Raw genomic sequence first — 56,157 nt, forward strand, 5'->3', positions numbered from 1 at the left:
CGAATTCGCGCATCTGGCAGGACCGCATGGTAAAGTGGCTATCGGGCGTGAGGAGGAGGGGGAAAAGTATCTGCACAGGGACGATTGGCACGAACTCACTACCGATCAAACGATGTCAATGGCAGACGCCTACTCCGCGATAGCGTGGAAACTGGTGGTGACGGGATGAGGTGTTCATAATGACAGGTTTCCCACGCTCTCCGAAACTCACGCGCGCCGGACTGGTGCTGATCTCGCCTGACAGCGGGGCGGTGGAGCGGATCATTACATTGCAATATGCGTCCGAAACGCTCTCGCGCTCGCTGGAAGTCCAGAGCATCGCGGATGAGCCGGATCGTTCGCAGCCGCTCAGGTTGACGGGTCCGGCGGTAGAGACGATCACGGTGGAGGCTGAGCTTGACGCGACCGATCAGCTGGAGTTCCCACGGGAAAATCCGGATGCGGTGGAAGCGGGGGTTTTTCCTGCGCTTTCTGCACTCGAGACGATGCTGCATCCCACCACGGCGCAGTTGGAGCGGCAGAATGCGCAGGGTTCGGCCGGATCGTTCGAGATTACACCCGCCGAGACGCCGCTGGCGCTTTTCGTCTGGTCCGCCAAGCGGATCGTGCCAGTGCGGGTGACGTCTCTGTCAATCACGGAGGAGTTCTTCGACGCCAATCTCAATCCCATCCGCGCGAAGGTCTCGCTGTCTTTGCGGGTCCTTTCCGTGGATGACCTGGGGTTCACACATCGCGGCTCCGGCCTTTTCATGGCGTATTTGCAGAACAAGGAGCAGCTTGCAGGACGCGCGCGAGGCGGTGTTCTGAGCGGCTTGGGCGTGGGAGGGTTGCCATGACGAGATCCAATTCAGGCGATGTTTGAGGCGGGGATCGTGGAGGCCACGGATTTTCCACCCGAAAGCCGGTATTCGGGTCTGCCGACGAAGACGATCACGGGCCTTGATGGGCGGGTGATCACGTATGTGACGCGCCGGTTCGTCGCGCAGCCCGAAGCCTTTGCGACGCAGGCCTACCGGGTGGTGACGCAAGGCGAACGGCTCGATCAGATCGCCGCCACCGATATCGGCAACCCGGAGGGCTTTTGGCATTTGTGCGACGCCAACGGCGCGGTGTTTGCCGAGGAACTTGAGGTGCCGGGGCGCGAGGTGCGTTTGACGCTGCCCCAGGGCGTGCCGGGCGCGGAGGAAGAGTTGTGATCAAGGGGATCAATCTTTCGGTGCTCTTCGGGCCGGGTGTACCGGTGGCGGCCCCGCGCGCGGTCGTCGATGCGTTGCAATCTGTGAAGGTGATGGAGAATTCGGGAGAGACGGCGAGCGGCTTCGAGATGATGTTCGCGCTTGAGAAGGACTCGCCCCTGAACACGATCTTCCTGCTGGCCGGCGGTGCGGCGTTGCCGATCCTGCGGGTGGCTTTGTTGGCAACGATCAATGGGCAGGCCGTGAGCCTGATCAACGGCGTTGTCGAGAAGACGGATTTGCAACCGGGATCAGGCAGTGAGCCGTCGATGCTTTCGGTCAAAGGCAAGGATGTGACGGCGGCGATGGATTACTTCGATTTCTCCGGCATTCCATATCCTGCTATGCCGCCCTTTGCGCGGGTTGGGCTGGTGTTGGCGAAATATGCCTGGCTGGGAGTGATCCCTCAGATCATCCCCTCGTTGGAGAGCCCGCCGCTGCCGACGGACCGCATCCCCCGGCATCAGGACAGTGATCTGGCCTATATTCGCGCGCTGGCGAGGGAGGCGGGGTATACGTTTTTTCTGAAGCCGGGACCGGCGCCTGCGACCTCGGTTGCCTATTGGGGGCCGGAGATCCGACTGGGAGAAGTGCAGCCGGCGCTGACAGCCGAAAGTGGGTTTTCGACCAATACAGAAGAGCTTTCTTTCAGTTTCGGTAAGGATGAGTTCGAGGTTCCCGTGGTCTACATTCAGGAGCGCAATACAAAAGCGCCGATCCCGATCCCCATTCCGAGCGCGCATCCGTTTCATCTGCCGCATGGGGCGATCGTGCCGCCCCCACCCAAGATCAACCGCTTGAAGAATACAGCACGGTTGAACCCTTACGAGGCCGTGGTGCGGGGGTTCGCCGCGGCGGCCCAGCGAAGCGATCCGGTGCGCGGGCGCGGGCGGATCGATGTGTTGCGCTATGGTCGGATCTTGCGGGCACGGAGCCTTGTGGGTGTGCGGGGTGCCGGGCGGGCGTTCGACGGTGTGCACTACGTCGACAGCGTGACCCACGATCTTTCGCGCGGTTCGTACAAGCAGTCTTTCACCCTGAAGAGGAGCGGGCTGTTGCCGACCCGTGCGTCGGTGCCGGTATGACGGAGACGTATTACGGAAAATATCGGGGGACGGTCGTGAACAACGTCGATCCCCTGCTGACGGGCCGGATCCAGGCGATTGTGCCGGATGTGTCGGGCGTCGCTTTGTCCAGCTGGGCGATGCCGTGTTTTCCAATGGCAGGCATCCAGACGGGCAATGTGGCGGTGCCGCCGATTGGTGCGGGCGTGTGGATCGAGTTCGAGAAAGGCGATCCGGATTATCCGATCTGGACTGGCGGCTTTTTTGGCTCGGCCGCCGAGGTGCCCGCGCTCGCGAACATCACGCCGCCCGGCCTTTCGGCTTTGACGATGCAGACGACCCTGCAGAATGGGGTGACGGTGACGGACCTGCCGGGACCCACGGGTGGGATCGTGCTGAAAACCACCGCCGGCGCATCGTTGATCGTGAATGATACCGGCATCTACATCCAGAACGGGCGCGGGGCCTCGATCACGTTGGTGGGGCCAACAGTGACGGTAAACAACGGAGCGCTGACAGTCATTTAAACAGGGTATTTGAGAGGGAGATCATGCCAGGACCAATGCTGCACCTCGGGGCGACCGTGACATGCTCACACGGTGGGCAGGCTTTTCCGGTGGCACCCAATCCACGGGTGCTGGTGTCCGGTCAGCCTGTTGTGGCGCAGACATCGGTTTGGACGGTGGCGGGCTGCGGGTTCGTGCCGCTTGCTGGCAACGGGCCTTGTGTGACGGCCACCTACGTCGTGGCCGCGACACGGGTGTTCATTGCGGGCGCACCTGCGGTTCTACTCGACAGTGCAAGTGTTTGCGCCCCGACTGGAACGCCTTTGATCCCGGTACAGAGCCAAACACGTGTGGTTGGGAGCTAAATGATGCAGCTTGAGTTTCCATATGGCTTCGATGGGCGGGACCGAACGGCGGAGACGTCCGAGGAGGAACATATCCGCGATCTTATTGAGCAGGTTCTGTTCACCAATCCCGGTGAGCGGGTGAACCGACCGGAATTTGGCGCAGGTGTACTGCAGCTTGTGTTTGGTACCGCAACACCAGAAGCGGCAGCGACAGCGGAGTTCATGATCCGCGGGGCGTTGCAGCAGTACCTTGGGCAGCGAATTTCGGTTGAGGAGATCACAGCAGAGGCGGTCGAAGCCGCGATTGAGATTACGATCGTGTATCGGATTTTGCGCTCCGACAGCTTGAGCACGACGACGTTCCGATTGGGAGAAGGCATATGATCTATCATTGCTGCGATCCCAGGCGACGGGAGCTTGTCCTGGAAGCTATTGATGGCGGTGCGGCCATCAATGGGATCGACTTTCTTGAGGTGTTGGACAACGAGGCGCCGGATGATGTGGCCCCGCAGCGGACGCTACTTCTGCGGTTTCTCGGAGCGGCGCCAGCACTGACATTGCAGAATTTCGAGTTGATCGGCGGGGAACGGATCATCGGCGTTGCAATCGAGTGGGTGATGGCCGCTGATGCGCCGGATATGAACTTGGCCGAGCCCGGATTGCTTACATATCTTGGAACGCTGCCGGAGCCTGCGAACGTCCTTGTGCTAAGGACGGATTCCGCCGGAGATTATGCTGGCTATACACTGCGCCTTGTCGCCGGCCCAAATGCATTGACGCCGCCGCCGGGCATAGATCGTGTGCTTTCGGAGGTGGACTTTTCCTTCAAGGTAGAATGCCCCACCGATTTTGATTGCGCGCCAGCCCATGTCTGCCCCGAAGACGCGCCGGAGCAGCCATCGCTGTCTTACCTTGCCAAGGACTACCAAACCTTCCGCCGCCTGATCCTGGGGCGGATGGCACAGATCATGCCGGACTGGCAGGAGCGGAGCCCGGCGGATCTGGGGATCACGCTTGTGGAAGCGCTGGCGTATACGGCCGATCGGCTGAGCTATGCGCAAGATGCGGTGGGGACCGAGAGCTATCTGGCGACGGCGCGTCTTCGTTCCTCGATCCGGCGTCACGCGCGGTTGGTCGATTACCGGATGCATGACGGGACGAATGCGCGCGTCTGGGTTCATGCCGCTACTGATACAGACGGGACTGTGGTTGCCGCCGGTACGCGGTTTTTGAGCCGGGTGCCGGGGTTCGATCCGGTTGTCTCCCCCGGCGATGACGAGGAAGAGGCGCTAAACACAGGTCCGCTGGTGTTCCAGAGTTTTGCGGAGAAGGAGCTGTTCGTACTCCACAACACGATGGACTTCTACGAATGGGGAGATGCGGAGTGCTGCCTCCCGAAGGGTGCAACGCGCGCGACGCTGGAGGGAGATCTCGAAAACCTTGCTGTTGGAGACGTGTTGATCTTTGAGGAGCTGGTGGGACCGCGCACGGGACTGGAGGCAGATGCGGACCCGACGGTGCGCCATGCCGTGCGGCTATGTGCCGTCGAGGCGGGTCTGACGGACCTGCTGACGAACGCGCCCATCACCGAGATCCGGTGGGCAGAAGAGGATGCGCTGCCCTTTCCGTTCTGTATCTCGTCGCGGCTTGACGATGCTGTTGGCGGCGGGCTGGCGGTGGGAGTGTCCCGCGCCTTGGGAAACATACTGCTGGCGGATCACGGGCAGACCATCGTGGCGGAAGAACTCGGCGAAGTGCCCGAACCCCATTTGCGGCTGGTACCTGAGCGCTCGGACAATCCGTGTGACCACCCGGAGCCGAAAGCGGTGCCACCCCGTTTCCGCCCTGTACTGCTGAAGGGGCCGGTGAGCCAGATCGCTGAGTTTGACGAAGATGCGCCTTCGGCATTTGCTTCAACCGCCGTGGGGTTGGCGGGTCGGCGGCCGGATGTGACGCTTGATACGGGCACGGTGGAGTGGGACGCGCGGAATGATCTGCTTGGTTCCTTTCCGGAGGACAGGCATTTCGTTGTGGAAGTGGAGCGCGACGGTGTGGCGCGGTTGCGCTTCGGGGATGACCAGAACGGGCGGCGCCCGAATTCAGGCACGGCATTTGAAGCGACATACCGCGTTGGGAATGGGCGTATTGGCAATGTCGGCGCCGAGGCGATAGCCCACGCGATTACGGGTGTGGCGAATATCACGGCTGTTAGGAATCCGCTGCCGGCGACGGGTGGCGTCGATCCTGAGGGAATGGAGGAGGTGCGGCAGGCGGCACCACACGCCTATCGGCGGCAGGAGCGGGCCGTTACGCCTGAGGATTACGCGCGGCGGGCCGAGAAGTTCCGCGATGTGCAGCGGGCGGCGGCGACATTTCGGTGGAACGGTCACGGGCACACCGTCTTCGTGACAGTGGATCGCTTTGCCGGGCGGCCTGTAACGGCGGATTTCGAGACGGAGTTGCGCTCCTATCTCGACCGGTTTCGTATGGCTGGATACGATCTTGAGATTGATGCGCCGCGTTTTGTGGCCCTTGAGGTCGCGCTTTTCGTCTGTGTTGGTCGGGAACACTTTCGTTCCCAGGTCCGCGCCGATGTCCTGGCTGCCCTTTCGGCTGAGCGGTTGCCCGATGGCAGCATCGGCTTCTTCCATCCCGATAACTTCACTTTCGGTCAGCCCCTTTACCTCTCGGCGATCTACGCACGGGTGATGGAGATCGAGGGCGTAGAATCCGTCGAGGCACTGCATTTCAGGCGGCGGGGGAGGACGGACCCGGCGCCCTTGCTTGATGGGGTGCTAGAGTTTGGGCGGCTGGAGATCGCGCAGTTGGAGAATGATCCGAACTTCCCCGAGCGGGGTGCTTTGCAGATCGAGATGGGAGGCGGAAAATGAGCGACGCGCCGATCAGGATTGGCCACCCAGATGAAGGCTTCGCGCCGGATGTCTGCGGCTGCTGTGACGGGACCGAGCTGGCAACGCTCCGACCAACAGAGAACCGGCCCAATCTTTCCGCGATTGCGTTCCGGGCAGGCGATCATGGGCAGTTCAAAGCGTCGATGCTTACCCGGTTGGCGTCTTCCACCTATCCGGCGTTGCGGGGGCTGGGGACGCGCGAGGATGACGATTTCTCGATTGCGCTTATTGATGCCTGGGCCTCGGCCTGCGATGTGCTGACCTTTTATCAGGAACGGCTGGCCAACGAGGCCTATATGGGCACGGCGACAGAGCGGCTTTCCATCGGGGAGTTGGCGCGGCTGATCGGGTATCGCCTGCATCCGGGTGCGGCTGCTGAAACCGATCTGGCGATCTTGATGGAAGATCCACCGGCAGCAGAGGCAGATGTGGCAGAGCTTCTGGTGCCCGAAGGCACGCGGGTGCAGAGCCAGCCGGGGCCGGACGAGATGCCACAGGTGTTCGAGACGATCGAGGATCTTGAGACGCGGGTGGCCTGGAATGCGCTGCGGCCACGGCTGTTCGAGGCGGTGCTGCCAAGGAACGGGGACAGGTCCGCCTGGCTCGCCGGGAGCCCCGCCTTACAAGTGGGCGATACGATCCTTTTTGTCAGCCGGGAACGCGATGACGAGGATTTTGACGATTTCAGCACGAACTCTCCGTTTTGGGATAGGCGGCGAATAGTACGAGTGGAGCCCTTTGCGGAGCTCGACAGTACGCGGATCACTTGGGATCGACCGCTCAACAGCGTGAATTCAGGCCCCTCAGGACCGACGACGGGCCTGCGCCTGTTTCTCCTCCGCGACCGGGCCTCATTCTTCGGCTACAACGCGCCGCATCCGCTTTCGATCGGGGAACGGAACCGGGATGCCTACGGTTATGCTGATAATCCGCGGCCAAACTCGCCGTCTACGATCTCAGGTACGGATGCGGAGTCCGGTGATTGGATTTTTACCTTTGCTGAAGACGGCTCGATCTCGCTCGATCTCGTCTACAAGAGCTTTGTGGAAGGTGGCTGGGTGGTCATCACGACGCCCGCAGGATTGAGCACTCTGCACCGGATCGAGACGGCGAGCGCAGATACGGAAGCGCGATATGCTCTGAGCGGCAACGTGACCCGGCTAACATTCGATCTACTGCCGGTAATCGTAGGGCTTGAGACCGTCTATCGCCGGTTCTCGGTGAACGGTGGCAGCGAGGAGCTTCAATTCGCGGACACCCCGGTGACGCGCATCGTTGCTGGTAGCGACGTGACGCTGAACAATGCGGTGGAGGGCCTGCCCGAGGGGCGGAAGCTGATTTTCCGCGGCAAGCCAGCGCGCCTGCGGGTTGTGGCGCAATCGGTGAATGTGGCGCTGCCTGATGCCGACCCGCTGGAGGTGGAGAAAGGCGCGTTACTGACGCTGCTGGCCGATCCAATTTCCATCTTCATCTTCGGCGTGACGATCTCGATTTTCCGGGTGCGGACGGAGGTCGGCGACGAAGGCTCGATCACGGTGTTCGGAGATGTCGATGCGGTGCTCGAGAGCGTGGCAGCGGACGAGGTGGTGCCGGAAACCGCCGTCGTTGCGGTTCTCAAACGTGCCGAGACGGTAGGGGGCGGCCCCACCGTTCTGACGCTGAAGGACGCGCTTCCCGTGGCCTTCGACCGGGAGAGCCTGCACATCCACGCCAACGTGGCGCGCGCGGCCCATGGAGAAGGGGTGACAGATATTCTGGGCTCGGGCGATCCTTCACAGCCCTTTCAGAAGTTTTTGCTGAAAGAGGCGCCTGTGACACATCGGGTGGCGCCGACAGAAACAGGGATAGAAAGCACGCTGACGCTGCGCGTGGACGGTGCCGAATGGGACGAGGTGCCGGATCTTTACCAGCGGGGCGCGTCCGCGCGGGTGTTCAAGACGTCGCTGACGGATGCCGGTGAGACCGTCGTGGAGTTTGGCGACGGGATTTTCGGGGCGCGGCCTCTGGCCGGACGCGACAATATCGTGGCCGACTACTCCAAGGGGATCGGGCTTGCCGGGAACGTGCGTGCTGGGCAGCTGAAGCTGCCATTGGACAGACCCCTGGGATTGAAAGAAACGACCAACCCGCTGCCCGCGACGGGCGGGGATGACCCCGAGCGGCAGGAGGATGGGCGGCGGAATGCGCCGATTTACACGCTGACGCTGGGGCGGGTGGTCTCGCTCACGGACTATCGCGACTTTGCGCTCGGTTTTCCGGGGATCGCAAAGGCCGAGGCGCGCTGGGTTTGGCAGGGAGAGACGCGGCGGATCGTGGTGACTGTAGCAGGACCCGGAGGCGTGGAACTTCCTGAGGGCTCCACGACGTTTGCCAATCTCCTGGCGGCGTTCCGTGCTCTTGGGGACCCACTGGTCGGAGTGGATTTGCTGTCTTACGCGCCTGCGTTCTTCCGGCTGGGGTTAAAGGTGGCCGTGGACACCGCGTATGATGCGGATCTTGTGTTGCCCTCTACGGAAGCTGCATTGCGCGCGGCGTTTTCCTTCGAGGCGCGGGATTTCGGGCAGTTACTGGCCTTGAGTGAAGTGGCCGTGGCGGCGCATCGGGTGCCGGGAGTGGCGGCGATTGATGTGGATCTACTCTACCGGGAGGCGACGCCTCAGACAGCACAGATCGCCCATGCCAGGCTGATTTCGCAGCAGGGACGGCAAGGAACCGACGGTGAGCTTCTGCCTGCAGAAATCCTGACACTTTCGCCAGGTGCGCTTGATAAGCTGGAGGTGATGTCATGAACCGGATCACGCCAGAAGCTTTGTACGAGCTGTTACCAGCTGTGCACCGACTTCGCGATGCGGATCAGGGCGAGCCGCTGCGCGCGTTGATTGCAGTGCTGGCGCGCGAGGGTGCTGTGGTGGAAGAGAATATCGAGCAGTTGCTCGACAATCTCTTTATCGAGACCTGTGAGGACTGGGCTTCACCTTACATCGGCGGCACGATTGGCTACCGGACGCTTCACCAAATCGAAGGCACGGATGTCGGCAACCGGGCGGAGGTGGCGAATACGATCGGCTACCGACGCAGGAAGGGTACGGCGGCGGTGCTCGAGCAGCTGGCTCGGGATGTAACGGGGTGGCCCGCGCATGTGGTTGAGTATTTCCAGGTGGTCGCGACGTGCCAGCATACGAACCATATCCGGCCCGCGCATCACCTCGGACCGGATTTGCATGACCCTTTGAATCTTGAGCCGTTAAACAAGGCGTTTGATCGGGTGTCGCAGACAGTGGATGTACGCTCCATCCAGCAATCACCAGGGCGCGAGAGTATTGGGGGCACGCATAATCTGCAGAACATCGGGCTGCATCTCTGGCGGTTGATCCCCATGCAACTGACGCGCGCTCCCGTGCGGGAAGTCGACGCGACGCGCTTTCTTTTTGATGCGCTGGGAGCGCCGCGGCAGTTGGTGAACCGGCCCGCGCCAGAGGATACGATTGCAAGTATCTCCGCGCCGCGGCACGTGCCGGGAGATCTTACACGGCGGGCATTGGATGCGGATGTTGCCGAATGGTATCCGAGAGCTTTCGAGATCTTCGTTGATGACGTCGGCGTGCCTTTGGAGGAGATCGAAGCCTGTGATCTCTCGGATGATGGTGCGGGCTGGAATCATGTGCCGCCCAACCCTCCGGAGGGTGAGGTGGCGGGCGTGCGGGTGGATCCGGAGCTTGGGCGGCTCGCTTTTCCGGAAGCGCCAGCGGGTGAGGTGCGTGTGAGCTATCACACTGGCTTTCCGGCGCGGATCGGTGGAGGAGAGTACAATCGTGCGGAGGGGCTGGCAGGATTGCCAGAGGCGGAGGTGCGCGAAGTACCAAGCCAGCACGCTACGATCCAGGCCGCGATCGATGCACTGACGGATGCGGGCGGGATCGTGGAAATTGCCTCCAACGACGTGTTCACAGGCAATGTTGTGATTTCCGTGGCAGACGGCGGGGAGATCGTGCTGCGCGCGGCCGACGGGTTCCGCCCGATCCTGCGCCCAGCCAACCCAATGCAGATTGAGGGCGGGGTAGACGGCCGTGTGATCCTCGACGGGCTTGTCATCGAAGGGCAACGGGTGAACATTCGGGAAATGGGCGACGTGTCGCTGAAAGAGGTGACGCTGCGCCATTGCACGCTGATCCCGGGTCGGCGTTTCACCGATACGGGTGCCCCGCAAAGCCCGAATGCTTCGAGCCTAACGGTGAACACGGTCGGGCTGGAACTGTTTCTGACGCACAGCGTCACCGGGCCGATCCTGATGGACGAAACGACAAATGCGGAGATACGGTATAGTATTGTCGATGCCGCTGCCGCCGATTCAGGGGACAGCGCCGAGGCGCGGGCCATTCGGGGGACGGGCGGGGTAAACCAACCAGCCGGTGCATTGACGATCATCGCGAGCACCGTGATCGGACGAATAACGGCACGAGCGTTTCCGCTGGTTTCGAATTCCATTCTTTTTGCGCGGAGCCCAGGGCCAGGTGCGCCGATCCGCGCGCTCCAGCGACAAGTTGGATGCATGCGGTTTTCTTGGGTTCCGCAAGATGCGATCACACCACGGCGCTATCGTTGCCAACCGCAACTAAGCATTGATCAGGCGATTGCGGTGGCCGAGGAGAGTGGGCCGGTGAGCCAGATGGTACGGCAGCTCATCATCCGGCGGATCACACGGTGGCTTGTGCCAAGTTTTACCGCACTGAGCGCCAGCCACCCTGCCTACTGCCAACTCCGGCAAGCGGCACCGTTAGAGGTTCGCACTGGCGCTTCGGATGAGAGTGAGATGGGCGTTTATCACCTTCTTTCTGCCCCGCAGCGCGAGACGAACCTGCGTATTCGTCTTGACGAATATCTGCGCTTCGGACTGGAGGCCGGGATTTTCTATGAAACTTGATTTTGGAGGAACACGCCGATGAGTGGTGACTACAGCAGAGACAGTTTCGATGCCCTGCGGGATTATGCCGGGGTGTTCCTTCAGCAAGGTCGTGCAGTTCTGGACAGCGACTGGAACGAGATGGTCGAGATGTTCGAGCGGCGGATCCGGGCGGGCACCGTAGATACCATTGGACGTGCCGTCGTGCCGCGGGAGACGATGACGGGTTTCGAGATCCGGTTTACGGATGAAGGTGGGTTGGAAATCGGACGAGGGCGAAAGTATCTGCATGGGCTGCTGCTCGAGTGCCACGGGGTTGCGAATTTTACGGACGAGGCGCCCGCGTTGCCCGATCCTGTATTTGATCGAAGCAGGCCCAACACGACCAATGACGATCTTGGCGACCCTGAAGGGGTGCTGGACGAGTTGATTTCGGCCGAAGAAGGGGATTTCGTCAATTACATCAACCAGCCCTACTGGCCGACGCCAGTAGATTTGCCCGTCGGCGGCACGGCACTGGCTTACGTGATGGCATGGCAGCGGGAGGTGACACCGATTGAGCGGCCAGATCTACTGGAGCCCGCTCTGGGGGGTGTCGATACCACAACGCGATGGCAGACGGTCTGGCAGGTGCGCACGTTCGATGTGCCGCGGGCGACCAACTGCCAGACTCCAGACGAAGATATCCCCGGGTGGGAGGCAGAGATCGCGCCCTCGACCGCGCGGCTGACGACTGGGACAGTGGATGTGGAAGATCCTGAGGATCCGTGCCTGGTGCCGCCGACCGAGGGGTATTCGGGGATCGAGAACCAGCTCTACCGTGTCGAGTTGCACTCTGTTGGCGAGGTGGACGAAAACGAGAATCCGCCAGATCAGGAGGATGCTCGGTTCAAGTTCAGTCGGGAGAACGCCTCGGTCGTGAGCGCTGTCGAGAGCATCGGCAGCACGAATGAGAGCGTCGTGTTGAATCGGATCGGACGGGATGAGATCTTGCGGTTTCGCGAAGGCGATTGGGTGGAGCTGACAGACGATCACAGGGAGTTCAACCACCGTTCCGGCGTGATGCTAAGGGTTGCGGTGGTGAATGCCGAAACGCGAGAGATCGAATTCGAGGCAGCCATCGACGCGGATGTGGAGAATGCGGATTTGGTGCCCTCAGGCGCGGGCGATGATACGGTCGCTGTGCGCCGCACGCGGCTGGTCCGCTGGGATCAGAGGGGGTGATCCGAGAGACGGACGGGGCGGAATGGGTCGATCTCGATGCGCCGGGTTCCGATGGGCTGATCCCGGTGCCGCCTGCGGGTACAGTCTTGGTGCTGGAATCGGGAATTACGGTGGAGTTTTCGACTGCGGATGCAACGGGCCGGTTTCGCGAGATGGACTATTGGCGCTTCGAGGCTCGGACGGCTGGCACGCAGATCAATGAGCTGCGGACAGCACCTCCCGAGGGCATTCAGCGGCACTACTGTCGACTGGCCGTTGTGCGCTTTCCGACGGCGGCGGCGGGCGGGTTGGTGCTCGACTGCCGAGTGTTCTGGCCGCCGGAATTCGAGGGGGGCGATACGGAAGTTGAGGGATGCTTTTGCACCGTCTGCGTGACGGCCGAAGAACACAATTCTGGTTCATTGACCATTCAGGATGCGATCAATCAGGTGGAGGCGGCAGGGGGCACGGTATGCCTTGAGGCTGGCAATTACCTTCTTGGCGATCCCATTGTGATAACCAACCGCAACGCAGTAAAGCTGACGGGCCAAGGGATCGGTACGATCCTTGTCTATCAAGGGGCGGGCGGTGCCATTCAGATCGACACGGCCAACGACATCCAGTTGGAGCGCTTTTCGCTGCTGGTGGCGCCAGAGGAAGACGACTTGGGCAATATCCCCATCGCGCATGGGGTAACCGCGATCAATGCAGGCCTTGTTGCGCTACGGCGGTTGGCGGTGCTGGTGTTCAGCGACGACCCGGAAGAGCGCGTGGATCACGGGATCGCTTTCGACGGCACCCAGTTGGGCGCGAAGGTAGAGGAGTGCGTTGTGGTTGCACCGGTGGCGTTTGGCTCGCGCTCCTCGTTCGGGCTCGATGAGGATGGCGACCTGCAGTTTGCAGCCTTTGCAGAGCTGCGCGTGCTTGACAGCATTCTCTTTGGAGGCCGCTTTGGCATCCAGATCGACCGGGCTGCGATCAACATCTCGGCTGCGCTTCTGTCGCGCAATCTGGTGTTCTCCAACGGAGAAGGTGTGCGGATCAACTGGGCGGAAATCCCGGCAGCAAGCCTTTCGATAGAGACAAGCACCGTCGTCTCTGATGCTGCGGCAATGGTACTGGGTGCCAATACGACGCGGGTGCAGGATTGCGAGATTTCAGGCGGGGATGAGGCAGGAGACGGTATCAGGCTGTTGCCCAATCTTGTGCCTGAGGCGACGACGGATGCACAGATCATCGGCAACACGATCTTCGAGCTTTCGGGAGCGGGCATTCGCATCGCGGGGCTGCATGATACGCTGCTGATCAAGCGCAATATCATCCGAGAGTGCGCCGAAGCCGGGATTGCGACGACGGCAGAGGCCGAGATCCGACATGTCGCCATCGACAATAACATGATCGAAGATGTGAGCGGGACGGGTGCACAGTTTGGCGCTGCGGGCATTCTGCTGACGGCCGCGGCGTCCGGCCAGATTATCGGCAATTCGGTGCGGGCTGTGGGCCAGACGGGTGCTGGCCAAGAGAGCTTTGCCGGGATCGCTATCCAAGGAAGCGGGAGCGTGGACATCGCGCACAACTCGATCTCGGAGATCGGGCCACGCGATCCGGGACCGCGGACGTTCGGGATACTTGCTGCGTCGCCATTCTTTGGGCTGACGATTTCGGACAACCGGATCGTCGAGATCGAGGACGATGTGGGTCCGAATGACATCGTCAACTGGCGGGCCATCCAAGTCGGGCGGTTTGACGCGGATATCGGTGCTGAGATCGGCACGCTCGCCACGGGGTTCGTGGCCGTCGCGCCAACGGTAGCACGCGAGGCGCTGGCTTTTGTGGCCGTTGACGGGGCAATGTTTCGCGCCTCGGCGGCGCGATTTACGGTCGCTTCGCGCAACCTGCCGAGCCAGATTTCGGTTAAGGGCAATCAAGTGCAGAGCAACCGGCAATTGCTGGGTCCTTTGGTCTCGCTTGTTGATCCGGGCGCGCGCAGCCTCGACTTCAGCCAGAACCAGTGCGATCTGCAAAGCGGAGGTGGACTTTCTGAGGTCGTCCTGATCGGTTCGCAGCGGCTTTCTGCAGGTTTCAACACGGTGACGCATCAGACAGATGCGCTTTCCATGCGGCTGGCCACAGGGGCCGCGGGCGCGGCGACGCCGATCGGCAATATCACGACTGCGGGCATTCAGTTGAACGGTGGCGGTCTTCCGGCACCGTTTTCGGCGCTGAATCTGCAAGCTTAGAGAAGGGAGAGAGGCGATGCCGACACGAATAGCGACATTGGGGCGGGAACGCCGGATCGCGACGCTCGCGCGGCGGGTGTTCGATATAGAAGGACGGCCACGGGGAGAGGCGCAGCGCCGGGCGGAAATGGCGCTGTTGCGGGCCAATCCGCAGTTGGCGACGGAGGCGGGGTTTCGCCCTGGCGCCGCTATTGTCGTGCCAACTGTAGCAGGGCTGAGGCCGACAGAGGCCGTATCAATGGCGCAGGCGGATGCGCGCGGATTGACGGAGGAAGCTCGGCTGCGATTGCAGACAGGGAGCGCCGTAATCACATCTCGCTTTGCACTTTCAGAGCAACGATCGAAAGCGTTGCGGGCACAGCTTTCCAGCAGAGCGTTTCGCCAGGAGGTGAAGGAGGCTTTGCCCGAAGCGCTGCCCCTCGCGGAGGCGGCGAATGCACGGCTGGAGGAGGAACAGGCCACGAACCGGGAGCGCAGTGCAGCGTTTCAGGCCGGGATCGAGCAGGCTTTGGATGCAGTGCAAGCGCTGCAGGATCTGGCCGAGCAAGAGCAGAACAGCTAAGCCTGTCGGCCGGCGTGGTTGCGGCGTAGTTTTTTCCGTGACGACATTGCCTGTCATGCGGCTAGGCTCAGGATTCATAACCAAAATATGAAAGCTGCAGCGCGTGCGATTGCGGAGAGGAAGACGGTTGGGGATCTGTCGTACCGCGTCGCGACACGCCTCCAGCCCCTGATCCTGCGTAGTATTCTTTCAATCCGGTTACGTCGTTTATGGCGGCGCCTATCATACTTGACGGTTTTCTTGCGCGACTTGCGCTCCGGAGTGCAAGGCTTTGTGCCCTTGTCTATAAGGTTCCTCTCGGAACCAGTCAGCTTCTGGCAAGCCGCTCATTTGGGAGAGCGGAAAGAACGTGGGGATTGACCGGACTGTGAGGTAACCTTCTGGGAAAGCGACCGGAGGGCTAGTGATGAAAATCCGTATCAGGGTTGAGACCGAGTTCGGCTGGGGCGAGACACGGTCGCATGATCTGGGCAATGTCGAGCGCGACTCGGTCGGGGTGTGGTTGTGCAGCGGCGGCGGCCGGTAGTGGTCAAGCACCTTCTGTTTTTGGTGTGCGGTGTATGCGCACTGCTTTGGCGAGTTCCGGCACGATGATGAGCGGGGCGGCAAGCAGGCAGATGATTGACCAGTGTTCAATCCCGAGAGGGACGGTGCGCAGAAGCGTTTGCAGTGGCGGCCAGTAGACAGCCGCCAGTTGCAAGCTGACGCTGATGGTGAATGCGATCACAAGGATCGGATTTGAGAACCATCCAATTGTGGTTGTGGGCCGCGTGAGAGAGCGGAATGCGAACACGCTTACCTTTTCGAAGATCAGCATGGCGGTAAAGGCTGTAGTACGGGCGATGTCTACGCCGTGGGGCAAAAATGTGTAGAAAATCCATAAGCTTGCGGTGGCGGTGTAGAGCCCGAAGGTGACAATTAGTGCAAAGCCTGCCCGCCCGAGGATGGCCTCGCTTGGTTTGCGTGGCGGGCGCCGCATCTGGTCGGGTTCTTCCTTCTCCAACCCCAGGGCCACGGCAGTGATACTGTCGGTGATCAGGTTCATCCACAGGATCTGTGTGGCCAGGAAGATCAGTGGCCCGCCGATAATGAGGTTAACCATGATCGCCAGCACCTCGCCCGCGTTGGAGGACATGAGGTAACGGACGAACTTGCGCACGTTTTCGAACTGCCTTCGGCCTTCGGCGACGGCATTCACAATGGTGGAAAAGTCATCATCCAGCAGGATCAGATCGGCTGCACTCTTGGACACCTCGGTGCCCCGAATGCCCATGGCGACGCCGATATTTGCTTGCTTCAGGGCGGGCGCATCATTCACTCCGTCGCCCGTCATGGCAACAATCTGATCTTTGCTTTGAAGGGCTTTGACGATGCGCAGTTTGTGTTCGGGCCGGGTGCGGGCAAAGAGCACATCGTCCTGGAGCCTTTCAGCCAGTGCATCATCACTCATGGCGTCAATTTCATGCCCTTCAATCAGATCAGGTGTTCCCAATCCGATCTTGTCCGCCACGGCCGCCGCAGTGATTGCGCCGTCGCCGGTGATCATGATCACCCGTATGCCTGCGTTGCGGGCAAGGCGCAGGGCTGACTCGACCTCTGCCCGTGGTGGGTCAATCATGCCGACGAGGCCCAAAAAGGTGAGGTTTGTCTCTGATGTGTCTTTGCCGTCAGTGTCGCGTATGGCCAGTGCGAGGACGCGCAGGCCCTGGGCGGCCATGGATTGATAGGCGTCCGCAATGCGTTGTCGTGTGGATGGGTCAAGCGGGTGCTGTGTGCCGTGGGTCAGGATGCGATCGGATCGCTCAACCACGACTTCGGGCGCGCCCTTGACGAAGAGGCGGGTCCGGCCTGCATCGTTTGCCAGCACGCTCATGCGTTTGCGTTCGCTGCTGAAGGGCGTTTCCGAGATTAGGTCGGCTTGCGACACCGGGGGCGCCCACCCCTTGTGGGCGAGGGTGACAAGCGCCCCTTCGGTGGGTGCGCCGATCATCGTCCAATGCTCCCCCTCGCGGTGGAGGGAGGCGTGGGTGCAGGTCAGCGCCGTTTTCAGGATTAGGGCGAGCGTCAGGTCGTCGCTCGCTCGGACGGATTTTCCACCGGTTTCGATGTGACCCTTGGGATCATAACCTTCACCGGTGACATCATACGTGCGGTCGTGGGTCCAGATCTGCGTCGCTGTCATCTGGTTCTCGGTCAGTGTGCCGGTCTTGTCGGTGCAGATCACCGAGGCCGCGCCGAGCGTTTCAACCGCCTGCAACCGGCGCGCCAGCGCGTTCTTGCGCGCCATGGCGGACGCGCCGATAGCGAGCGTGATCGTGACGACGGCGGGCAGCCCTTCGGGCACCATGGCGACGGCGAGCGACAGGCCTGTCATGAACATCTCAAAAGGGCCGCGGCCGACCATCAGGCCGATGACGACAACCAGAGCGGCGATGGAAAGAGCCGCAATGCCGATCTGCTGGGCCAGTTTGCCGAGCCGGATTTGCAGATTTGTCCGCTTTTGCCCGACACTTCCCGTCAGTTGGGCGATCTGGCCGAAGCGGGTGTGTTGGCCGATCTGAGTTACGATACCCCGGGCGCGCCCCTTGACCAAGGCGGTGCCGGCAAAAAGAAGGGTTTCATCTTCTGCGCCTCGCTCCGATTTGTCCACTGGCACCGACTCCCCCGTCAGCACGCTTTCGTCCACGCGGATTTCCATGGCTGATACGATGTGCAGATCGGCGGGCACAGCGGCCCCGGCAGTCACAACGACAAGGTCGCCGGGCACGAGTTCGCGGGCGGGGATGTCAATCTCTTGCCCGTCGCGGACCACGATGGCGTGGGGCGATAGCATGGAACGCAGTGCATCTAGCGCAGTTTCGGCGCGCCATTCCTGCACAAACCCCAGAACCGCGTTCAGGAGCAGCACAAGGGCGATGGCCAGCGCGTCAACCCGTTCGCCCAGGGCCAGTGCGATCAGGGCAGCAACCACAAGGATGACTACCAACATGCCCCCGAATTGCCGCAAGAAGACGATCAGCGGTCCGGGTGGTTTCTGGCGTGGCAATTCATTCCAGCCGTACTGGGCGCGCAAATCGTCGATCTGCTGGGCTGACAGTCCCGTAGCAGGGGCTGCGGACACGTCGGAAGCGCGCATCTTGGTTTCTCCGGGCCGGACCCTTTCGCGCTAGCAGTGCACGGGTTCTGCGGCATTGAGAAAGATCAATCGGCAGCGACCCGGGGCACGATAAGCTCGCCTTCATCAGTCATTGTTGGGAGATTGAAATGCCACCGAAACAGCCCGCAGGCGCAGCGCAGACCGACACATCGACGACTGCCGATGTGACCAAGATGGCCGGGGACGTCGCAGCCATGCAGGATCAGGCCGTGAAATCCATGTCGCAGATGGGGCTGGCTTGGGTCGAAGGGATGAGTGATCTGGGCAGCGAAGTGCTGTCCTTTGTTGCAGACCGGATCAAGGAAGACGTCAAGACGCAGCACAAGATGCTGCATTGCAAGGACGTCTCGGAGCTTCAGAAGATCCAGGCCGAGTTCATGCAGACGGCTATTGATCAATACACTGCCGAGACTGGAAAGCTCGTGCAGATGAGCCAGGATCTGTATGCGCCGCCAAGTGCGGACGAAACCAAAAAGAGCTGAGCCCATTCCCAAAAGGATCAGCCGAAGACGTAACGCCCTGGCGCTGGTCCTTTGGTCCAGCGCTTTTTCGCAGGTGCATGCTGTTTCGAGCCGCTGTGGTCGGCCAGCCATTTGACCCATGCAGGCCACCATGAACCGTCTTCAATGGGGGCTTGGTCCATCCAGGCTTCGGCCGCGGTGTGCGGGTCGCCTTCGGTCTTTTTGCGCAACCGGTAGTGGCGGTTGCGGTGGCCCGGTTCGGAGAGCACGCCGCTGTTGTGCCCGCCAGCAGTCAGGCAAAAGGTCACATCTGTGTCGGTCAGCATTTGCAGCCTGAACACAGACCGCCAAGGCGACACGTGGTCAGTTTCGGTGGCAAGGCAAAAGATGGGCACCCGCAAGTCGGTGAGCGCGACCGTCTTGCCCCCCACTTTGAACCGCCCCTTGGCCAGCTGGTTTTCCAGAAACATCTGTCGCAGGTATTCCGAATGCATCCGCGCAGGCATCCGCGTTGCATCGGCATTCCAGGCCATGAGGTCGTTCATGGGGGTGCGTTCGCCCAGTAGGTAATGGCGCACGATCCTGCTCCAAATCAGATCGGTGGAGCGGAGCATGCGGAATGCCCCTGCCATCTGGTCCGCGCGCAGGTACCCTTGGGTCGCCATGATGTCTTCGAGGAAGGCGACCTGGTTTTCATTGATAAATAGTGACAACTCACCTGGTTCGGAGAAATCCACCTGTGCGGCCAACAGCGACAAGCTATGCAAGCGCGTGTCGTGGTCCCGCGCCATTGCGGCGGCGCCCGCAGCCAGCAGCGTGCCGCCAAGGCAGTAGCCGACCGCGTGCAACGCGCCGTCGTTTTGGGGCACTATATGGTTGATGGCGGCAAACATTCCAAGATTCAGATAGTCCTCCAAAGACAGGTCAGCGTCGCCCTTGTCCGGGTTTTTCCACGAGATGATATACACTTCGAACCCCTGATCGCGGAGATAGGCGACCAGTGAGTTCCGCGGCGACAGATCCAGAATGTAGTATTTCATGATCCAGGCGGGCACGATCAGGATCGGTTCAGCGTGGACCTTCTTCGTCGTGGGCCGGTAGCGGATCAGTTCAATCAGCTGGTTCTGGTAGATAACGTCGCCCGGTGTGATGGCGATGGTTTCGCCCACGCGGTAGTCTGGATGCAACTTTGGACTCTGGCTGATCAATTGGTTGAAATCCTCGATCCAGTGCTGCCAGCCCTGTGTGAAGTTCTGCCCATGTTCCGCCAGCGTCTTGTCCAGCACATCCGGGTTGGTGAGTGCGAAATTGGCGGGTGACATGGTGTCGATGATTTGCCGCGCAGCGAAGGAGACAATGCGTTGATGGGCAGGATCGACGCCGACGATGGGCGCCGTTGCCTCTTGCCACCACCTCTCTTGCAGGCTGAACCAGTGCCGCAGTTGGCTGTAGGGTGGCACGTTCCACGCGAGGCTTTGGAACCTTGGGTCGTCTGTTTCGGGGGCCTTGCCGGTCAGAAACGTGGTCCATGCCTCTGCCCCCTTGGCCCATGCGCTGAAGGCCAGTTGGATTTGCCGTTCGGGGGAGCCCACGACATGCAGCGCCCAGTCGAGCCACGCGGTGCTGAGCGCTGTGGGCGACAGCCCGCCCGTGGCCTTGCCCACGGCGCTGTGCAAGATGCGGTCGAGGTTGCGGTCGGTGCTGTCCTTTGGCACTGGGAGTCCTTTCAGAAGGTGGTGCGTTCTTCGATCAAGGCACCATCGGTGAGGTCGTCGCGGGGGTGCTCCACGATGCGGTCACCGGGCTCCAGCCCGCTTTCCACCACCGCAAAGCGTCCATTGCGCGCGCCAAGGTCGACCGGCACGCGCGTGACCCTGTCGCCGTCCGCGCGGAACGCGGCCCAATAGTCATCGGTGCGGAACGCAGCACTTAGCGGGATCAGAAGTGCGTCTTCTTCCTCGTAGGTGACGATGCGCAGGTAGACTGCGAATTCATGGCCCAGATCAGGGCGTTGTTCGGGAGGTGTAGTGATGTCGAATACGACGTCGACGCGCTGTTCCTCGATCCCGAGGGCGGAGACTTTCATGCGTGCCGCGGGCTCTACATAAGCCAATTTGGCTTGAAGCGGGGGGCCGCCCCAGCGTTCAACGGTTGCGCGGGCGTTTGGTGGCAAGCTGACCGCGTCGGATGTGAGCAGGTCCGCCACGAGTTCGATCTGGCCGGGGTCGCCGATTGTGAGCAAGCGTTCGCCCGATGTAACTGGCCGAGCGCTGACCTCGTCGATGTCCAGAACAACGCCGTCCGTTGGGGCAAGAAGCGACATGCAACACGTATCGTTTTCGCCGTTGCCCGAGGTTTCGACCAAGGCCGCCTTTGCCCGGCGCAACCCGCCTTCGGCCTGCGCGATACGGGCATTCGCGGCCTCAAGGGCGGCATTTGTGATGGCAAAGAGCTGTTGCGCTTCCTCCAGCCGGGTGATGCTGGCCACGCCCCGTTCAACCAGTTCCGAGGTGCGGTCGAAATGTGACTTCGCGAAGATGTAATCCTCTCGCGCACGGGCCAGGTCCGTTTCGGCCACGTGCAGGGCGGCTTCGGCCTCGGTGACGGCGGCTTCGGATTGCATACGGGTGCGGGCATCGAGCAACCCCGGCGAGATAGGTTCGACCAAGGCGACGACCGTTTCCCCCTGTCACCGGATCGCCGACGCGCACGGGTGAGCGTTGGGCGACACCGGCGATGGGGGCCGACACCTCGAACACCTCTACCACGCGTGTCGTGCCGTCGGCATCGACCGTGATCTCGAAATGGCCTCTATCCACGGTGTGCAGATCCACCGGCACGGGTTCGGGGCGGAAGGTCACATAAAGCAGGCCCCCGGCGATGCCGACCCCGATCAGGCCAAGAACAATGTTGCGGCTGGTGTGGGCCATGGTGTCACTCTCTGGTTTTCATCACGGAAACAAGGTCGATGCCGTCGAGCCTGCGTCGCACAACCAGGACGGAGACAAGGGCGGCGGTCAGCACGATCAGGCTGGCGGAGGAAAACGTGGAGGCGCTGACCACGAGAGGCATGGAGTAAAGGTCGCTGGTGTAGCTTTCGGTCAGCATCTTGGCGACGCCCCAGCCAATCCACCAACCCAAGGGTTGGGCAAGGACGGCCAGCAACATGATCTCGCCCACCAGTATGAATCCGACCTCACCCTTGGTGAAGCCGAGGATGCGCAGACTGGCGAGTTCACGCGCGCGCTCCGACAGCTGGATGCGCGCGCCATTATAGGCGACGCCGACGGTGATCAACGTGCCGAGGATGGCGTAGATCGTGGTCGTGATCAGGATGTTTCGGCTGATCGTATCCTCGAACCCTGCCCGGTTTTCGGCCAGCATCGCGCGCCCGGCCAGCTTAGGCAGGTCTTTGAGGCTTTGTTGAAAGGCGTCGCCATGGGCCGCGTCCAGCGTGACGTTGACGATGGAGACGCGCGGGTCTTGCTGGAACAGGCGATTGGCGGTGGCTTGATCCATGTAAGCGCCCAGGCCGAAAAACTGGGTTACAAGCTGTGTGACGGGCAGGGTGTAGGTGCCTTGATGGACACCCAGAAATTTCACCTCGATCACGTCGCCAAGGGACGCGCCAAGCTGGGCAGCCAAACGTTCCGACAGCATGATGCCGCCAGGCGGGGCATCCACCACCTTACCGTTCGTTGACACCACGCGGCTGAGGTTCATGCCGGGGCGCCGCGCCTCGATCGTGGCGCGCTTGCGATAGTGTTCGTGACTTAGCACTGCTGTCATCACCTGCTGCCCCTCGGCCTGAAGCACGCCGGGCAGACGACGGGCCTCAACCACCACGCTCTCGTCCACCTCGTCATTGAAGAACAGGACCGCGTGCTGGCGGTTGGATTGGTAGAACGCCGTATCGATAATCAGATCGAGCGCGTCGGGGAAAAAGTTGGAGGACACCAGGATGCCCACTGCCAGTGCCATGCCCAGGATGCTTAGGCCTGCGCGCATCGGCCAGCGGATGATGCTGCGCAGGATCATCATAGTGGGCTGGCTGATGCGGATGAAGTGCAAAGCACGGTCCACCCAACTGGTGGTAAAACGGGGCGGCGCAGGTGGTGCCATGGCCGTGGCAGGCGCAAGCCGCGCCGCGACCCATGCAGCGCGCGCGGCCCCTGTGCCTGCCGCGATCAGGCCCAGCACGCCGGACAACACGTAGATGTTCCACGACACCGAATAAATCAGGTAAGGGAACTTCAGGAAATCAGCATAGAGTTTCGCGAGCTCGAAACTGAGCCAACTGCCAGCGATATAGCCGATCGACACGCCGAAGACGCCCACCAGGCTGGCAAGCAGAAGGTAGTGCATCAGAATGGCCGTATCGGAATAGCCCAGAGCCTTGAGCAACCCGATCTCGGCCCGTTCGAGCGCCACGATCCGCCCCATCACCATGTTCACAAGAAAGATCGTGATCCCGAGAAAGATGGGCGGCAGCGTATAAGCCAGCGTGCGCAGTTGCGTGATTTCCGCATCTATGAAGGCGTTGGATACCTGTTCGGTCCGATCAATGGCGCCAAGCGCGCCGTATGGTTCCAAGAAGATGTCGAGCGCGTCGATCACCGGTTCCAATCGGTAGCCCGAGCGCAGTTTGACCGACAGGTTGTTGAACGCCCCCGTTCGGTCCAGAGCCGCGGCTAGCGCCTGTTCCGGCATCCAGATCACGCCGAAATCTTCGTCGTTGGGGATCAGGCTACCGGGGCCGATGGTGTAGATAAACTCGGGTGACAGGGCCCAGCCCGTGACCGTCAGCGCGCGTTTGGTGCCATTGAGCGTTGCGGTGAAATTGTCACCGGGCCAGAGGTTGTTCGCTTCACCAAAGGGAGCGTTCAGGACCACCGCATCGGTGGCGGTGGCATCAGGCCAATTGCCCAGCCGCAGGATCGGTTGGTTGAGGGATGTGCCGTCTTCGGGCAGCGATACGACATAGGCCACCGTGGCATCAACCTTGGCCGGAATGTCCAGCGTCGCGTAGGTGGTAACGCGCGGCTCGATGGACGCGACCCCGTCGATATTGCGGATAATATCGAGCATCGTGTTCGGCGCCCGGTTCACGTCGATGAATATGTCGGCAAAGCGGTTGCGCTCGTAATAGGTCGCGCGCGTTTCTTCGAGCGCATCAGACATGCCGAAGGACATCAGCAGCACGGCCACGCCGGCTGCCAGCACAAGTGATATGGCGAGGAACTGTGACCAGAGCCTGCGGAAGTCACGGATGAGTTTCCGGTCAAGCGCCTCCATCCCGTTCACCACGCGATCTCGGCTGGGTCGAGCCGAGTTTCATTCACGTCGATGTTCGCGATCTTGCCATCTTGGAACCAGATCACGCGGTGCGCCATTTTGCGGATTTCCGCCGCATGGGTGATCACCACGGTCGAGGTGCCCAGGTCTTCGTTTACCTGTTTCAGCACTTCCAGCACTTGGATACCGGTCTTGCTGTCCAGCGCGCCGGTGGGCTCGTCACAGAGCAGGATTTCGGGCCGTTTCGCCACGGCACGTGCGATCGCGACGCGCTGTTGTTCGCCCCCTGACAGTTGTGCCGGGAAGTGGTCCATCCGGTGCGTCAGGCCGACAAGGTCCAGGGCCTCTTCGGGCCGCATGGGGTTCAGCGCCACGTCCGTGACCAGTTGCACGTTTTCGCGCGCCGTGAGGCTGGGCACGAGGTTGTAGAACTGAAAGACAAAGCCCACATGGTCTCGCCTGTAGCGGGTCAACCCCCGGTCGCGCAGATTGGTCAGTTCCAGATCGCGGAACCAAACACGGCCATCGGTAGCGTGATCCAGCCCGCCCAGAATGTTCAACAGCGTGGATTTGCCGCTGCCCGAGGGACCCAGCAGCACAGTCAACTCGCCCGCAAACAGTTCCAGATCCACGCTGTCGAGCGCGTAGACCTTCACTTCTCCGGTATCGTAGACCTTGGTCAATCCGCTGGTGCGGAACACGCGCTCGGCGGGCAATTTGGTCATGCAACACCTTGTGATGCCGACGTCATCATGGCGTGGGCAAATGCGTCGAGGCGTTTGTCCGTTTCCGGAGCGTCTTCGATCTTGTTCTGAATATTTAAGCTTGCTGCCAACCGGCGGCCCAACACCGTTTCGCAAGTTGCCACGCATTTGAGCGGTTCACCGGCCCCGCCAGACGTGGTGAGCAGGCCAACGGGTGTCGCGGTTGCCGCCAGCGCATTTATGACACTGCGCGCCGGGGAGGCGGGCTGATCCGCCCAGATGGGGCAAGCGACCACTATCCAGGGTCTGTTTGCTGTAACCACATTGCCGCCGGTTAGTGGCGGCAAATGTGATCGGCCCACATCCCAGATTGCGCGCAAGATCCACAGCAGAGGTACCTTATAGCGGTCGGTTTCAATTGGTATGACCTCGGCCACCGTCCGCTGCGCAAGCGTATCCGCGGCACGGCGAGTATGTCCGGATTTCGAAAAGCACAGAATGGCTGGTGATGTGTTTGCAGACATGACTCCGGGCTCCTTGCCGGGTCGGTTTACCGCCTTCGGTGCGTAGCGCATTGACCAATATCAATCTGAGCACTGAAGCCGCATGGCACAGAACGATCAAAGCCAGTCGAGAGGAGCCGTGAGATGCCGGACACGTTACCCAAGACAATGAAAGCAGCGGTTGTGACCGAGCTCGCCAAGCCGCTCGATATCCGAGAGGTTCCAGTGCCACAGATCGGGCCGCGTGATGTGTTGGTGCGCGTACGTGCCTCGGGCGTATGCCACACTGATCTGCACGCCGCGATGGGTGACTGGCCGGTCAAACCCACTGCACCGTTCATCCCCGGTCACGAGGGCGTCGGCGAGGTGGCCGCCTTGGGTGCTGAGGTCACGCATCTTAAGGAAGGGGACCGGGTGGGCGTTCCCTGGCTGCACACGGCCTGCGGGCGATGCGAGCATTGTTCGGGGGGTGGGAGACCTTGTGCGAAAGCCAGCAGAACACCGGGTACTCAGTTGATGGCGCCTATGCCGAGTTCGTGCGGGCAGATGCCGATTATGTCGGCCAGCTACCCTCTGCGTTGGAATTCGGCCCTGCCTCGCCCGTGCTATGTGCAGGTGTAACCGTCTATAAGGGTCTCAAGGAGACAGAGGTGCGTCCGGGTCAGTGGGTGGCAATCAGCGGTATTGGCGGGCTGGGTCACATGGCCGTGCAATACGCCAAGGCCATGGGCATGCATGTGGTCGCGGTGGATGTCGCGGATGACAAGCTGGACCTTGCAAAATCACTGGGCGCAGACGTAACCATCAACGCCACCATCACCGATCCGGTCAAAGAGGTAACCGACCATCTGGGCGGCGTGCATGGGGCGTTGGTGACCGCCGTCAACACCCAGGCCTTTGCACAGGCCACCGGCATGTTGCGGCGGCATGGCACGATGAGCCTTGTGGGCTTGCCGCCCGGATCGTTTCCCTTGCCGATATTCGACGTGGTGTTGAAGCGCCTGACAATTCGCGGTTCCATCGTGGGCACGCGGCTGGATTTGACGGAGTCGCTGAGCCTCGCGGCAGATGGTCATGTTGCGACGCATTTCGAATGGGACAGGCTTGAGAACATCAATGCGATCTTCGACCGGATGAAGGCTGGACAAATCACAGGGCGCACTGTGCTGGAGATTTGATCAAGACTGGACCACGCTTGACGTTGATGTCTGGATTGGCATTGCGGCGATCAGTCTGCTGAGCGTCTCCACCTTCATCGGCTTCGAGGACATGGTGAATGTCGCCGAAGACGTGAGTGTCACTGCCAATGCGGACGCCTTCTATTTCCACACTTTGCATGGCCTTGATCAATCTGAGCTTCAGCGCGCGCTTGCCGCTTGGCGGCCTTATCACTCTCTAACCTGGGCATGGACGTCACGGACCTTGAGATAAATCAAAGGCGGCGCGCAATGCGCCCACTAGGGTGAAGTCCAATTCAGGAGAGGCGAGCAAAAATGACATCCACAATGAGAATGGTTTACGGACTGCTGGCCGCAGTCGGCCTGATGGCCTGCGCACCGGACAACGCGGAACCTGATCTGAGCGCTACCCGTGGTGAACAGCTCTATTTCCAGAAATGCGCTTCGTGTCACGGGGTCGATGGCAAGGGCGGTAGCGCGCCCGACCTGACCACGTTGTCTGCGCAAAACAGGGGCATCTTCCCCCGGAATTTCGTAATGAGCGTCATTGATGGCTTCAATCGACGCGATCACCCCAACTCTGTTATGCCTGAGTTCGGAAACGAAGACTTGGGGCCGACTGTTCAGGTCGAGGATGGGGGGGCGACCACACCGACACCATCCGATCTGATTGCTCTGGCGGCCTATCTGGAAAGTATTCAGAGGTAGCAGTCAGCCTTTGCCGAATTGTGCGATCTGCGCCAGCGCGTTTTGCCGCAGTGCAACTTCCCTCTGCGACGCACGCACGATCCCTTCAAGAGTCTCGTAGCCTTCAAGTTCGGTTTTGAGGTACTGCGTGCGCCCGCCCAGTTCGACATACCAGGCTTCGATCATGTTTCGAAGGCGGTGTGATCTGTTAGTGTTCAGTCCCCGTTTGTCAGTGAAGCATTGCTGGTCCCGTCTTGACTGCCGCCAGTGCTTGAATACGTGCAGTCAAAGCGTCGAAGAACAGGCTCCGGAACGCGCGATGGCGCTTCAGAACGGAGGCGCACACGTCGTAAGTCATGCTGAGCATCCGCAGATCGCGTGTAGCATAGGCGCAAGTGTTGCGCACATCTGCCTGAAGGATCACGGTTGGTCCTGAAAGCTCGACCACAAATCCGCATCGCCACGCCGCGCGCAAGTCACCCGTGAGCACAATTGCAAGGTCGGCATGGTCTTCGAGGGTCATGCGTCGGCCGCATTCAACAGCATCCATCAGAACGTCGCCGTATGGCTCAAATCCGCTGCCGACAAGGTAAGCCAATTCATCGGTGATATGACATGTTCCATGCATTGCGTCCGTTCCATATTCCTGTCGCATGGCTCAACTTAGGTTGCCCCATGCGGCCTGGTATTGAGAATTGTCAACGCTGTTGCGGGTCTCAGCGCAAACTGTAGTAGACCAGCATACTTGTAACGAAACTGATCAAAACCAGCACGGAATCCAGGCCAACATTGCCAAGTCTGGGTTTACGCCGGATGAGTAGCCCCGTCAGGAAGATGGCCGTTACAACAATTGCAAAGCCGAGTGATGTCAGCACGATCGGTGAAGTCGTGCGCAAAACGGGCCCCGAGTGAAACAGAATGTCGGCAGGAAAAACCAAGACCAGCATAATCAGATTGCTGCCAAATATATTAGAAATCGCCAATGTGTACGCCCCCATGCGCACCGCAGTGATGCTTGTGGTCAACTCCGGCAGGGACGTGGCAGCCGCCAACAATGTGACACCTATGAAGCTGGTGCCAAGCCCGGATTGAATAGCCATGCTTTCTGCGCTGAGCACCAGGAGACTGCCAAAGATCAAAATCACCGCACAAGCCAGCACGGCTTGTGCGGTGAGGAGTTTCGTAGACGCTTTGGTCAGGCCGGTGGGTGCTGGAAATGGCAAGGGGTCGGGGTCAGGGAGGTCTACCGGAACCCAGTCGCTGGCTTCGTCATAGCTGCGCAGCAACCAAAGCGCGCCAGCATAGGCCACAGCGAGGATCACCGAACCTGCACCCACGCCCGCAATGGCGAACGGCTCGCCCACCATCAGGATCACGATCACCAGCCCAAGCATCAGAACAAGCAGAGTCGCCTCAAGCGCGTGATTTGCTTTACGCGGGTAGTTGGTGATTGCTCCGCGCGCCCAGAAGTCCGACATCGCCAGAATCGCCGTCTGCAACGCGATACCGCCAAAAAGGTTGTTCAGAACCAGCGCTTGCGCCCCTTGCACCGCAGCCGTCAATGTTGTGGCGATTTCCGGCAGGGACGTTGCCGTGGAAAGAAACACAAGGCCCACAACGGACTTTGCCAGTTTTAAACGATCCGACAGTGCATCCGCCAGATAGGCCAGTCGTGCTCCAGCCACCCAGACGGCAAAGGCGCTGATGGCAAAGACCAGCATTGTCAAAGGCAGGCTGCTGCTGAGATATCCCATGCAGGCGGCTTAAGCGTGCTGCTTGGTGACGGGTCTCGACATTTCTCAAGCCGGAGCATCTGCCGGGCTTGAGCAAAATCAACGGTGCTTTGCCACGCGTAGTTTACGCTGGCCACAAGGGGACAGTCGCCATGTTTTCAAATGCCCGCACCATCATCACCATTTTTGGCTTCCATATCCGGGTCGATCCCAGTTGGATCCTGATTGCAGGTCTGATCACTTGGAGCCTTTATCAGCACACTTTTCCTGCCGTCTTGCCCGGTCTGTCCAGCTGGACATATGCGACGATGGCCCTTCTTGGTATGCTGCTCTTTTTCGCCTCACTTGTGGGTCATGAGTTGGCCCATGCGGTGACGGCCCGGCGCTTTGGGGTCGACACGCGGAACATCACGCTCTTCCTGTTCGGCGGTGTTGCCGAGCTTGCGCAGGAGCCCGCCAGGGCCATGCACGAGTTCTGGATCGCGCTCGCTGGCCCGCTGATGAGCCTTGCCCTGGCCGCGATGTTTTGGACATTTGCAGTGCTCGGCGCGGTGTTGTCAGGGGTGGGCCCGGTGGTTGAGGTGTTGCACTATCTTGCGCTGATCAACTTGGTGCTCGCGCTCTTCAACTTGCTGCCAGCCTTTCCACTGGATGGGGGACGCATCTTGCGTGCGTGGTTGTGGCGGCGCAGCGGGGATATACTGGCGGCCACGGAAACCGCCGCCCAATCCGGCACAGTCCTTGCCTACGCTTTGATGGGGCTGGGTCTGCTGGGTCTGTTCCAAGGGGCGGTGGTCGCTGGTTTCTGGCAGATCCTGATTGGCTTGTTTGTTCTTGCGGCCGCGCGCAGCAGCCTTGATGCGCAGCGCACCAGGACATTGCTGGGTCCACGCGACGTGCGGGCGTTGATGACAACCGAGGTTGTGACAACGGAAGCCGGGACCAGTCTGGCCGCGCTGGTCAATCAGGTGATGCTGCCAAAACGTATCGGTTTTGTGCCTGTTGTCGAAGACGGGCAACTGCTGGGCCACATAGACACTGATGTGATCAACGGTATCGACCGCGAAAACTGGGCCAATACCACGGTGGATGACGTCTTTGTCGAATTGGATCAAGCGGTCTGCATTCCTCCGGATTTGCCCGTTCTGGATCTGATGGAACGTATTTCACGAACTGGTCAACGCAAGTTCATGGTGGTCGCAGGCAGCCTCCTGCTGGGCGTCGTTTCGCTGTCCGATCTTACCCGATACCTTGGACTGCTGGCGATGTTGGGAAAAGGGAGCAACGCAGCCGCTCCGACGCGAACCTGGAGCGAACCCTCTTGGACTCAAATCATGGCGGATTGATGCATCCCGGTTAGCGTGATCCTAAAATGATGGAACTCGATCCTTGGACCACAACCGCGACGCAGCCCTTCTTACAGCTCTGATGGACGCCGCCGCCGATGCAATCATCGTCGCTGACCGACACGGCGTAATGCAGCGCGTTAACCCCGCGGCAGAGCAGCTGTTCGGGTTCAGCACGAGCGTCCTTGTCGGGCAAAGCGTGAACGTGCTGATGCCCAAAGCGCTGGCGGATGTGCATGACGGGTTTATGGCACATCACCTCGAAACGGGCGAGAAGCGGATCATCGGTATCGGACGCGATGTGGAAGGGAAGCGGCGGGACGGAACGGTTTTTCCCCTGCATCTGTCGGTGGGGAGCGCCGAAGTTGGCGGTGACACAGTGTTCATTGCCATTCTGCACGACCTGACGGAACGTCACGCAGCGCAAGAGGCTTTGGCCCGCTCCCAACGGTTGGATGCGGTCGGTCAACTCACGGGCGGCGTTGCACATGATTTCAACAATCTACTGACTGTGATCATCGGCAATCTTGAGCTGTTGCAGATGCGCGGCGCAGACGAACGTCAGACTGGCCTGATCGACGATGCGCTAACATCTGCGGAACTGGGCGCAGACCTGACCCGGCGACTTTTGGTTTTCGCGCGCAAGGGCGACCTGAAACCTGTCGAAGTCGATTTGCGCGCACAATGCCGCGACGCACTTGCGATCCTGAGACGCACGATCGGGGAACGGTACCAGATCCGAACCGACTTTGCGAAAACAGTCAGCAAGGTGATGATTGACCCGGTGCAACTACAATCCGCGCTGATCAACCTCGCCCTCAATGCCCGCGATGCAATGCCCGAGGGTGGAGAGTTTCTGATCTCTGTCGCCGATATCACCATCGACGATCACTACATGGCGCAAGAGACCGACATTCAGCCGGGGCATTACGTCAGGCTGTTTGTCAGCGACGACGGCGAGGGAATGCCGCTTGAAGCCCAACGCCGCGCGTTTGAGCCGTTCTTCACGACGAAGGCCGAAAGCGGTGGCACGGGTCTCGGCCTCGCTATGGTTTATGGCTTTGTGCGGCAGTCCGGCGGTCACATCACGCTGTACAGCGAATTGGGGCATGGAACGAGCTTTGGCCTCTACTTTCCTGCGCTGCGGCCCGCCAGCACACCCCAAACGAGTGGCGAGGACAGGATGGGCAATGACCTGCCTCGCGGCACAGGCCAGGTTGTTCTGGTTGTCGAGGACAACCCCCATGTGCGCAAACTGTCCGTCGCGCGGATACGCGATTTGGGTTACCAAACACTGGAAGCGACAAGCGGAGATGACGCCTATGCCTTGTTGGGCACCGGGTTACGGGTAGATGTGCTGTTTTCTGATCTGGTGATGCCGGGATCGCTCAACGGCTATGACCTGGCCGCCAAGGTCCGCGCGGAGCATCCGCACGTCAAAATACTCCTGACATCGGGCTATGCTAGCGATGTGGTCACCGGCAAAATGGGAGCAACGGGCGAATACAGAATCCTGCACAAGCCGTATCGCCATTCGGATCTGGCCGAACGGCTTCAGGCGCTTTTGTGAAGCGTTTCAAACGGTTTGCAATCCACGTCGCAAGCAAATGTATATCCTACGCCACGCACCGTCTTGATAAGGCGTGGGTCGGACGGGTTGCGCTCGATCTTCTTGCGTAGCCGCGCCACCTGGTTGTCGATGGTCCGGTCAAGGGGTGACCATTCCACGCCTCCAGTCAGATCCATGAGTTGGTCTCGCGACAATACCCGTTTGGGCCGTTCCAGAAAGACCTTCAGCAAGTTGAAATCACCACTGGTCAGTGCACAGTCGGAACCGGTGCGGTCCATGACCTGCATCCGATCTGGGACCGCGATTATGCCGTCAAAGTAATAGGCCGCACTGTCGGGCACAGTGGCAGGGGTAGGCGCGCGCTTTTGGACGTCGGCTTCGGCAAACTGGTGACGCCGCAGAACGGCACGAATGCGGGCGATGACCTCGCGCAGATGAAAAGGTTTCGTGATGTAATCATCCGCCCCGATTTCCAGCCCCACAACGCGGTCGATTACATCATCCTTGCCAGTGACCATTACGATGGGCACAGTCGATACCTTGCGGATCTCGCGCGCCAGATCGAGCCCATTGTCCTGACCCAAATGAATGTCGAGGGTGATTAGGCAGGGCGCGCGGTTTTTAACATGCTCAAGCACTTCTGCACCACTTGCAGCCTCCTGAACTGCAAAACCATCATCTTCCAGCACATTTCGCAGCAAGGCGCGCACCTTGAGGTCGTCTTCCACGACCAGAATTGTCGGCTGTTTGCCCATGATCCCCTCACCGGGTTTATGAAAATGCACCACGTGCCCCCGGAAACGGTGCGCATCGGCTAGGGAGCGTTACAATTTGATACAAAACTGTCCTGCTCAACCATACGTAAGATTACAGTCTGCGTCCAACAAGGTCCTGGGACAGCCTAGGGGGACCACAGATGTATGTCACTTTGTCAGCTGAAGAACGTCCAATGCCTGCCGTTTTGGGAGGGGATGAACGTGCGCGCAAATCGCTGACCACACGACTGCCACAGGGCAAATACCTTTACCGCGAAGGGGATGTGGTCGAGCGCATTTATCAGGTGATGACTGGGGTTGTGCGCCTAACACGGATGCTGGAAAACGGTCGACGACAGGTGATCGCGTTCGGCTACCCCGGCGATATCATTGGTTTTCCCGCCAATGGGTGCCACCACGCCGATTGCGACGCGCTGGTCGACACCACCTTGCGCGCGTATCGCCGTGCGGCCCTTGATCACGGTGATGGCGACCCGGAATTGCATACGGCACTGTTGCAGGCTGCCTTGGGCGAAATCAGCGCCATGCAGGATCACGTCATGATGCTTGGGCTGAAATCCGCTGCCGAGAAGGTTGCATCGTTCCTGGATGTAATCAGCCGTCGGTACGGCGAAGATCTGGAAACCTATCGCCAGATCGAGTTGCCCATGAGCCGCAGCGACATTGCCGACTTTCTCGGCCTCACAACAGAGACGGTCAGCCGCGCGGTGACCGCCCTGCGCAAGGCCGGCGTGATCTCGCTTGATGGGGCGCAAATGATTATCGTGCTACAACCCGACACCCTTGCGGAGTTGTCGCAGGGCGAGGACTAGGGTGCTGCCCAGTACACGCGCATCTCCTCGGGAAGACATGCGCGGACATCCTCGACCTCACCGTGGCTGATCCTGTTGTTCAGCAGATCAAAGACGAATCTGGTGTCCTCCGATCCGCGAAACTCGGATGTATCCTTCATCGCTTCGGCAATGGTGGGTCCAAAACGCAGATGCGTGTCCGGTGCGTGCTTGGGTTGCCAACCTTCAAACATGATGCCCCGCACCAGCAACGGTAATTGCGCAGAAAACTGTGCCATCTCGTTCTCGGGCAGCCGGTCCCGCAAAATCTGCAACGTGACACGCAGTAACCGCAGCGCGCTTCGTTTCGACGTATAGCCGACCCGCTCCGCCAGTTCGTTGATCCACTCGTGCGTCAGGTGCACGGTATGGTCGATCACTTCGAGACCCTGACTGGACATACAATATCCTCCTTTTCAGGTTTTGGGATTGTCTTGGTCGACCGGCTGCATATCCAAGTCGAACGCAGGATCAATATCAGGCACAAGGGCCAGGAGGGCGGCATGGGTCATGGCGCCAACACCCAGCAGAACCAGTGTGTAGTTCGCCACCCATCCGACGAAGGGGACGAAGTTCAACAAAGCGACGGCGATGATGGCGGCAGCAAAAACCACCAAACGTGTGACGTTGTGCGGATCGACCTCACCCCCGAGGCCAATCCAAACACGCATCGCCACCGCATAGGCACCAAGCGCATAGGCTAACGTCCAGACCAACACGATGGACAAGATCGCGACAGGCACAAACGGGATCCCCACGATTGTCAAACCAGTCACCGGCACCGCACCAAACAGGATCGAAAGCCCAACCACCCCCTGAAGCAAAGTGCGCCCTGGCGCTGCTCCAATGGATTTGCGCAGCCACGATACATGCCGAGGTGCAAACCCCAGCGCGATGGCACCGACCAGGACGAAGAACAGCAAGGTCACCAGAAAACCAAAGAAAACAGAGGCGAAGGTCGGGAAGATCGGCATCTCCCGTATCCCGTCCCATTCACGCAAAAGGGTGCCGCCAGTCAGTGGTTCAAACGTGACGCGCGCGGCTGGGGCCACACGCTCCGGTACGTCCATTCTGGTGTCGGTTGTGTATGTCAGGCGGCCCGCGACCACCGCCTTGGGCCCGAAGCGGAGTGTTTTGGCCAAAACCAGCGCGTCACCCGTCACTGGCGCATTCAGCAGCACATCACGCCCGGAAACGGACAGCGCACCGTCAATCGGCCCGTCCACAATGACGGTCGCCCCTGCAAGCCGCGCATTGCCACCAACACGTGATGTTGTATCCGTTCGAACGGTGAACCCTGCAGCAGTCAGATCTTGCCCCACCGTGCCCTTCAGCGTCACGGTCGCCCCAGCGGCATAGGCGTCTTCGCCCACATCAGCCTCAATCAGGACGTCAAAGCCTGCAACATGAAAGTCTTCATTGGCTTGGCCCAGCACCGTCGTAGACCGCCCCGCAACGAAGGCATCACCGGATACCTCCAGCGTTTGGGTAATGGTCTCGCCCGATACAAACGTGTCGCCCCCATGTTCGGTCACCAGGGTCTCGGCGCTACCCGTCGAAACGCACAGAACAAAACCGATCAGCACAGCTGGTAAGTAAATCTTTCGCATCTCAACCGCTCCCTTTCTGCAACGACTGGATACAGCGCGTTCCTGAATTCCGATTGACAACGATCAATCGGGACCAGTGCCGATTTGCTAGTTTAGGAGGGCAGAAAACAAATGAACCTGAAAGGAGATCCATGGTGTCCAATCCGAACCTTCCCACCCGAACGGGCAGCTTCTACCCGCCTTTCTTTCAATCCTTCCAAAAAGAAATGGCGCAGATGCTTGACCATCTGCGTGGCACTGCGACCCCGCAACCGACCGAGGATTTCTTTTCCAGCGGTAGCATGCTCGTGCCCGCTATCGATGTGGCCGAAACCGACACGGGGCTGGAAATCAGCGCCGACATTCCCGGCGTGAGCGAGGAGAACCTGGACGTCACAGTGCAGGGCGACACGCTTGTCATCAAGGGTGAGAAAAGCACCAGCAAGGAGGAAAAGGAAAAAGACTTTCACCTTATCGAGCGTAGCCATGGCAGCTTCCGCCGACACATTCCGCTTGGGTTTGTCCCGGACGCGGGCGCCATCGCGGCTGACTTCTCGAACGGTGTTCTCACATTAAAAATCGACCGTCCCGAAAACGCGACGACCGGCGTTCAAAAAGTCGACATCAACACATCGTAAAGCACTCGGTCCGGCAGCACATGAGGCCGGGTCGAAACCACCAGTCCGGAGGGGATTTTATGGGACCGAAGACAATTCTGGTGTGCCTGACCAGCAAAGAGCACTCTGCCACCTTGCTGAAAGTGGCCGTGCCGCTGGCCCGCCGCGCTGGCGCTCACCTGATCGGCTTGCACACGCTGGAAGCGCTTGAAGTATATCCCGGTATTTCCATTCACATACCGGATCATGTCTTCGCGAGTTTCAGCGCCAGCCAAAAGCAGACCGCGCAGGAGATCAAGGAGATTTTCAACGCCCACACCCGGTCTGAAGACTTTGTGAGCGAGTACCGCTTGGTGCAGGCACAATCCAACACAGCCTCGGAACGCATGATCGAAAGTGCGCGGGCCGCTGATCTGGTGATCATGGCCCACGAAGATAAAGACTTGGACAGATACGACCAGCGCCGTGCGCAAGAGGCCGTGATCCGCCAAAGCGGAAGGCCGGTGATCGTGGTGCCGCTGAGTTATGACGGTCCCGAGATCGGTCACAAGGCTCTTCTTGGATGGAGCGAAACAAGAGAAGCGGGGCGCGCGGCCCATGATATGCTGGACATTATGGCACCCGGCTCTGAGATCGTCGCGCTGCGCGTCAAGGACCGTGCACAGGACGAGTTGCACGATCCCGACATGCTTGACGTGACCAGCGCGCTGGCCCGCCACGGACACAAGGTTGATCTGCGCCATCTTGACCAAGCCGGCCAGGCTATTGCGGATGTGCTGCTTCAATGCGCGTTCGAAGAGGGTGCGGATATCGTTGTGACAGGTGCGTTTGGGCACTCCAACGCCTATGATTTTGTGGTCGGTGCAACCAGCAAGGCGTTGTTACGAAATGCGAAACTGCCAGTTCTGCTGTCGAAGTGAACAACGGCAAAGCATCCAAAAAAACCAACAAAAGATGCCAATTGGTCTTTTTGCGCATGGTTTACACTGCACCTGAAATGAAACTGGCTGACTAAGGCTCTTCTGCCGGAATGAGGCAGGTCTCATGCCCTCACTTTGATAGGCGGCAGCGATAAGGCACTCGCCAAACCTGGCTCGGAACGCGAACGGCAGCGAGTAGATCAGTGCATCTAAATCCAGAAAGCACAGCTTTATCGCACTCCTCGGCAATCTGGATTGCACGCTCCAGCATGGGATTATTTCTAAGCCCCACGAGCCCGTTGAGTCACCGCTTTTTTAGAACGGGTTATATTGCACTTATGACCGCAAGGAGGGTTCGAACAGATGCTGTATGAGTAAGAGTGGCGTCTTGAGAGGGCCGGTTATCCCGCTTCGAGAATTTGAGCAGCGCGGAATTTTGCACAATTCACGAATGGCTGCTTCCGGCCCCTAAGACGACATCCACGGTCAGTTAGCGGTACTGCGCTTGCGCCCGGAAAGCTGCCATTAGCTGCGAACGCAAATTTCGGAACTGATCGAACTCACAAAAGCGGACTTTGCTGCCGTTTACAAAGTCGTCGTAACGTGCAGAAAAGCTTATTCGGAAGACTGACCTTTGTTCCGATGCGCATTGAGCAATCGTGTCATCGAATTCGCCGCGCGTATCGCCGCAACAAAGCAGAGCAAAAACCACACAAGCGGCACCGGAAAAGGTGCCAAACCAATGTCCAATTGATTTTGAAGGAAAATTGCTAGGCCAGGAACAACAAAGCCTACACAGACAAATATGGCGGATTGTCTGTGCCAAGTTCGCCGAAGCTCGCGAATCTCGTGGTTTCTGTCCATTGTTTGCAATCTACACTTCGCTGGCTTGACAGCTCATAAGCAGATCCTTGCTGCGATGCAGTATTATGTCAATCAGGGCTCTAAAGCTGCCCTTAGCTGCGCAATACCCAAACTACCGCATGCGGACAAAACCCTGTGACAGAACATTTCTGCTACAAACAATCCTATCTGCCGGTGGCAAAAACGTCTGAGTTTTAGCTTATTCTGCATCCCATCCGGAATCTGGTCCGTGATCTCTAAGAATATCACCAGGTACTCACAATGCCTTCAGATAGGACATCTCCCCCGATCCAAATGTTATCTCGTTCGACCGCTCGGACCGTTACTCTGCATTTCCCTTAGGTCATAGCTCTTTGGGAAACGATAATTGGTCTGCTTGTCCAAGCCCAGAACCCTTCGCCAACCGATGACCACGGATCGCGCTTACTTCCAAATCCATCGTTCTGGCCATATTCCACCGCTCGAGTCTTTCTTCAGGCATTGGATCATCGGCCGTCCAGTCGGTCAGCGCCTCAGCTAGGAGCGCGGCATCCCCAAATACTTTCGAGGTGCCCGCCGCAGTGTGCGGGCGGACTGTTCCAGCGGCGTCGCCAATGAGCAAAGACCGACCATGAACACGCGGCTGCGCGGCTACGTCCTGCACGGGCTGCATGAATATCGCCGATTCATGAACAAGCGCGCGGAACAGGTGTGGCAGGCTGCGGTTAGCCAGTTCGTGTATCACGCGCTTCGTCGTATCCGTGACATCACTGGCCGGAAGAAACGACCTGTACCGTGTACCGGTTTGACCCGTCAGAAAGCGGTCGAGGTCATCGGCGGGCGTGTTCACATACCAAACCCAATTGACGCGGCGATGGCCTGGCGTGGTCTCGCCATCCGCGCCGGGAACGAGGTAGCAAAGCATCTGCATTCCGGGGTTCATGTACGATGTAAAGCGATCCTTCAGTGCCGCGACCAGCTCATTGGACAAATCGGACTCTTTTTCGAGACCACGCCAAGCGACATAGCCCGTATAGGTCGCCATGATCTCATCGCCTTGCAGCAGCTGTTTCGTTACAGAATTCACTCCGTCCGCACCAACCAGAAGATCACTCTGCGCGGCATGATCATCAGCGAACCGCGCAGTGACGTCACTACTGGACTGGTCGAGACCGATCAAACGGCTGTCCGAATGATAGCAGGCGTCACCGAGATGGGCGCGCAAACGCTTATAGAGTATATCCCAGGCCGTCATCAGCTGCGGGGCAGGGTTCACACTATAGCGACCATCCAACGCGAGACCGACCCGTTCGTGCAGTTCGACACAGACTTCGCGTGTTTGAACCCCAATCCGGTTCAACAGGGCATCGACCTCGGGCTGCATTACGACGCCTGCGCCACGGGCCTGCATCTTACCAGCGGAACGCTCGTAGACTTTGACGTCTGCGGCAAGCTGGTCGCGAAGTTCGATCGCGGCAGCGAGACCACCCACGGATCCGCCGATGATTGCGGCTGAAAAGGGCGTCGACATCTAACTACCCCTTTTCGAGATAACGGTGCACGAAGGAAACCGCCATTGCGCCTTCTCCAACCGCCGTTGCCACCCGCTTGACGGACATGTGCCTGACATCGCCCGCTGCGAACGAGCCCGGCACGCTCGTTTCCAGAAAATGCGGCGGGCGGTCGAGTGTCCAGCATTCGGGCGGTTTCCCATCGGTTAGTAGGTCAGGCCCGGTTATGAGGTAGCCGCCTTTGTCTCGAAGTATGGCCGTATCTTTCGCCCAGTCCGTGAAGGGTTGACCTCCAATAGCGACGAAAAGACGGCGAGTATCATGCCAGTCCGCATCACCGGACTTGCTCGATACCTTTATCTTGGCAAGCCTTTCATCACCATCCAGCCCGGTGATCTCGCTGTCGTAGCGAATATTGACATTTGCGGTCTGCTGAATGCGATCCGAAAGATAGCTCGACATCGACGCGGCGAGCTCGGAACCACGCACAACAATCGTCACCTGTTTGGCATGATCCGCGAGGTGCATGACGGCCTGGCCCGCAGAGTTGCCACCCCCGACAACAAAGACATGCTCGCCAGAGCAGAGAGGCGCCTCGCTGACGCCCGCGCCGTAATAGAGACCTGCGCCTAGAAAGTCGTCTTCCCGGTCAAGGTTGAGACGCCGCCAATCGACGCCGGTGGCACATATGTTGGATCGAGCGATCATCGTTTTGTCATTCGCCAAGTCGGCATGGATGCGTCCGCCCTTGAACACGGCTTTCACACCCTCACGCATAAGCAGAATTTCCACTCCAAACTTAAGCGCTTGTTCTCGAGCCCGCTCGGCCAGTTCGACGCCTGCCAGACCCTTCGGAAAGCCAAGGTAATTCTCGATATTGGACGTCGTACCAGCCTGACCACCGACTGTGCTTCGCTCGATCAATACGGTGCTGAGACCCTCAGATGCAGCGTAGACCGCCGCGGAGAGGCCCGCCGGTCCCGCGCCGTAGATCGACAGATCGTATTCAGCAAGACTTGGTTCAACGACGAGACCGAGAGAGTGGGCCAAGTCCTCAACCGAGGGCGTGCTCAACTTGTCCAGACCGGGAACGCACGCGGTCGTTTTCTCGTCTGTTTCGGTCCATTCGTAGTTGATGCCAGAACGTTGGAGAAAATCGCGTAGCGCATGGCCACCCGCATCTTCGTTACGCCCTGTCAGGATGATCGGAGTATCTTTTCCAGCGATTACTGAGGGAGTTTGGTCAGACATGTCACACCCCATCTAAGGAAAAACTTGGTGCCTTAGCGGCACGTAGCCTTATTAGATGCTAGGGAACCTTATGACGAGTAGGCACCTTTTGGTAACTACTAATTCCCGCTGAGGAGATCATGATGACCAATGATAATGTCGACAATGGCAGCAGCATAAGACTTGATGAAAAGTATCCAGCCCGTCGCGTACTGAACCACATTGGGGATAAGTGGACGCCAATTATTCTGCATTGCCTCGCATCCGGTACAAGACATTTTGGACAGATGCACAGGCGCATCCCCGGCTTGTCCAAGAAAATGCTGACGCAAGTGTTGCGAAGGCTGGAGCGAGACGGGCTGGTTACGCGTCGTGTTTTAGGTGCGGTGCCTCCAAAGACAGACTACGAACTCACATCGCTGGGTCTACAACTACATGAGCCCATCGAGCTCATCTGTCAGTGGGCAATTCAAAATGAAAATGTTCTCGATACCATCGACAAAGCGCGTGCGAAGCAAGCCGAAGATTGAAGTGCAGGTTGCAGGCCTCTGGCGAAATGGGCTCTTTTAGGCTGATCATGTGCGGCGGCTCTCTGTGAAGTACATCAAGGTCGGCTGCGCGGGAAAAGCGCTCTTTCGCCAGTGCTCGCCCAACGTTCGCTTCATTACTCAAAATCTGAATCGATCCTGTCCACGGTCCATGCTGCGCGCGTCCAATCGAGATCAAATAGTGCTTCTAGCAACAAAGCTAATTGAGTTGGCGTCACGGCAAATGCCTCACTTCCGTTTTCCGAGACCGCCCGACAGTTCTTCAAATCTACCGGTCATGGAGTTCAGACAGATCGGGCGAACGCTGATCGCATCAAACTAAATCCGAATACTGTAAAAAGCATTGCCGCCGCACCTTGAACCCATGGCCGCACGTGCTTGTAAACCGTCATTGCGCCGCGCGTTAAAAACACGAGGGCGTACAAGAAATTTGTTCCGAAAGCGAGCGCCCCGCAAAGCATGGTTGCTGCAACAACCTGCATCTGCAATTGATCCTGCTGGGTTGCGAGAGACAAAGTCGCCATGCACGCCAGAACCAGCGCCCGAGGGAGTTCGAAGTTACGAAGTTGACCTCTGTTCGAGCCGCCGCCTGAGCTGCAGTGTAGGCGAGCCAGAGCAGGTATACGCCACCCAGCAGTTTCAGGATGACGAGCGCATTGGAGGCGGCTTGAAGGATCGCGCCAACGCCGGTCGCCGCGACGCAGCCCCAAAAGATATGGCCAACAGAGAGCCCCGATGCCAAAGTGAAGTCCAGCTTGACGTCCGTGGCTCATCGAATGGGTGGCAACGGCAAGCGTTGCCGGACCAGGCGATGCACCTATCACTGCAAATACGCCACCGACAGTGAACAAAGACGTCGTATCAAGCATCGCGCACTCAGCTCCGCCCAATGTCAAAGCAACACGATCATAGCAGTTCCAATTACCGCCATTGCAGCGCCTGAGATCGCCTGTGGATGTGGCGCTACGCCTTCCTTCAACCAAAGAATGGGCAGCAAAACACCGGTGACAGCGACCCAAGCACAGCGGCAATTCCGGCATCGAATGTGGCAAATGCATAGAGCAACAGTGTCGACGAAATCCCATATCCGATGAAGCCCGGCAGAATCGTCCGGCCGAGTAGATATGGGGTGACCGCTGTATGAGGTTTAACTGCTGCCGCTGGCCAGAGCGCGACAACCGAGACATCCACGGCCGCGCCCAGCAGGCGTATAGCCGAGGCTGCCAGGGGCTCGGTCCCGGCCTGCATGGCAGGCTTCATAGCGAGAAACCCAAACCCCTGGAACGCCGTCGCAGCGACGCCGAGGAGGAGGATCGTCGTCAGAGAGCCTATCGCCGCATCGCTTTCAGATTGCTTATTACTTCCGAAGAATACCGCGAGACTCGCCCCGGAAAGGGTGGCGGTTGCTCCAACAAGATCGTCTCCACTTGCTGCCTCACCCAGCCAAAAATAAGCCATAACACCGACGATTGGTGCCTTGAGCGATAGGATAAGTTCGGTGCGTCTTGGCCCTCCTTTCCGCAAGCATTCAATCATGGCTAGGTTGCCTAGAATGATGCCGATCGCGATGCTTGCCACAATTGACGGCCAGAACTCCCATCTGACACTGGACCAGTATCCAAGGCCACCACTTGCGATTGTGAGGATCGCTGAGCAGGCGATGAGTTGGGTTCGCGTAAATTCGAAAGCGCCCAACTGTCGAGCGGGCCATTGCGCCAAAACGATACCCGTTGCCCATCCGAGGGACGCCCCCAGAGCCGCCAGAACGCATGACAAAGCTCCGCCAGATCACTACAGCAAGTGTACAATAGATCGCTACAGAAATGTAGCACGGAGAGAATCCATGTCTTCAAATATTCCGGTTCCGGGCAGTCCCGTTAGAGGGTCAAAGTCGGGCAAACCGATCATGGCGCTGTTTGACCTGCTCGGAAGAAGCTGGGCACTTGGTGTGACCTGGCAACTCTCAAGCGGACCGATGACGTTTCGGCAAATCCAGGTCAGTTGCGAACAGATGTCGCCAACGATCTTGAACCGAGGCATCAAGGAGTTGATGTCGAGTGGGTTGGTGAGGCGAGGAGACCAAGGATACCAGCTGACCGCAAAGGGCGTAGAATTATTTGGGCATTTGAAACCATTGGGGGCGTGGTCTCAGCGATGGGTTGATGACCTTTCTGCAACTAGATCAGACGACCAAGTCTGAAGAACTCGCTTAAACCACTTTCGTGCCACTTCTTGTTACAACTAACACTTATACAGTGTGCAGCATTCGGTAGGTTATGGGCTCTCTGCCGACTATGGAACAAGTGCAGCATCCCGTTGTTTGCCCTGCCGCACCCGGATGAAGCGGCCCATTCCGGACCTCCGCCGCCTCAACAGCCGCTGTAGTGAAGCTTCCCGAAAACGGACGTTGGTCGAAGGCGTAGCTTTTCGACTGGCTGTACAACCCCGACGCGGATAAAGTGGAACTTCACGGATGCGGTGAAGAAAAATCGTCTTGGGATGCAGGTGAGCGGTTTTCTCTCGAGCAGTCCCGCGTAACGTGAACGACCTTCGAGCTTATCCGCCACTGCGGTGCAAGGCCGGTAACTTGACGCAGACGCCCGCACTTCAGTGTCGAGCAAGACGAATGGGCTTCCTAAGACGTCGCAAACCTAGGAATTCTCTAGCAGCTCGCAACTTCTGGGAGTGATGATTGAGTTTTCCGAAGCATGGTGCAACTATTAATCTGTCATGCTTTGGTCAGAAAAACTGTCCAAATGCATGATGTATCAACTGGGAGGAATGTCATGACTGAGAAAACCATCAACAGACGGTCATTTCTACGGAAATCCGCACTCGCTGGCGGGGCTGCTGCCGGGAGTACTTTGGCTGCGCCCGCTGTTCTAGCGCAGGCTCCGCTCGTCATCAAAATGCAGACGTCTTGGGGCGCGGCGAATATCTGGGACGAGTTTGCAAAGGATTATGCGACGCGTGTCGAAGAAATGTCGGGAGGCCGTATGAAGGTTGACGTGCTGCCGGCCGGTGCGGTCGTTGCTGCGTTCCAGGTTCTCGATGCCGTGAATGACGGTGTACTCGATGCGGCACATTCGGTTCCTGTCTACTGGTACGGCAAGAACAAGGCTGCCTCGCTGTTTGGAACCGGCCCGGTCTTCGGCGGCTCGGCCACGACGATGATGAGCTGGTTCTACGAAGGAGGTGGTGCCGAGCTTTACCGCGAGCTTACACAGGACATCATGGGCCTCGACGTCATCGGCTACATGGGCTTCCCGATGTTTGCCCAGCCCTTCGGCTGGTTCAAAGGCGAAGTGAACTCGGTTTCGGATCTTGACGGCTTCAAGTATCGCACCGTTGGCCTTGCCGCGGACCTGATGGCCAAGCTTGGTATGTCGGTGGCGCAGCTTCCCGGCGGCGAGATTGTGCCCGCGATGGAGCGCGGCGTGATCGACGCCTTCGAGTTCAACAACCCGTCGTCGGACAAGGACTTTGGCGCGCATGACGTAGCGAAGAACTACTATCTGTCATCCTATCACCAAGCCTCTGAAAGCTTCGAGTTTCTGTTCTCGCGTTCGTTTGTTGAGGATCTGGACCCCGATCTCCAGGCCATCCTGAAATATGCGGTCGAAGCGGCCTCGACGGCCAACACGGCAAAGGCCATGAACCGCTATTCCTCCGATCTGGAATGGCTGCAGAATGAGGGTGGTGTGACGGTTCACCGGACGTCCAAGGAAATCCTCGACGCGCAGCTCAAAGCCTGGGACGAGCTGATCCCCGAGCTCGAGCAGGATCCGTTCATGAAGAAGACGCTGGACAGCCAGCGGGAATGGGTCGACCGCGTGGCATTCTACGAACTGATGAACGCGCCGGATTACGCGCTTGCCTACGATCACTACTTCCCTGGCAAGCTTAAACTCTGATCGCCATCAATCGATGGTCTCGTCCCGGCGTTATCAACGCCGGGGCATGCATTGGGAAAAGGTTCCATGATCGGCTTCATCCAATTCGCCGACAGTCTGTCCGCATGGTTTGGCAAGGCCTTTGCCTGGCTTATCATCATGATGGCCGTGGGCACCGGCTATGAGGTCTTTGTCCGTTATATTCTCAACAGCCCGACTGCTTGGGCACTGGACGTGTCGTTCATCATGTATGGTACGCTTTTCATGATGGGCGGGGCTTATACCCTGTCCCGCGGTGGCCATGTGCGGGGCGATTTTCTCTATCGACTCTGGCAACCCCGAACACAAGCTAAGATCGACTTCGTGCTGTACATCATCTTTTTCTTCCCGGGGGTGACGGCCCTGATCTTTGCCGGTTGGAAATACGCGGCACGCTCGTGGCAGTACGGTGAAGTGTCGGTCAATAGCCCGGCCGGTGTACCCATTTATCAGTTCAAAACCGTGATCGTCGCTGCCGGTATCCTTCTGTTCATTCAGGGCATCGCCCAGGTGTGCCGCTGTATCATCGCCATACGCACCAACGAGTGGATCGAGGCGGAGGAAGACGTGATGGAGACTGAAGACCTCCTGATGCAGAAGGCCGCCGAGGCCGAGAAGGACGCGCATCCATGAACCCCGAAATTGTCGCCCTTTTCATGCTGGGGCTGTTCATCGTCTTTGTCTTTCTTGGCTTTCCGATCGCCTTCACCCTGATGGCAATGGGGATCGGCTTTGGCTATTTCGCCTATTTCGACGAGCGCCGCATGTGGCGCGACTACAATAGATTGGACGAGACGGCGGGCAGCTGGGAGAGTTGGAGCGCCTGGATTGAAGGGTTCATCAACAACCGAATATTCGATCTGTTCGTGAACCAGACCTTCACCGTCATGTCCAACGAAGTGCTGACGGCTGTGCCGCTTTTCCTTTTCATGGGCTATATCGTCGAACGGTCGAACATTGTTGACCGGCTCTTTTCGACGCTGAACATCGCCTCGAAGAACGTGCCTGGCTCGATGGGTGTGGCCGCGCTGATCACCTGCGCTCTGTTCGCGACCGCAACGGGGATCGTCGGTGCCGTGGTCACGCTGATGGGCCTTCTCGCATTGCCGGCGATGTTGAAGGCACGCTACAATCCGTCATTTGCCAGCGGCATCATCTGCGCCGGCGGCACACTTGGCATCCTGATCCCACCATCGATCATGCTGATTGTATACGCCGCGGCGACCAACGTTTCGATCGTGCGGCTTTATGCGGGCGCGCTTTTGCCCGGCCTGACACTTGTCGGTCTTTATCTGACTTATGTGATCGGGCGGTCAATCCTGCAGCCTTCCGCCGCGCCGCGCCCGACTGATGACGAGGTGCCCAACGTGCCGATCGGCAAGTTGGTCCTGATGATCTTGACGTCCTTTCTGCCGCTGGCCTTTCTGATCTTGGCGGTACTGGGCTCGATACTCTTCGGCCTTGCGACCCCCACCGAGGCGGCCTCGATCGGGGCGCTGGGTGGCATCCTTCTTGCGGTCGTCTACCGCGCCATGTCATGGCAGCGTCTACGCGAAAGCGTCTATCTGACGGTTCGGACGACTGCGATGGTTTGTTGGCTTTTCGTTGGCTCCTACACGTTTTCGGCGGTATTCTCCTATCTGGGCGGCGAGCACGTCATCAGCGAGTTCGTGCAAAACCTCGACTTGACGCCGGTGCAGTTCCTCATTCTGGCGCAGCTCATCATCTTTTTGTTGGGCTGGCCGCTCGAATGGTCCGAGATCATCATCATCTTCGTGCCCATCTTCCTGCCGCTCTTGCAGTTCTTCGACATTGATCCGCTGTTTTTCGGCATCCTCGTTGCGCTCAATCTGCAGACCAGTTTCCTGACGCCGCCCATGGCAATGTCGGCGTACTATCTGAAAGGTATTGCCCCGCCCGAGGTGCGTCTGACGCAGATCTTCGCGGGCGTTATGCCGTTCCTGTTCTGTGTCATCCTTTCGATGGTCCTGATGTACCTCTTCCCGCAGATCGTATTCTATCTTCCCGAGCTCTTTTATGGATAAATCTGCAGGCGCACCTCCGATCACTACAATGGCGCTCGAGCTTCGGGACCGGCTTGCCAATGGCGCGGCCACGGTCGCGGACCTGGCCGAAGCGGTGATCGCAAGGATCGAAGCCCGCGAGCCCGAGATCGGTGCCTGGGCCTGGTTTGATGCGGACTTTGTTCGCCACCAGGCGGCAGCCCTGGACACGCATCGCAAATCCGGACGGCCCGTCGGTGCTCTTCATGGTATGCCGGTCGGCCTGAAGGACATCATCGACACAACAAAGATGTCGACTGAGAATGGATGTGCCCAGGATATCGGCCGCGTGCCCAGACGCGATGCCGTAATCGTCGAACGGCTGAAGGCGGCCGGTGCCTTGATCGTCGGCAAGACCGTAACAACCGAACTGGCCTATATGCATCCCGGCAAGACCCGGAATCCGCACAACCCCGCGCATACGCCAGGCGGGTCTTCTTCCGGATCGGCAGCCGCGGTCGCAGACGGCATGGTCCCTCTTGCCGTCGGGACGCAGACAGGTGGGTCGGTGATCCGTCCAGCCGCATTTTGCGGCGTCACCGGGTATAAACCAACTTTCGGGATGATCCCTCGTACGGGTATTCTCACCCAATCACCAAGTCTCGATACGGTTGGGGTCTTCGCGACCGATCCATCCGGTGCCGCGCTGGTCGCCGATGTGCTGGCCGGGCACGACAGCCAAGACCGCGATACGGCACTGGCACCCGCCCCTCGGCTTCTTGAACTGGCTCATCAGCCGCCTCCTTTGAAACCGGTTCTTGCCGTCGTCAAAATGCCGGGCTGGGAACAGGCAACCAAGGATTTGCACGGGGCATTCGACGAGTTGACCAACGCCTTGGGTGAAGGCGCGTTTGAAGTAGAACTTCCCGCTCCATTTGATGCCGCCGCAGACCTGCGGGCACGGATCAATTTTGCCGAGATGGCACTAAACTTCAGCCGCTATGACCCCCAAAAACTTGCACCGGAAACCCGAGAGGCGCTGGAGCAGGGCCGAAGAATAACCGCGCTCGACTATCTCGAAGCTTTGGCGTGGCGCGAGCGTTTCGCGGCCGCTCTGGACGAAATCTTCGACAGATGCGACGCGATCCTTTGTCCCGCCGCACCGGGCTCAGCACCGAAGGGTCTCGATTGGACTGGTGACAGCATATTCAACGGGCTTTGGACGATGGTCGGGACACCCGCCGTCACCTTACCACTTTTAACGTCGTCACAAGGGTTGCCGATGGGCGTGCAGATCGTCGGCCCCAAGAATGGCGATGGTCGGCTTCTCAGAACGGCCAAATGGTTCTACGATTGGGCGGATACGATGGGAGAATTTTCATGAAGCGGCTCTTGGCGCTATTCGCCTTTTTCATATTTGGCGCTTTCCTCTTGATCCTTTGTATCGAGGTGCCGACCCCGGACCTTATTGCAGTAGCCGCTCTTACATTCGTGCTCGCGGGTATTGATACCATTCGCAGTGCATTCGCGGCGCCAAAAACGAATAGTAGTGTCCGCAACTAGGTCGAGTCCTTTCGTTGGCGTGTTCTGCCAAGAGATTGCGGAATGGTTCGACGGTAAGGAGCAACTCTTGAACGCATTAGGTGGTGACCCCAATGATTGGGTAAGTAGCGTTGCAAACAAAATCCAACACTTAGATGAATTGGTGGCTAACGGCGCTTCCGCGCAAGCCATCTCTAAACAATTGCTTAGCGTGTTGGAGCAAGAAGAAGCGTGGGGCAACGGTTATATACGAGCCCCGGATATGATGCGCTACGCGCTGCGCTCCAAAGAGCCTACATGAACGACGCATTCATACTGATCGAAACGACTGCAGGAACATGCTATTTCTCCCCTTGCGGCCAGTGCAATGGAACAGTTCTAGGGGGCTAGGACAAGGTTGTGCTGCCGTATCGCCTCATCGGTAAATGAAGAGCACTGCGGCGAGGCTATTTTTGTCTATTCTGCCGGCGCAAAGCCAGTGATCAGCTGTCTCAGTCCCACGGCCGCACCGATGAAGATCGCCAAAAAGGCCAAAGGCGCGCTGAACGCCAACACCGAAAATGCCGAGATGCCCTGACCGACACTGCACCCAACGGCTAGGATCGCCCCGGGGCCCATGAGTGCGGCGCCCATGATTTGCCGTCGCAACTCGCGTGGGTCTTCGCAGGCTTCCCAACGGAAGTGGCCCTTGGAATATGACCCCAATGCTGCGCCGATCACGACGCCCAATACCGAGCCGACGCTGAACGAAAGTGCGTTGCCGGATGCTGTCATGGAATAGAAGATGGTGTCGCCAATGGGCGCAGCAAAGGTGTGGGTTTCAATTGGTTCAGCCTCGAACCCGGCCATGGCCACCCAGTACGTGCCGACCCAGCCGGACACGATCGCGGTGCCGACCACGCCGCCCCAGAACAGATGGCCCGGCGCTCGGCGCATATCTGCGGACGAGATGGCCCAAGCCAAAAGCGCGCCTCCGACAGCCAGACCTGTGACCAAGGGTGCGATCCCGAACCCCTCGAACAGTTGCGTGAAACCTTGTGCCGATGTGGCATCGGTTTCGACCGGGAACAGCATGACCCGCAGGTGGGCGAGGGGGCCCGACATGACGAAGTACGCAGACAGGCCCATGACCAACACGATGACGAAAGACCGCAGGTCGCCGCCGCCCAGTCGCGCCAAGGCGCCGTAGCCGCAATTGCCGCTGAGGGCCATTCCGTAACCGAACATCAACCCGCCGATGATCGTACCGGCAGGGTTCCACACCCGGTCAAGATAGGCCGCTTCAGACGCATCGAACATGCCCAGCGACATGGCGATATGGGTGCCGATGATGGCAACGCCGATGGCAATAAGCCACATCCGCATGCGTCGATCATCCGAACCGTAAAGCACGTCTTCGATGGCACCCAGGGTGCAAAAACGGCCAATGCGTGCGGCAAGTCCAAGGGCGATGCCCCCGCACAGACCAATAAATGCAACGGTGTTGGCTTCACCCAGCAATTCCAGCATGTCGGCTTCCTCCCGAAGACCGATCGCTGGCGAAGTGACCGGTCAGTCGTCCCTGCAGAACAGGTCGTAGACGACCTCCATGATTTGCCGGGGCCGGTCATCTGTCAAGCTGTAGTAGATCGCCTTGCCGTCGCGGCGGGGTTTCACCAACCCTTCGAGCCGCAAGCGGGAAAGCTGCTGTGACACAGCTGCCTGACGCGCCGATAGCAAGTCTTCGAGTTCGGTGACCGACTTTTCGCCCGAAGCGAGGTGGCACAGGATCATCAGACGTCCTTCGTGGCTGATTGCCTTGAGGAAATTCGACGCGTCCTGCGCGTTGCGCATCATCTTTTCCATATCCTCGGTACACATATTGGCGTCGAAGACGGGCAGGCGCGATGGTGTATCCACCTTGGGGTTCGGTTCGATTGTCATATCAAGCGTCATAGCGTTCTAACCCGTTTTGTCCAAGGGGATGTCGGCGCGTTCAAACATCATCGTGAGGAGGCTCCAGAAGAAATCTTCGCCCGGATACCCTTCGATCCGACCCACTTCGGTACCGTTATTGATTAGGATGAACGTGGGCGTGAAACGCACCTTTTGAACGAAGGTGACATCCGGTGTCTCGCTGTGCAGATCGTAGCGTTGAAGGGGGGCCGTCTTTCCCTCTGTTGTCTTTGGGTAGATGTGGGAGATTTCCTGGTTCCATCTGGCACACCAGAAACATCCTGCTTCTTCTGCCATAAGCAGATAGGTCTCTGCCGCAGCGGGCAGGGGTAGTGTCAGAAGGGCCGTGACCAGCCATTTGCGTATTGTGTGCACGACCCACTCCGATTGACGCCGTTTCATTCTTCATCATAATCTAATTTGTGAATATCTCAAGGCAAGGGGCCGCCGGATCATGTTTGATGTGACATATTTGGGCGCTTTGCTGGCGGGTCTGCTGTCTTTCTTGTCACCCTGCATTCTGCCCATCGTGCCGTTCTACCTGAGCTATCTCGCGGGGGTGGGTATGAACCAGATATCAGCCGAAGCAAAGGTTTCGCCACAAGTGCGACTGCGCGCGTTTCTGGCGGCGTGTTGCTTTGCTTTGGGTGTAATCACCGTGTTCATGGGGCTGGGGGCCACGGCCACTGCCTTCGGTCAGATGGTGCGCGAGTACTTCGATGTGCTGCGTTGGGTCGCGGCGGGGATCATCATTGCGATGGGTCTGCATTTCCTGGGGGTCGTGCGCATTGGGTTTTTGTACCGCCAGTTCAGGGCCGACGCCGGGAACACGTCCAATGTGGGGCTGCTGGGCGCTTTTGTAATTGGTCTCGCCTTTGCTTTTGGCTGGACACCTTGCGTGGGGCCGGTGCTGGCTGCCATTCTGTTCACAGCCGCGGGACAAGAGACAGCCGGACAGGGGGCGAGCCTACTCTTTGTCTACGGCCTCGGCATGACGCTGCCCTTTGTTGTAGCGGCGCTGTTCATAGGACCGTTCATGTCGTGGATGGCGCGGTTTCGTCGTCATCTCGGCCTGATCGAGAGGATGATGGGGGCGCTTCTCATTCTGTTTGGGGTGCTGATTGCCACCAATTCCATCAACTACATCGCCCAATGGATGCTGGAGCACGTGCCGTGGTTCAGCGCCATTGGCTAACATCCAAGGGAGGATACCATGTTTCGACTGATTGCACTGCTGACCGCCCTGTGCCTTGCCATTCCAACGACGGCTGCCGAATTGGGGGATGACGGGCTGCACAAAGCATCGTGGATGCGCGACACGTTCAAGGACCTGACAGAAGATCTGGACGAAGCCAATGCAGAGGGCAAACGCCTGATGGTTCTGGTCGAACAGCGCGGCTGCATCTACTGCAAGAAGATGCACGAGGAAGTCTTTGTGATCCCCGAGATCTCGCAATACATCGAGGACAACTTTTTCGTCGTACAGATCAACATGTTTGGCGATGTAGAAGTCACCGACTTTGACGGCACGGTGTTGCCCGAAAAGGATATGGTCAAACGCTGGGGTGCACTGTTTACGCCCAGCATATACTTCTTTCCCGAAGAGGTGGGCGATGATGTAATGGCAACGCAAGCAGCCGTTGCCAACATGCCCGGTGCATTTGGACGCTGGACCACCTTCAACATGCTGAACTGGGTCGTGGACAAAGGATACGAAGGCGATGAGCCGTTCCAGAAGTACCACGCACGCAAGTTCGAGGAACAGAACGGCTGAGCGATGCTGCAAGCGCGAAACAATTGTTGCGCCCAATGCTGCGTTTGCAAACAGATATAAAAATTCATGTAGTTGAATTTGATATTGCTCAATCGTGAATGTGTACGATAGTGTACCCCCAAGAACGGACGGGAATCGTCCAAGGGAGGGCACATGAAATACGGAATTGGACTTGGTCTGGCCGCAGCGCTGATAGCCTCTGTCGTCAGCGCAGAGGCCGTGAAACCCACCGCAGTGGTGTTCGAGGATGGCGCGATTGCCTCATCCTTGAGTGGCACACCGGGTGATGCGGCCAACGGTGCGATCCTGATGAACAAGGGATCGGGCAATTGCATTGCGTGTCATTCAGTCGAGGCGCTGTCGGACCTGCCTTTCCACGGAGAGGTCGGCCCACCGCTCGACGGAGTTGCGGACCGCTGGAACGAGGCAGAACTGCGGGGCATCGTGGCTGACGCAAAGATGATGTTCGACGGCACTGTGATGCCATCGTTCTACAAGACAAACGGGTTCATCCGCCTTGGCGATGCCTACACCGGCAAGGCCCATGGTGAAGGCGAGGTGCAACCCCTTTTGACAGCTCAGGAGATCGAGGACGTCGTTGCGTTCCTTGTGACCCTGAAATTCGAGTAACTCGAGACAACTGGAGCGTTCCATGGAACTGACACGGCGAAAATTGCTTGTACTTGGCTCTGGCGCAGTCGCGCTGTCGAGCCTGACCGGTCTTCCGGCCTTTGCCAGCCTGACGGATGACGCGATTGCGGAACTGACGGGTGGCGCGGACCTTGGCGAAGGTGCTGTGACGATCACGGCGCCCGAAATTGCAGAGAACGGCAACACCGTCCCGATCGAAGTGTCGGCCCCCGGTGCCGTTGCCATCACGCTTTATGCCGACGGCAACCCGGTGCCCAACGTTGCGACCTTCAAGTTCGGCCCGCTCAGCGCCTCGCGCAGTGCGTCCACCCGTATCCGCCTGGCCGCAACACAGAATGTCGTTGCCATTGCCGAAATGGAGGATGGGTCGTTCCAGAAGGCATCGGCCAACGTGAAAGTGACCATTGGCGGCTGCGGCGGCTGATCAGACAAGACGAGGAGAAAGAACATGGCATCTGGTGTAAAACCCCGCGTCAAGGTCCCGAAAACCGCATCAGCGGGTGACACGATAACGATCAAAACCCTGATCAGCCACAAGATGGAAAGTGGTCAGCGCAAGGACGATGATGGCAACATCATCCCGCGGTCGATCATCAATCGCTTCACCGCAGACTTTAACGGCCAGAACGTGATTGATGTCGCGTTGGAGCCGGCGATTTCGACTAACCCGTATTTCCAGTTCGAGGCAATTGTTCCGGAATCTGGTGAGTTCAAATTCACCTGGTACGACGACGACGGTGACGTCTACGAGGAAAGCAAGAAGATCGAAGTCTCGTAAGAGGACAGGGATCTCGCCAGGGAGGGAAAAAATGAACTTGAAACCATGGATAGCAGTGGCCGTCATCGGAATGGCCGGAGTTGCGATCGCGCAGGATAATAGCACGCTGTCGATCGACGGCGAGACCTTTGTCACAGAAACCGACGCACCGGCACATCTTGAAAATGTCAGCACGATTTATTCAGGCTGGCGCTTCCGGACACCAGAAACACAAGCGCTTCAGGTCGATGATTTTGACAACCCGGCGATGATATTCGTCGATCAGGGCATCGACCTGTTCAACGCGGTTGACGGGACCGAGGGCAAGTCCTGTGCCTCGTGCCACACGGATGGCCCCGAAGAATTTGTAGGGCTGCATGCCAAGATGCCCAAGGTTGTCGATGGCAAGCTGGTCGTGATGGAAGATCTGATCAATACCCACCGCCAGGACGTGATGGGTGCTGAGCCATGGAAGTGGTCGGGAGCGGACATGCAGGCGATGGTTGCCCTGATCGGTCTGCAGTCGCGTGGAATGCCCATGGACGTGGCCATAGATGGAGACGCAGCACCGTTCTGGGAGAATGGCAAAGAAATCTACTATACCCGCTATGGTCAGCTTGAGCTGTCCTGCTCCAATTGCCATGAAAACAACTACGGCAACATGATCAGGGCCGACCATCTGAGCCAGGGCCAGATCAACGGCTTTCCGACATACCGCCTCAAACAGGCTAAGCTGATTTCGCGCCACAACCGTTTCCGTGGCTGTATCCGCGATACGCGGGCCGAGACCTTTGCCGAAGGGTCGGAAGAGTTCAAAGCGCTTGAGCTTTATGTGGCAAGCCGTGCCAACGGGCTGGATATCGAAACGCCAGCGGTTCGCCAGTAAACCAGATCAAGGGGCGTGCCTGCGGGTGACGCCCCTTTTTTAGGCGTATTAATTCAAACATACGCATATGTATTAAGGGACACGCATCATGATCTCGCGCAGGGATTTTCTTCAAGTTGGGATGGCGGCGTCTGCGCTGGTTGGAACCTCCGGTTTTGGCAAATGGGCGCGGTTGGCGGCCCAACAGACGCTGACGCAGGATCAGTTGCTGCAGTTCGACACCTTCGGAAACGTCTCGCTGATCCATGTCACGGACATTCATGCGCAGCTGAAACCCATCTATTTCCGCGAACCCTCCGTCAATATCGGAGTGGGCGGCAACAAAGGGGCTGTCCCTCACGTGACCGGTGCGGAGTTCCGAAAGCTATATGGGATCGACGATGGCTCGCCTTCGCATTACGCGCTGAGTTCGGGTGACTTTTCGTCCTTGGCGCAGGCTTATGGGCGTGTCGGTGGCATCGACCACGTTGCAACGGTGGTCAAGGCTATTCGTGCCGACCGCCCCGACGCGATCCTGCTGGACGGTGGCGACACGTGGCACGGGTCCTATACCTGCCTCAAGACCCACGGCCAGGACATGGTCAATGTCATGAATGCGCTGGAGCCCGACGCGATGACGTTCCACTGGGAATTCACGCTGGGTTCCGAGCGGGTGGCCGAGCTCGTTGAGTCCCTTCCTTCGCGGCGCTCGGCCAGAATATCTTTGACGTTGAGTGGGATGAGCCGACCGAACTGTTCCCGCCCTACAAGATGTTCGAACGCGGCGGCACCAAGATCGCCGTGATCGGTCAGGCGTTCCCCTACATGCCCATCGCGAACCCCGGCTGGATGTTCCCTGAGTACGCCTTTGGTATCAGGGACGAGAACATGCAGGCCATGGTGGACGAGGTGCGCAGCCTTGGTGCGGAATGCGTGGTCGTGCTCAGCCACAATGGCTTCGACGTGGACAAGAAGATGGCAACCGTGGTCACTGGCATCGACGTGATCCTGTCTGGCCACACTCATGACGCCCTGCCCGAACCCGTTTTGTCAGGCAACACGCTGATCTTCCCTTCTGGTTCGAACGGCAAGTTCGTCACCCGCATCGACCTCGACATCCGGAACGGTCGGGTGCTGGGCTACAAGTCCAAGCTGATCCCGATTTTCTCCGATGTGATCTCTGCCGACGCTGACATGGCTGCGCTGATCGATGAACAGCGCGCACCATTCGAGGCAGAAATGTCCGAGGTGATCGGGCAGACTGACAGCCTTCTTTACCGGCGTGGCAACTTCAACGGTACGTGGGATGATCTGATCTGCGATGCGCTATTGGCCGAGCGGGATGCCGAGATTGCACTGAGCCCTGGCGTGCGTTGGGGGCCGTCCCTGATACCCGGCGAGGACATCACGCGCGAGGATATCTTCAATGTGACCTCCATGACCTACGGCAAAGCCTATCGCACGGAAATGACCGGCGAATTCCTGAAGGTCGTGCTCGAGGACGTGGCCGATAACATCTTCAACCCCGACCCCTATTACCAGCAAGGCGGCGATATGGTCCGCACTGGTGGGCTTGGCTACCACGTCGACGTCAGCCAACCGCAGGGAAGCCGCATCAGCAACATGACTCTGCTTGGCACGGGCGAACTGATCGATCCCACACGCAGCTACGTGGCGGCGGGTTGGGCCTCGGTCAACGAGGACACAGAGGGGCCACAGATCTGGGACGTGGTGGAAAGCCATATCGCCAAGATAGGCACCGTGACCGTCAATCAGAACAACAACAGCGTCGTCGTGACCGGCGTTTAATCAGGGGAAATCTAGACCATGGATGAGAGCTTCAAACCATCCCGGCGGGCCTTCCTTCGCGGCTCTGCCGCTGCGGCCGCAGGGTCGATGACCGGGGCGGCAGCAGCAAGTGGACCCGATCCGCTGATCACCGAATTGCAGGATTGGGCCAGCTACACGGGCGTCGGCGTGGACGAGACGCCTTATGGCATGCCGATCAGCTTTGAGAGCCACGTGGTGCGCCGCAATGTGGAATGGCTGACCGCCTCGCCCATCTCATCCATCAACTTCACGCCGATCCACGCGCTTGAGGGGACGATCACGCCGCAGGGTTGTGCATTTGAACGCCACCACTCGGGTGCGATCGAACTGGCGAAACCTGATTATAGGCTGATGATTAACGGCTTGGTCGATCAACCGCTGGTCTTCACCTATGACGATCT

Annotated in this window: 57 protein-coding genes and 2 pseudogenes (2 of these 59 running past the window's edge); 37 read left to right on the top strand and 22 right to left on the bottom strand. The window is 59.1% G+C overall.

The features are described 5' to 3' along the window. The 13 genes in view from ACZ1HN_RS01125 to ACZ1HN_RS01185 are tightly spaced (at most 23 nt apart) and all read left to right on the top strand, a layout consistent with a single transcriptional unit that may run on beyond the window. Positions 1-169: the 3' portion of a M35 family metalloendopeptidase gene (locus ACZ1HN_RS01125; protein WP_472726130.1), read on the top strand. The gene continues 482 nt to the left of window position 1, outside the view; 169 of the gene's 651 nt are visible here — the last part of the coding sequence; the start codon falls outside the window, past its left edge; its stop codon occupies positions 167-169. Between the two features lie 10 nt (positions 170-179). Continuing rightward, positions 180-836 (top strand): hypothetical protein, encoded by a 657-nt coding sequence (locus ACZ1HN_RS01130; RefSeq protein ID WP_472726131.1) that lies wholly within the window; start codon positions 180-182, stop codon positions 834-836. An 18-nt stretch (positions 837-854) separates the two neighbouring features. After that, complete coding sequence (locus ACZ1HN_RS01135) at positions 855-1,196, top strand: hypothetical protein (RefSeq protein ID WP_472726132.1); 342 nt, start codon at positions 855-857, stop codon at positions 1,194-1,196. Then, positions 1,193-2,320, top strand: a complete 1,128-nt coding sequence (locus ACZ1HN_RS01140) for a hypothetical protein (RefSeq protein ID WP_472726133.1) — start codon at positions 1,193-1,195, stop codon at positions 2,318-2,320. The genes ACZ1HN_RS01135 and ACZ1HN_RS01140 overlap by 4 nt, the downstream gene beginning before the upstream one ends. After that, entirely contained in the window at positions 2,317-2,826 is a 510-nt protein-coding gene (locus tag ACZ1HN_RS01145; RefSeq protein ID WP_299773894.1) for a phage baseplate assembly protein V, read from the top strand. Before ACZ1HN_RS01140 ends, ACZ1HN_RS01145 begins: the two co-directional genes overlap by 4 nt. A gap of 23 nt (positions 2,827-2,849) precedes the next feature. After that, entirely contained in the window at positions 2,850-3,170 is a 321-nt protein-coding gene (locus tag ACZ1HN_RS01150; RefSeq protein WP_472726134.1) for a hypothetical protein, read from the top strand. Beyond that, positions 3,171-3,536 (top strand): GPW/gp25 family protein, encoded by a 366-nt coding sequence (locus ACZ1HN_RS01155; protein WP_299605086.1) that lies wholly within the window; start codon positions 3,171-3,173, stop codon positions 3,534-3,536. Continuing rightward, the gene (locus tag ACZ1HN_RS01160; protein WP_472726135.1) at positions 3,533-6,043 is read left to right on the top strand and encodes a putative baseplate assembly protein; all 2,511 of its coding nucleotides are present in this window, start codon (positions 3,533-3,535) and stop codon (positions 6,041-6,043) included. Before ACZ1HN_RS01155 ends, ACZ1HN_RS01160 begins: the two co-directional genes overlap by 4 nt. Continuing rightward, entirely contained in the window at positions 6,040-8,853 is a 2,814-nt protein-coding gene (locus ACZ1HN_RS01165) for a baseplate J/gp47 family protein (RefSeq protein WP_472726136.1), read from the top strand. The genes ACZ1HN_RS01160 and ACZ1HN_RS01165 overlap by 4 nt, the downstream gene beginning before the upstream one ends. Beyond that, positions 8,850-10,985, top strand: coding sequence for a hypothetical protein (locus ACZ1HN_RS01170; RefSeq protein WP_472726137.1), 2,136 nt, complete (start codon positions 8,850-8,852; stop codon positions 10,983-10,985). Before ACZ1HN_RS01165 ends, ACZ1HN_RS01170 begins: the two co-directional genes overlap by 4 nt. An 18-nt stretch (positions 10,986-11,003) precedes the next feature. After that, on the top strand, positions 11,004-12,188 hold the full coding sequence (locus tag ACZ1HN_RS01175) for a DUF6519 domain-containing protein (protein ID WP_472726138.1): 1,185 nt from the start codon (positions 11,004-11,006) through the stop codon (positions 12,186-12,188). Then, positions 12,185-14,407 (top strand): right-handed parallel beta-helix repeat-containing protein, encoded by a 2,223-nt coding sequence (locus tag ACZ1HN_RS01180; protein WP_472726139.1) that lies wholly within the window; start codon positions 12,185-12,187, stop codon positions 14,405-14,407. The genes ACZ1HN_RS01175 and ACZ1HN_RS01180 overlap by 4 nt, the downstream gene beginning before the upstream one ends. Before the next feature lie 16 nt (positions 14,408-14,423). Beyond that, on the top strand, positions 14,424-14,969 hold the full coding sequence (locus tag ACZ1HN_RS01185) for a hypothetical protein (protein WP_472726140.1): 546 nt from the start codon (positions 14,424-14,426) through the stop codon (positions 14,967-14,969). A 74-nt stretch (positions 14,970-15,043) separates the two neighbouring features. Here ACZ1HN_RS01185 and ACZ1HN_RS01190 read toward each other — a convergent pair. Then, positions 15,044-15,284: pseudogene (locus ACZ1HN_RS01190) on the bottom strand (IS5/IS1182 family transposase); the annotation flags it as partial. A 214-nt stretch (positions 15,285-15,498) separates the two neighbouring features. After that, positions 15,499-18,105 carry a cation-translocating P-type ATPase gene (locus ACZ1HN_RS01195; protein WP_472726141.1) on the bottom strand — a complete coding sequence of 869 codons (2,607 nt, stop codon included), beginning with the start codon at positions 18,103-18,105 and terminating at the stop codon, positions 15,499-15,501. A gap of 128 nt (positions 18,106-18,233) precedes the next feature. Between ACZ1HN_RS01195 and ACZ1HN_RS01200 the strand changes: the two genes are divergently transcribed. Beyond that, the gene (locus ACZ1HN_RS01200; protein ID WP_299605070.1) at positions 18,234-18,608 is read left to right on the top strand and encodes a phasin family protein; all 375 of its coding nucleotides are present in this window, start codon (positions 18,234-18,236) and stop codon (positions 18,606-18,608) included. A 17-nt stretch (positions 18,609-18,625) separates the two neighbouring features. On the opposite strand, the gene ACZ1HN_RS01205 is transcribed toward ACZ1HN_RS01200, so the two are convergent. From ACZ1HN_RS01205 to ACZ1HN_RS01230, 6 genes are all read right to left on the bottom strand, one after another. Continuing rightward, the gene (locus ACZ1HN_RS01205; RefSeq protein WP_472726142.1) at positions 18,626-20,302 is read right to left on the bottom strand and encodes a PHA/PHB synthase family protein; all 1,677 of its coding nucleotides are present in this window, start codon (positions 20,300-20,302) and stop codon (positions 18,626-18,628) included. A gap of 11 nt (positions 20,303-20,313) precedes the next feature. Further along, entirely contained in the window at positions 20,314-21,255 is a 942-nt protein-coding gene (locus ACZ1HN_RS01210) for an efflux RND transporter periplasmic adaptor subunit (protein WP_472726143.1), read from the bottom strand. A 266-nt stretch (positions 21,256-21,521) separates the two neighbouring features. Beyond that, a complete protein-coding gene (locus ACZ1HN_RS01215) occupies positions 21,522-23,882 on the bottom strand; it encodes an ABC transporter permease (protein WP_472726144.1) in 2,361 nt (786 codons plus the stop codon). 5 nt (positions 23,883-23,887) lie between these two features. Continuing rightward, positions 23,888-24,607, bottom strand: a complete 720-nt coding sequence (locus tag ACZ1HN_RS01220; protein ID WP_299773876.1) for an ABC transporter ATP-binding protein — start codon at positions 24,605-24,607, stop codon at positions 23,888-23,890. Continuing rightward, a complete protein-coding gene (locus tag ACZ1HN_RS01225) occupies positions 24,604-25,110 on the bottom strand; it encodes a hypothetical protein (RefSeq protein ID WP_472726145.1) in 507 nt (168 codons plus the stop codon). Before ACZ1HN_RS01225 ends, ACZ1HN_RS01220 begins: the two co-directional genes overlap by 4 nt. A gap of 135 nt (positions 25,111-25,245) precedes the next feature. Next, complete coding sequence (locus ACZ1HN_RS01230; protein WP_472726268.1) at positions 25,246-25,485, bottom strand: hypothetical protein; 240 nt, start codon at positions 25,483-25,485, stop codon at positions 25,246-25,248. Between ACZ1HN_RS01230 and ACZ1HN_RS01235 the strand changes: the two genes are divergently transcribed. Both ACZ1HN_RS01235 and ACZ1HN_RS01240 read left to right on the top strand, forming a co-directional pair. After that, positions 25,381-25,710: an alcohol dehydrogenase catalytic domain-containing protein gene (locus ACZ1HN_RS01235; RefSeq protein ID WP_472726263.1), complete on the top strand. Its 330-nt coding sequence runs from the start codon at positions 25,381-25,383 to the stop codon at positions 25,708-25,710. The genes ACZ1HN_RS01230 and ACZ1HN_RS01235 overlap by 105 nt on opposite strands. Before the next feature lie 110 nt (positions 25,711-25,820). After that, positions 25,821-26,267: a zinc-binding dehydrogenase gene (locus tag ACZ1HN_RS01240; RefSeq protein ID WP_472726264.1), complete on the top strand. Its 447-nt coding sequence runs from the start codon at positions 25,821-25,823 to the stop codon at positions 26,265-26,267. Here the strand turns inward: ACZ1HN_RS01240 and ACZ1HN_RS01245 are convergent. Continuing rightward, positions 26,239-26,439 (bottom strand): hypothetical protein, encoded by a 201-nt coding sequence (locus ACZ1HN_RS01245; protein ID WP_472726146.1) that lies wholly within the window; start codon positions 26,437-26,439, stop codon positions 26,239-26,241. The two genes, ACZ1HN_RS01240 and ACZ1HN_RS01245, sit on opposite strands and share 29 nt — an antisense overlap. A 143-nt stretch (positions 26,440-26,582) precedes the next feature. Between ACZ1HN_RS01245 and ACZ1HN_RS01250 the strand changes: the two genes are divergently transcribed. After that, entirely contained in the window at positions 26,583-26,975 is a 393-nt protein-coding gene (locus tag ACZ1HN_RS01250; protein WP_472726147.1) for a c-type cytochrome, read from the top strand. 3 nt (positions 26,976-26,978) lie between these two features. Here the strand turns inward: ACZ1HN_RS01250 and ACZ1HN_RS01255 are convergent, their stop codons facing one another. The 3 genes from ACZ1HN_RS01255 to ACZ1HN_RS01265 form a co-directional block, all read right to left on the bottom strand. Continuing rightward, positions 26,979-27,140, bottom strand: a complete 162-nt coding sequence (locus ACZ1HN_RS01255; protein ID WP_299210325.1) for a hypothetical protein — start codon at positions 27,138-27,140, stop codon at positions 26,979-26,981. A gap of 43 nt (positions 27,141-27,183) precedes the next feature. Then, positions 27,184-27,582, bottom strand: a complete 399-nt coding sequence (locus tag ACZ1HN_RS01260; RefSeq protein ID WP_299210323.1) for a hypothetical protein — start codon at positions 27,580-27,582, stop codon at positions 27,184-27,186. Between the two features lie 88 nt (positions 27,583-27,670). After that, positions 27,671-28,708 (bottom strand): sodium:calcium antiporter, encoded by a 1,038-nt coding sequence (locus ACZ1HN_RS01265; RefSeq protein ID WP_472726148.1) that lies wholly within the window; start codon positions 28,706-28,708, stop codon positions 27,671-27,673. Positions 28,709-28,839: 131 nt separating this feature from the next. Between ACZ1HN_RS01265 and ACZ1HN_RS01270 the strand changes: the two genes are divergently transcribed. Both ACZ1HN_RS01270 and ACZ1HN_RS01275 read left to right on the top strand, forming a co-directional pair. After that, on the top strand, positions 28,840-30,033 hold the full coding sequence (locus tag ACZ1HN_RS01270) for a site-2 protease family protein (RefSeq protein WP_472726149.1): 1,194 nt from the start codon (positions 28,840-28,842) through the stop codon (positions 30,031-30,033). Positions 30,034-30,076: 43 nt separating this feature from the next. Next, a complete protein-coding gene (locus ACZ1HN_RS01275; RefSeq protein ID WP_472726150.1) occupies positions 30,077-31,603 on the top strand; it encodes a PAS domain S-box protein in 1,527 nt (508 codons plus the stop codon). On the opposite strand, the gene ACZ1HN_RS01280 is transcribed toward ACZ1HN_RS01275, so the two are convergent. Further along, positions 31,588-32,358 carry a response regulator gene (locus tag ACZ1HN_RS01280; RefSeq protein ID WP_472726151.1) on the bottom strand — a complete coding sequence of 257 codons (771 nt, stop codon included), beginning with the start codon at positions 32,356-32,358 and terminating at the stop codon, positions 31,588-31,590. The two genes, ACZ1HN_RS01275 and ACZ1HN_RS01280, sit on opposite strands and share 16 nt — an antisense overlap. A 161-nt stretch (positions 32,359-32,519) precedes the next feature. Between ACZ1HN_RS01280 and ACZ1HN_RS01285 the strand changes: the two genes are divergently transcribed. Next, positions 32,520-33,191, top strand: coding sequence for a helix-turn-helix domain-containing protein (locus ACZ1HN_RS01285; protein ID WP_472726152.1), 672 nt, complete (start codon positions 32,520-32,522; stop codon positions 33,189-33,191). On the opposite strand, the gene ACZ1HN_RS01290 is transcribed toward ACZ1HN_RS01285, so the two are convergent. Both ACZ1HN_RS01290 and ACZ1HN_RS01295 read right to left on the bottom strand, forming a co-directional pair. Next, positions 33,188-33,610 carry a DUF2267 domain-containing protein gene (locus ACZ1HN_RS01290; RefSeq protein WP_472726153.1) on the bottom strand — a complete coding sequence of 141 codons (423 nt, stop codon included), beginning with the start codon at positions 33,608-33,610 and terminating at the stop codon, positions 33,188-33,190. The genes ACZ1HN_RS01285 and ACZ1HN_RS01290 overlap by 4 nt on opposite strands. Positions 33,611-33,625: 15 nt before the next feature. Beyond that, positions 33,626-34,819, bottom strand: coding sequence for a DUF8173 domain-containing protein (locus tag ACZ1HN_RS01295; protein ID WP_472726154.1), 1,194 nt, complete (start codon positions 34,817-34,819; stop codon positions 33,626-33,628). Positions 34,820-34,950: 131 nt separating this feature from the next. On the opposite strand from ACZ1HN_RS01295, the gene ACZ1HN_RS01300 reads away from it, so the two are divergent. Both ACZ1HN_RS01300 and ACZ1HN_RS01305 read left to right on the top strand, forming a co-directional pair. Then, a complete protein-coding gene (locus tag ACZ1HN_RS01300; RefSeq protein WP_472726155.1) occupies positions 34,951-35,436 on the top strand; it encodes an Hsp20/alpha crystallin family protein in 486 nt (161 codons plus the stop codon). A 59-nt stretch (positions 35,437-35,495) separates the two neighbouring features. After that, complete coding sequence (locus ACZ1HN_RS01305) at positions 35,496-36,335, top strand: universal stress protein (RefSeq protein WP_472726156.1); 840 nt, start codon at positions 35,496-35,498, stop codon at positions 36,333-36,335. 1,207 nt (positions 36,336-37,542) lie between these two features. On the opposite strand, the gene ACZ1HN_RS01310 is transcribed toward ACZ1HN_RS01305, so the two are convergent. Further along, on the bottom strand, positions 37,543-38,709 hold the full coding sequence (locus ACZ1HN_RS01310) for an FAD binding domain-containing protein (RefSeq protein ID WP_472726157.1): 1,167 nt from the start codon (positions 38,707-38,709) through the stop codon (positions 37,543-37,545). Between the two features lie 4 nt (positions 38,710-38,713). Next, entirely contained in the window at positions 38,714-39,940 is a 1,227-nt protein-coding gene (locus ACZ1HN_RS01315) for an NAD(P)/FAD-dependent oxidoreductase (RefSeq protein WP_472726158.1), read from the bottom strand. A gap of 119 nt (positions 39,941-40,059) precedes the next feature. Between ACZ1HN_RS01315 and ACZ1HN_RS01320 the strand changes: the two genes are divergently transcribed. Beyond that, on the top strand, positions 40,060-40,449 hold the full coding sequence (locus ACZ1HN_RS01320; RefSeq protein WP_472726159.1) for a winged helix-turn-helix transcriptional regulator: 390 nt from the start codon (positions 40,060-40,062) through the stop codon (positions 40,447-40,449). A gap of 421 nt (positions 40,450-40,870) precedes the next feature. Here ACZ1HN_RS01320 and ACZ1HN_RS01325 read toward each other — a convergent pair whose 3' ends face one another. After that, the gene (locus tag ACZ1HN_RS01325) at positions 40,871-41,209 is read right to left on the bottom strand and encodes a LysE family transporter (RefSeq protein WP_472726160.1); all 339 of its coding nucleotides are present in this window, start codon (positions 41,207-41,209) and stop codon (positions 40,871-40,873) included. 233 nt (positions 41,210-41,442) lie between these two features. Continuing rightward, the gene (locus ACZ1HN_RS01330) at positions 41,443-42,243 is read right to left on the bottom strand and encodes an EamA family transporter (protein WP_472726161.1); all 801 of its coding nucleotides are present in this window, start codon (positions 42,241-42,243) and stop codon (positions 41,443-41,445) included. A gap of 130 nt (positions 42,244-42,373) precedes the next feature. Here ACZ1HN_RS01330 and ACZ1HN_RS01335 point away from each other — a divergent pair, with 130 nt between their 5' ends. The 6 genes from ACZ1HN_RS01335 (at position 42,374) to ACZ1HN_RS01360 (ending at position 48,245) form a co-directional block, all read left to right on the top strand. Then, positions 42,374-42,667: a winged helix-turn-helix transcriptional regulator gene (locus tag ACZ1HN_RS01335; protein WP_472726162.1), complete on the top strand. Its 294-nt coding sequence runs from the start codon at positions 42,374-42,376 to the stop codon at positions 42,665-42,667. A gap of 586 nt (positions 42,668-43,253) precedes the next feature. Then, entirely contained in the window at positions 43,254-44,381 is a 1,128-nt protein-coding gene (locus ACZ1HN_RS01340; RefSeq protein WP_472726163.1) for a TRAP transporter substrate-binding protein, read from the top strand. A gap of 66 nt (positions 44,382-44,447) precedes the next feature. Beyond that, the gene (locus ACZ1HN_RS01345; RefSeq protein WP_472726164.1) at positions 44,448-45,032 is read left to right on the top strand and encodes a TRAP transporter small permease subunit; all 585 of its coding nucleotides are present in this window, start codon (positions 44,448-44,450) and stop codon (positions 45,030-45,032) included. Continuing rightward, positions 45,029-46,444: a TRAP transporter large permease gene (locus tag ACZ1HN_RS01350; protein ID WP_472726165.1), complete on the top strand. Its 1,416-nt coding sequence runs from the start codon at positions 45,029-45,031 to the stop codon at positions 46,442-46,444. The genes ACZ1HN_RS01345 and ACZ1HN_RS01350 overlap by 4 nt, the downstream gene beginning before the upstream one ends. A gap of 28 nt (positions 46,445-46,472) precedes the next feature. Then, positions 46,473-47,786 carry an amidase gene (locus tag ACZ1HN_RS01355; RefSeq protein ID WP_472726166.1) on the top strand — a complete coding sequence of 438 codons (1,314 nt, stop codon included), beginning with the start codon at positions 46,473-46,475 and terminating at the stop codon, positions 47,784-47,786. Positions 47,787-48,032: 246 nt separating this feature from the next. Continuing rightward, a complete protein-coding gene (locus tag ACZ1HN_RS01360; RefSeq protein ID WP_472726167.1) occupies positions 48,033-48,245 on the top strand; it encodes a hypothetical protein in 213 nt (70 codons plus the stop codon). Positions 48,246-48,400: 155 nt separating this feature from the next. On the opposite strand, the gene ACZ1HN_RS01365 is transcribed toward ACZ1HN_RS01360, so the two are convergent. The 3 genes from ACZ1HN_RS01365 to ACZ1HN_RS01375 are packed head-to-tail and all read right to left on the bottom strand — an operon-like array spanning position 48,401 to position 50,281. After that, positions 48,401-49,453, bottom strand: a complete 1,053-nt coding sequence (locus tag ACZ1HN_RS01365; RefSeq protein WP_472726168.1) for a YeeE/YedE family protein — start codon at positions 49,451-49,453, stop codon at positions 48,401-48,403. Between the two features lie 42 nt (positions 49,454-49,495). Further along, entirely contained in the window at positions 49,496-49,867 is a 372-nt protein-coding gene (locus ACZ1HN_RS01370) for an ArsR/SmtB family transcription factor (protein WP_472726169.1), read from the bottom strand. A gap of 18 nt (positions 49,868-49,885) precedes the next feature. Beyond that, positions 49,886-50,281 (bottom strand): hypothetical protein, encoded by a 396-nt coding sequence (locus ACZ1HN_RS01375; protein WP_472726170.1) that lies wholly within the window; start codon positions 50,279-50,281, stop codon positions 49,886-49,888. Positions 50,282-50,333: 52 nt separating this feature from the next. Between ACZ1HN_RS01375 and ACZ1HN_RS01380 the strand changes: the two genes are divergently transcribed. From ACZ1HN_RS01380 to soxC, 8 genes and pseudogenes are all read left to right on the top strand, one after another. Then, positions 50,334-51,074 (top strand): cytochrome c biogenesis CcdA family protein, encoded by a 741-nt coding sequence (locus ACZ1HN_RS01380; RefSeq protein WP_472726171.1) that lies wholly within the window; start codon positions 50,334-50,336, stop codon positions 51,072-51,074. An 18-nt stretch (positions 51,075-51,092) separates the two neighbouring features. Beyond that, positions 51,093-51,653: a SoxW family protein gene (locus tag ACZ1HN_RS01385; RefSeq protein WP_472726172.1), complete on the top strand. Its 561-nt coding sequence runs from the start codon at positions 51,093-51,095 to the stop codon at positions 51,651-51,653. A 153-nt stretch (positions 51,654-51,806) separates the two neighbouring features. Then, positions 51,807-52,283 carry a sulfur oxidation c-type cytochrome SoxX gene (soxX, locus tag ACZ1HN_RS01390; protein WP_472726173.1) on the top strand — a complete coding sequence of 159 codons (477 nt, stop codon included), beginning with the start codon at positions 51,807-51,809 and terminating at the stop codon, positions 52,281-52,283. A 22-nt stretch (positions 52,284-52,305) separates the two neighbouring features. After that, positions 52,306-52,728 carry a thiosulfate oxidation carrier protein SoxY gene (gene soxY, locus ACZ1HN_RS01395; protein ID WP_472726174.1) on the top strand — a complete coding sequence of 141 codons (423 nt, stop codon included), beginning with the start codon at positions 52,306-52,308 and terminating at the stop codon, positions 52,726-52,728. Between the two features lie 24 nt (positions 52,729-52,752). Then, on the top strand, positions 52,753-53,082 hold the full coding sequence (gene soxZ, locus ACZ1HN_RS01400; protein WP_299206346.1) for a thiosulfate oxidation carrier complex protein SoxZ: 330 nt from the start codon (positions 52,753-52,755) through the stop codon (positions 53,080-53,082). A 31-nt stretch (positions 53,083-53,113) separates the two neighbouring features. Then, the gene (soxA, locus tag ACZ1HN_RS01405; RefSeq protein WP_472726175.1) at positions 53,114-53,947 is read left to right on the top strand and encodes a sulfur oxidation c-type cytochrome SoxA; all 834 of its coding nucleotides are present in this window, start codon (positions 53,114-53,116) and stop codon (positions 53,945-53,947) included. Between the two features lie 88 nt (positions 53,948-54,035). Then, positions 54,036-55,735: pseudogene (gene soxB / locus ACZ1HN_RS01410) on the top strand (thiosulfohydrolase SoxB). A gap of 18 nt (positions 55,736-55,753) precedes the next feature. Then, positions 55,754-56,157: the start of a sulfite dehydrogenase gene (gene soxC, locus ACZ1HN_RS01415; protein WP_472726176.1), read on the top strand. It continues 859 nt past the right edge of the window; 404 of the gene's 1,263 nt are visible here — the first part of the coding sequence; its start codon is at positions 55,754-55,756; its stop codon lies off the right edge, out of view.

Source organism: Tateyamaria sp. GN1-10 (assembly GCF_055693845.1).

Coding starts and splice junctions, on each gene's coding strand:
- ACZ1HN_RS01375 (WP_472726170.1), bottom strand. CDS start 50,281: ATGAAACGGCGTCAATCGGAGTGGGTCGTGCACACAATACGCAAATGG.
- ACZ1HN_RS01170 (WP_472726137.1), top strand. CDS start 8,850: ATGAACCGGATCACGCCAGAAGCTTTGTACGAGCTGTTACCAGCTGTG.
- soxA (WP_472726175.1), top strand. CDS start 53,114: ATGAACTTGAAACCATGGATAGCAGTGGCCGTCATCGGAATGGCCGGA.
- ACZ1HN_RS01225 (WP_472726145.1), bottom strand. CDS start 25,110: ATGTCTGCAAACACATCACCAGCCATTCTGTGCTTTTCGAAATCCGGA.
- ACZ1HN_RS01380 (WP_472726171.1), top strand. CDS start 50,334: ATGTTTGATGTGACATATTTGGGCGCTTTGCTGGCGGGTCTGCTGTCT.
- ACZ1HN_RS01240 (WP_472726264.1), top strand. CDS start 25,821: ATGCATGTGGTCGCGGTGGATGTCGCGGATGACAAGCTGGACCTTGCA.
- ACZ1HN_RS01370 (WP_472726169.1), bottom strand. CDS start 49,867: ATGACAATCGAACCGAACCCCAAGGTGGATACACCATCGCGCCTGCCC.
- ACZ1HN_RS01335 (WP_472726162.1), top strand. CDS start 42,374: ATGGCGCTGTTTGACCTGCTCGGAAGAAGCTGGGCACTTGGTGTGACC.
- ACZ1HN_RS01290 (WP_472726153.1), bottom strand. CDS start 33,610: ATGTCCAGTCAGGGTCTCGAAGTGATCGACCATACCGTGCACCTGACG.
- ACZ1HN_RS01350 (WP_472726165.1), top strand. CDS start 45,029: ATGAACCCCGAAATTGTCGCCCTTTTCATGCTGGGGCTGTTCATCGTC.
- ACZ1HN_RS01200 (WP_299605070.1), top strand. CDS start 18,234: ATGCCACCGAAACAGCCCGCAGGCGCAGCGCAGACCGACACATCGACG.
- ACZ1HN_RS01130 (WP_472726131.1), top strand. CDS start 180: ATGACAGGTTTCCCACGCTCTCCGAAACTCACGCGCGCCGGACTGGTG.
- ACZ1HN_RS01165 (WP_472726136.1), top strand. CDS start 6,040: ATGAGCGACGCGCCGATCAGGATTGGCCACCCAGATGAAGGCTTCGCG.
- ACZ1HN_RS01175 (WP_472726138.1), top strand. CDS start 11,004: ATGAGTGGTGACTACAGCAGAGACAGTTTCGATGCCCTGCGGGATTAT.
- ACZ1HN_RS01385 (WP_472726172.1), top strand. CDS start 51,093: ATGTTTCGACTGATTGCACTGCTGACCGCCCTGTGCCTTGCCATTCCA.
- soxY (WP_472726174.1), top strand. CDS start 52,306: ATGGAACTGACACGGCGAAAATTGCTTGTACTTGGCTCTGGCGCAGTC.
- ACZ1HN_RS01230 (WP_472726268.1), bottom strand. CDS start 25,485: ATGCGTGACCTCAGCACCCAAGGCGGCCACCTCGCCGACGCCCTCGTG.
- ACZ1HN_RS01185 (WP_472726140.1), top strand. CDS start 14,424: ATGCCGACACGAATAGCGACATTGGGGCGGGAACGCCGGATCGCGACG.
- ACZ1HN_RS01305 (WP_472726156.1), top strand. CDS start 35,496: ATGGGACCGAAGACAATTCTGGTGTGCCTGACCAGCAAAGAGCACTCT.
- ACZ1HN_RS01285 (WP_472726152.1), top strand. CDS start 32,520: ATGTATGTCACTTTGTCAGCTGAAGAACGTCCAATGCCTGCCGTTTTG.
- ACZ1HN_RS01135 (WP_472726132.1), top strand. CDS start 855: ATGTTTGAGGCGGGGATCGTGGAGGCCACGGATTTTCCACCCGAAAGC.
- ACZ1HN_RS01280 (WP_472726151.1), bottom strand. CDS start 32,358: ATGGGCAAACAGCCGACAATTCTGGTCGTGGAAGACGACCTCAAGGTG.
- ACZ1HN_RS01195 (WP_472726141.1), bottom strand. CDS start 18,105: ATGCGCGCTTCCGACGTGTCCGCAGCCCCTGCTACGGGACTGTCAGCC.
- ACZ1HN_RS01220 (WP_299773876.1), bottom strand. CDS start 24,607: ATGACCAAATTGCCCGCCGAGCGCGTGTTCCGCACCAGCGGATTGACC.
- ACZ1HN_RS01295 (WP_472726154.1), bottom strand. CDS start 34,819: ATGCGAAAGATTTACTTACCAGCTGTGCTGATCGGTTTTGTTCTGTGC.
- ACZ1HN_RS01260 (WP_299210323.1), bottom strand. CDS start 27,582: ATGCATGGAACATGTCATATCACCGATGAATTGGCTTACCTTGTCGGC.
- ACZ1HN_RS01270 (WP_472726149.1), top strand. CDS start 28,840: ATGTTTTCAAATGCCCGCACCATCATCACCATTTTTGGCTTCCATATC.
- ACZ1HN_RS01250 (WP_472726147.1), top strand. CDS start 26,583: ATGACATCCACAATGAGAATGGTTTACGGACTGCTGGCCGCAGTCGGC.
- ACZ1HN_RS01345 (WP_472726164.1), top strand. CDS start 44,448: ATGATCGGCTTCATCCAATTCGCCGACAGTCTGTCCGCATGGTTTGGC.
- soxX (WP_472726173.1), top strand. CDS start 51,807: ATGAAATACGGAATTGGACTTGGTCTGGCCGCAGCGCTGATAGCCTCT.
- ACZ1HN_RS01310 (WP_472726157.1), bottom strand. CDS start 38,709: ATGTCGACGCCCTTTTCAGCCGCAATCATCGGCGGATCCGTGGGTGGT.
- ACZ1HN_RS01150 (WP_472726134.1), top strand. CDS start 2,850: ATGCCAGGACCAATGCTGCACCTCGGGGCGACCGTGACATGCTCACAC.
- ACZ1HN_RS01340 (WP_472726163.1), top strand. CDS start 43,254: ATGACTGAGAAAACCATCAACAGACGGTCATTTCTACGGAAATCCGCA.
- ACZ1HN_RS01355 (WP_472726166.1), top strand. CDS start 46,473: ATGGCGCTCGAGCTTCGGGACCGGCTTGCCAATGGCGCGGCCACGGTC.
- ACZ1HN_RS01300 (WP_472726155.1), top strand. CDS start 34,951: ATGGTGTCCAATCCGAACCTTCCCACCCGAACGGGCAGCTTCTACCCG.
- ACZ1HN_RS01155 (WP_299605086.1), top strand. CDS start 3,171: ATGATGCAGCTTGAGTTTCCATATGGCTTCGATGGGCGGGACCGAACG.
- ACZ1HN_RS01315 (WP_472726158.1), bottom strand. CDS start 39,940: ATGTCTGACCAAACTCCCTCAGTAATCGCTGGAAAAGATACTCCGATC.
- ACZ1HN_RS01265 (WP_472726148.1), bottom strand. CDS start 28,708: ATGGGATATCTCAGCAGCAGCCTGCCTTTGACAATGCTGGTCTTTGCC.
- ACZ1HN_RS01145 (WP_299773894.1), top strand. CDS start 2,317: ATGACGGAGACGTATTACGGAAAATATCGGGGGACGGTCGTGAACAAC.
- ACZ1HN_RS01160 (WP_472726135.1), top strand. CDS start 3,533: ATGATCTATCATTGCTGCGATCCCAGGCGACGGGAGCTTGTCCTGGAA.
- soxZ (WP_299206346.1), top strand. CDS start 52,753: ATGGCATCTGGTGTAAAACCCCGCGTCAAGGTCCCGAAAACCGCATCA.
- ACZ1HN_RS01365 (WP_472726168.1), bottom strand. CDS start 49,453: ATGCTGGAATTGCTGGGTGAAGCCAACACCGTTGCATTTATTGGTCTG.
- ACZ1HN_RS01215 (WP_472726144.1), bottom strand. CDS start 23,882: ATGGAGGCGCTTGACCGGAAACTCATCCGTGACTTCCGCAGGCTCTGG.
- ACZ1HN_RS01320 (WP_472726159.1), top strand. CDS start 40,060: ATGATGACCAATGATAATGTCGACAATGGCAGCAGCATAAGACTTGAT.
- ACZ1HN_RS01255 (WP_299210325.1), bottom strand. CDS start 27,140: ATGATCGAAGCCTGGTATGTCGAACTGGGCGGGCGCACGCAGTACCTC.